29 protein-coding genes and 1 pseudogene are annotated in these 46,398 nt (G+C 53.9%); 23 read left to right on the forward strand and 7 right to left on the reverse strand.

From position 1 onward, the window contains the following. Positions 1-276: 276 nt before the first annotated feature. The gene (locus AABO57_23585) at positions 277-1,206 is read left to right on the forward strand and encodes a uroporphyrinogen decarboxylase family protein (protein MEK6288711.1); all 930 of its coding nucleotides are present in this window, start codon (positions 277-279) and stop codon (positions 1,204-1,206) included. Positions 1,207-1,276: 70 nt separating this feature from the next. Here the strand turns inward: AABO57_23585 and AABO57_23590 are convergent, their stop codons facing one another. The 3 genes and pseudogenes from AABO57_23590 to AABO57_23600 form a co-directional block, all read right to left on the reverse strand. After that, on the reverse strand, positions 1,277-1,534 hold the full coding sequence (locus AABO57_23590) for a hypothetical protein (GenBank protein MEK6288712.1): 258 nt from the start codon (positions 1,532-1,534) through the stop codon (positions 1,277-1,279). A 5-nt stretch (positions 1,535-1,539) separates the two neighbouring features. Further along, a pseudogene (locus AABO57_23595) lies at positions 1,540-1,768 on the reverse strand (hypothetical protein). A 155-nt stretch (positions 1,769-1,923) separates the two neighbouring features. Next, positions 1,924-2,244 (reverse strand): nucleotidyltransferase domain-containing protein, encoded by a 321-nt coding sequence (locus AABO57_23600; protein MEK6288713.1) that lies wholly within the window; start codon positions 2,242-2,244, stop codon positions 1,924-1,926. Positions 2,245-2,728: 484 nt separating this feature from the next. On the opposite strand from AABO57_23600, the gene AABO57_23605 reads away from it, so the two are divergent. The 12 genes from AABO57_23605 to AABO57_23660 all read left to right on the forward strand — a co-directional run bounded on the left by AABO57_23605 (position 2,729) and on the right by AABO57_23660 (position 19,287). Continuing rightward, on the forward strand, positions 2,729-4,012 hold the full coding sequence (locus AABO57_23605) for a M20 family metallopeptidase (GenBank protein MEK6288714.1): 1,284 nt from the start codon (positions 2,729-2,731) through the stop codon (positions 4,010-4,012). A 17-nt stretch (positions 4,013-4,029) separates the two neighbouring features. After that, positions 4,030-4,917: a transporter substrate-binding domain-containing protein gene (locus tag AABO57_23610; protein MEK6288715.1), complete on the forward strand. Its 888-nt coding sequence runs from the start codon at positions 4,030-4,032 to the stop codon at positions 4,915-4,917. A 104-nt stretch (positions 4,918-5,021) separates the two neighbouring features. Continuing rightward, entirely contained in the window at positions 5,022-5,678 is a 657-nt protein-coding gene (locus AABO57_23615) for an amino acid ABC transporter permease (GenBank protein ID MEK6288716.1), read from the forward strand. Next, positions 5,675-6,547, forward strand: coding sequence for an ATP-binding cassette domain-containing protein (locus AABO57_23620; protein ID MEK6288717.1), 873 nt, complete (start codon positions 5,675-5,677; stop codon positions 6,545-6,547). The genes AABO57_23615 and AABO57_23620 overlap by 4 nt, the downstream gene beginning before the upstream one ends. A 584-nt stretch (positions 6,548-7,131) precedes the next feature. Beyond that, complete coding sequence (locus tag AABO57_23625; protein ID MEK6288718.1) at positions 7,132-9,048, forward strand: hypothetical protein; 1,917 nt, start codon at positions 7,132-7,134, stop codon at positions 9,046-9,048. A 53-nt stretch (positions 9,049-9,101) separates the two neighbouring features. Continuing rightward, complete coding sequence (locus AABO57_23630; GenBank protein MEK6288719.1) at positions 9,102-10,838, forward strand: hypothetical protein; 1,737 nt, start codon at positions 9,102-9,104, stop codon at positions 10,836-10,838. Next, positions 10,816-11,556 (forward strand): hypothetical protein, encoded by a 741-nt coding sequence (locus AABO57_23635; protein MEK6288720.1) that lies wholly within the window; start codon positions 10,816-10,818, stop codon positions 11,554-11,556. The genes AABO57_23630 and AABO57_23635 overlap by 23 nt, the downstream gene beginning before the upstream one ends. 90 nt (positions 11,557-11,646) lie before the next feature. Beyond that, positions 11,647-14,433: a hypothetical protein gene (locus AABO57_23640; protein ID MEK6288721.1), complete on the forward strand. Its 2,787-nt coding sequence runs from the start codon at positions 11,647-11,649 to the stop codon at positions 14,431-14,433. Further along, on the forward strand, positions 14,430-16,532 hold the full coding sequence (locus tag AABO57_23645) for a hypothetical protein (GenBank protein ID MEK6288722.1): 2,103 nt from the start codon (positions 14,430-14,432) through the stop codon (positions 16,530-16,532). The genes AABO57_23640 and AABO57_23645 overlap by 4 nt, the downstream gene beginning before the upstream one ends. A 16-nt stretch (positions 16,533-16,548) precedes the next feature. Continuing rightward, positions 16,549-17,157, forward strand: a complete 609-nt coding sequence (locus AABO57_23650; protein MEK6288723.1) for a hypothetical protein — start codon at positions 16,549-16,551, stop codon at positions 17,155-17,157. 368 nt (positions 17,158-17,525) lie between these two features. Further along, entirely contained in the window at positions 17,526-18,317 is a 792-nt protein-coding gene (locus tag AABO57_23655; protein ID MEK6288724.1) for a hypothetical protein, read from the forward strand. Continuing rightward, positions 18,298-19,287, forward strand: coding sequence for a hypothetical protein (locus AABO57_23660; GenBank protein ID MEK6288725.1), 990 nt, complete (start codon positions 18,298-18,300; stop codon positions 19,285-19,287). Before AABO57_23655 ends, AABO57_23660 begins: the two co-directional genes overlap by 20 nt. A gap of 1,685 nt (positions 19,288-20,972) precedes the next feature. Here the strand turns inward: AABO57_23660 and AABO57_23665 are convergent. Both AABO57_23665 and rpoD read right to left on the reverse strand, forming a co-directional pair. Beyond that, the gene (locus AABO57_23665; GenBank protein ID MEK6288726.1) at positions 20,973-21,659 is read right to left on the reverse strand and encodes a hypothetical protein; all 687 of its coding nucleotides are present in this window, start codon (positions 21,657-21,659) and stop codon (positions 20,973-20,975) included. A gap of 268 nt (positions 21,660-21,927) precedes the next feature. Further along, complete coding sequence (rpoD, locus tag AABO57_23670; protein MEK6288727.1) at positions 21,928-23,580, reverse strand: RNA polymerase sigma factor RpoD; 1,653 nt, start codon at positions 23,578-23,580, stop codon at positions 21,928-21,930. Positions 23,581-24,076: 496 nt separating this feature from the next. Here rpoD and AABO57_23675 point away from each other — a divergent pair, with 496 nt between their 5' ends. From AABO57_23675 to AABO57_23720, 10 genes are all read left to right on the forward strand, one after another. Then, the gene (locus tag AABO57_23675; GenBank protein MEK6288728.1) at positions 24,077-25,420 is read left to right on the forward strand and encodes an alpha-amylase family glycosyl hydrolase; all 1,344 of its coding nucleotides are present in this window, start codon (positions 24,077-24,079) and stop codon (positions 25,418-25,420) included. Between the two features lie 452 nt (positions 25,421-25,872). Further along, positions 25,873-28,725 (forward strand): DUF1194 domain-containing protein, encoded by a 2,853-nt coding sequence (locus AABO57_23680; GenBank protein ID MEK6288729.1) that lies wholly within the window; start codon positions 25,873-25,875, stop codon positions 28,723-28,725. After that, complete coding sequence (locus AABO57_23685) at positions 28,722-29,846, forward strand: hypothetical protein (GenBank protein MEK6288730.1); 1,125 nt, start codon at positions 28,722-28,724, stop codon at positions 29,844-29,846. Before AABO57_23680 ends, AABO57_23685 begins: the two co-directional genes overlap by 4 nt. Before the next feature lie 21 nt (positions 29,847-29,867). Beyond that, positions 29,868-30,212, forward strand: a complete 345-nt coding sequence (locus tag AABO57_23690; GenBank protein ID MEK6288731.1) for a CU044_2847 family protein — start codon at positions 29,868-29,870, stop codon at positions 30,210-30,212. 95 nt (positions 30,213-30,307) lie between these two features. Beyond that, complete coding sequence (locus tag AABO57_23695; protein MEK6288732.1) at positions 30,308-32,344, forward strand: CHAT domain-containing protein; 2,037 nt, start codon at positions 30,308-30,310, stop codon at positions 32,342-32,344. Further along, positions 32,337-35,036 carry a tetratricopeptide repeat protein gene (locus tag AABO57_23700; protein ID MEK6288733.1) on the forward strand — a complete coding sequence of 900 codons (2,700 nt, stop codon included), beginning with the start codon at positions 32,337-32,339 and terminating at the stop codon, positions 35,034-35,036. Before AABO57_23695 ends, AABO57_23700 begins: the two co-directional genes overlap by 8 nt. A gap of 78 nt (positions 35,037-35,114) precedes the next feature. Continuing rightward, the gene (hslV, locus tag AABO57_23705; GenBank protein MEK6288734.1) at positions 35,115-35,678 is read left to right on the forward strand and encodes an ATP-dependent protease subunit HslV; all 564 of its coding nucleotides are present in this window, start codon (positions 35,115-35,117) and stop codon (positions 35,676-35,678) included. 51 nt (positions 35,679-35,729) lie between these two features. After that, the gene (hslU, locus tag AABO57_23710; protein MEK6288735.1) at positions 35,730-37,115 is read left to right on the forward strand and encodes an ATP-dependent protease ATPase subunit HslU; all 1,386 of its coding nucleotides are present in this window, start codon (positions 35,730-35,732) and stop codon (positions 37,113-37,115) included. 131 nt (positions 37,116-37,246) lie between these two features. Continuing rightward, positions 37,247-38,314, forward strand: coding sequence for a fibronectin type III domain-containing protein (locus AABO57_23715; GenBank protein MEK6288736.1), 1,068 nt, complete (start codon positions 37,247-37,249; stop codon positions 38,312-38,314). Positions 38,315-38,375: 61 nt separating this feature from the next. After that, on the forward strand, positions 38,376-39,383 hold the full coding sequence (locus AABO57_23720; GenBank protein ID MEK6288737.1) for an adenylate/guanylate cyclase domain-containing protein: 1,008 nt from the start codon (positions 38,376-38,378) through the stop codon (positions 39,381-39,383). Positions 39,384-39,804: 421 nt separating this feature from the next. Here AABO57_23720 and AABO57_23725 read toward each other — a convergent pair whose 3' ends face one another. Together AABO57_23725 and AABO57_23730 are read right to left on the reverse strand one after the other, a co-directional pair. Further along, positions 39,805-40,311 carry a hypothetical protein gene (locus AABO57_23725; protein ID MEK6288738.1) on the reverse strand — a complete coding sequence of 169 codons (507 nt, stop codon included), beginning with the start codon at positions 40,309-40,311 and terminating at the stop codon, positions 39,805-39,807. Between the two features lie 78 nt (positions 40,312-40,389). Next, on the reverse strand, positions 40,390-45,639 hold the full coding sequence (locus AABO57_23730) for an RHS repeat-associated core domain-containing protein (protein MEK6288739.1): 5,250 nt from the start codon (positions 45,637-45,639) through the stop codon (positions 40,390-40,392). Between the last annotated feature and the right edge of the window lie 759 nt (positions 45,640-46,398).

Consider the following 46,398-nt stretch of genomic DNA (forward strand, 5'->3'; position numbering starts at 1 on the left):
TCGCCGTAGGTTGAAGCTGATCCTCCACGCGGCTGAAGCCGGTGGTGTCATCCGCGCGCCGGGCCTCGCCGTAGGTTGAAGCTGATCCTCCACGCGGCTGAAGCCGGTGGTGTCATCCGCTGCGCTTGCCTCGCCGTAGGTCGAAGCTGAGCCTCCAAACCCTTGGCATCTAAGGTATGCGCCAAAATCGATGCACCCTTTCTGATGCAGCCCATTGTTCTGAACCCCGGCAACAAGTAAACTAACCCCGCCGAGAGAATCCACAAGGAGGCCATATTGAACAAGATCGAACGCGTCACCGGTGCGCTCAATGGAGCAGAAGTTGACCGCCCCCCGTTCAGCTTTTGGTATCACTTCGGGCTTCAGCATATGCCGGGACGAAAACACGCAGAAGCACAGATTGATTTCTATCGCGCGTACGACTTGGACTTCTTGAAAGTGATGAGCGACTATCCCTATCCGTTACCTCACGGCCTTGAAGCCGTCGAGACCGAAGAAGACTGGAGAAGGATCGAGCCCCTCGCTCCAGGCAATGAATGCTGGAGCGAACAGCTTTCGGCCCTCTCGATGATCAACGACGCGATAGGTAGAGAAGCGCTGTTCATCGAAACGATCTTCAGCCCATGGATAACTGCGCGGAGGCTTGCGCGATCGGGTGGCCTAACCAGCGCCCGGGAACGTTATCCCGAAGCGCTGCTTGGGGCGATGGACGCCATTGCAGAGTCGCTTGCCGGCTATTCGAAGCAAGCCCTTATGCGAGGGGCTGCCGGTATCTTCCTCTCGCTCGGAGCGGCTACTGATGATGTGATGACCGCCGGCGAGTATGAGACGTGGGGCCGTCCGTTTGATCTCAAGATCCTTGAAGCCGTCAGCGAAGCGCCATTCAACGTGTTGCACATTCACGGCAAACGAATCCACTTCGATTCGGTGATGGACTATCCGGTCAGCGCATTGAACTGGTCCCATTTCGCGACGGATCCGTCGCTCAGCGAAGGCAAGAGACGATCAGGTAAGGCAGTACTGGGTGGAATTGATGAAGCCGGCGCGAGTCACGTCTCGGCGTCTGAGATAGGTGAACAGGTAAAGAACGCGATTCGCGAAGTGGGAACGCGAGGTTTGATCGTGACACCGGGATGTTCGGTCGCCACGGACACGCGAGAGCGGAGCCTTCGGGCTATTAAGACGGCTGTCGAAGGCAAGCGCTGAACCAGCGAACTGATGATGGTCTTCGGACTCCTTGATGAAAAAGAAGAGGCCGAACTGGCACTTGAGAATATCAGCGCGTTTGCGGACTGCGAGTAGTGGTTTCACGAGGCAAGTCTTTTGCGACTTCCGGTGGTAGCTCAATCGAAACGAAATACTTCTTTGGATAAAGGTAATCTTCACCGGTTTCATCAATCACTCGGATGTAGTTATTTGCGGCAGCGCGTTCATCCGGTAGCACAGCGTATACTTTGCGCACCTCGAGCGACTCGGGATAGCCGCCATCGTTAATGCATAGCACGTAAGAGCTAATTTGCTGATCGTTAGTCATAACAATTAATCAAGATAATCTTTGATCTTTAGTTTCTTGCGCCCGATTCCGTGTGCTTCATACCAGTGAAGCTCAACGCGGTGAATTTGTACCATTTTCCAGGCGCACGGTTGCAATCCCTTTCAGCTTGCGCCAACGCCCCTCGCCAAAACCTTTCCGGAGACGTTTGATCTCGTGGATGCGCGTCCCGACACCAATAGTCTCGATCTGTTCGATTCTGCCGATGATCTCAATCTTCGCCCACGGAAAGACCGTCCGTCGCGTACTTCCGTACTCAGGGTCGCACCTTTGTACCAAGTCTCCATCGCCTACGTCTCCTGTTCTCTATATAGCGAATGGCTAGGCAGGCGATTCCGAATCTCATCCCGAACACTTCGAGTCTCACCTCTTCAGGTCGCTTCATAAATGACTATTCCGTACTTGTTCGCGGGAAACGCCAATCCACCGATGACGTTTTTTGTCTCTTCGAATCGCTCAGGTTCCACGGGGAAAACATCGACAGGAATGCCAGGGCTTCCCAGCCCTGCACGCAACCGAATACTCTCTTCGCGCGCATTACCGAAACCTTGCTCGATCACCAGAAGATCAAGGTCGCTGTCAGGGCCCATATGACCTGTAGCCGCTGACCCGAATAGGATGATTTTTTCCGGCCAGGAAACGGCCAGGACGCGAGCTACCACTTCTTGAATCAGACTCTCGTCAATATACATCAACCTTCCCTCGGTACTGCTAATAGCAAGCATCCAAAAGCCTCTTCTCTTCCGAGTCCTTAGGGTAATAAGATTCGAATCACTGAACTCAGCCTTATCTTCAGATATCTATTAGGGTTAATGGACGGGGGAACCTTCTCTGGGGCGGAGATAGCTGACTTAGCTAACTCTGGATAACCCATTACCAGTTATAGCCGTAGCCAGTTGGCTGCAGGGTCGTATTGCAATCGGAACTGCTCTCAATACCTCTCTGGGGCTCGGACGCACCGATAGCCTGAGCTTCGATCGATGAGGGCAACGGGCGGTGACCGAAAGAAGGGATTCCATGTTGGCTTCGGATTTCGGACCCAGGTGATAGGACGATACTTCTCGGATGAAGAGGCCCCTTTTCAGAGTGTTGTTTCAAAGATGAGTTCAATAAATGAGAGAGGAGTTTCAGATATGAGTGGGGAGCTCCATCGCAAGAACCGGAGGATTGATACTAATGGCTCAGAGCAGATGTGCGTTTTCAATTGATGATGAACTAGGAGAATCAAATCAGCCAGTCACTCGCATAGACAAGTTTGTCAGCAACCACTCGCACGAATTGGTAAGCCGTCGCCGCTGGTTTCACCAGCATCCGGAGATCGCATACTACGAGGAAGAAACGGCTAATTACATTCTCGACCAGTTGAGACAACTTGGAGTGCAAGCGATCACTCGCGCAGCCAAAACGGGAGTTATTTGCGACATTGGAGTTGGCTCGCCGACAGTGCTCTGCCGCTTCAACATGGATGCACTACCGATACCCGAAAAGACTAGTCTGACCTACTCGTCACTAAACGACGGATATTCTCATGCATGTGGGCATGACTTCGAACTCGCGTGGGGCCTGATGCTTGCGAAGTACTATCAAGCCTACCCGCCTAACGGCACTGTGAGACTCGTCTTTCAACCAGCGGAGGAAGACCCTGGTGATGATGTAGAATCGCGGACCGGAGGACAGTGGCTCGCACAGCTGGGCATATTTGACGGGGTTGATGGAGCGTTCTCGTTGCACGTCGATCCCGAGCTACCGGTTGGCACTCTCTCGATAGTCGAAGGTCCGGTTACGGCGTCAGCATTTGACTTTGACATCGCTATTCGAGGGAAGGCATGCCACGCGGCTAAGCCGCACCAGGGACTTAACCCGATCCCTTATGCTGGAAGAGTCATAGATGACCTCGCCGCTTTGGAAACGGGCCTTAGAGCGCGTATCGGTGAAGACGGTTTCGTTCTCATAACTCCATCTCAGGTGGCCTCTAGGGTCGATCTTGACTCGCCTGAAGCAGGCTCCAGAAACACAATCCCCGAGCATGTTTTCATCAGCGGCATCACCAGAGTCAGGCCTCCACAAATGCAGACGGAGCTTTTGGTTGGGCTCGAGCGGATTTGCGAGAAGTACCGAGACCTGATCGATTGCTCGATAAAGGTAGTAAAGAGAGCTCCAGCAACCGTGAACGACAGCCGTTTGGTGCCGTTCGTACGCGAGGTCGGCAGCAGATTAGGGCTCACGCCGGTCGAGAAAGTAACCAGTTGGCGGGATGACGCCGGCTGGTGCTCTGAGAAGGCGCCGACTGCGCATGGATTTGTTGGGGTCGAAACGGACAACCAAAGCGTGCTGCATTCGCCGTACTTCAATCCAGACGAGCGCGGGCTACAGATCGGATTGAAGGTGCTGATCGGGGCGACGGAGTTGTTTCTTGCGTCGCCAAGCAGTGGCCGACTGTCTGCCGCACTCGATAACTAACGAAAGGGATTACTCAAATGAAAAACATTAGAAATCGAAAGCATCTCGCTACCTTGCTGCCTCTCGTGGTTCTGTTAGCTGTTTCGATCATTCCTTTTTCTGGCTGTGACAGGCAGAATGCAGGACAAAAGCGTGAATCGCTGCTTGATAAGATTCTTCGCGAAAAGAAGATACGATGCATGTACATCAACTACCCCCCCACGATCCAGGTGGATCCTAACACCAAACAACTTTCTGGTATCTTCTATGATGTCGTTAAACGATTCGGTGAAGATACAGCGCTCGAGATTGAATGGGTTGGGGAGACAACTTGGGGCACAATGATTGAGGATTTGAAGAATGACAAGTATGACTTGCTTGTCACTGGAGTCTTCCCGACAGCCGTCAGGGCAAAAGAATCTGCATTCACGAAACCGATCCTTTATATCGGCATGGGCGCGGTAGTGCGAGTCGGCGAAACGAGGTTTAAGACGGTTGAGGATTTCAATAATCCAAATGTCACGATCGCGACGGTTGACGGCGAGGTTGGCGATGCTTATGTCAAGCAATTTCTGCCTAAAGCTAACCGACAGGCAATTCCAACCGGTGAAATCCCACAGGCAGTCGACCAAGTTGCTTACAAGAAGGCTGACGTAGCCATTACCGACATGTTGAGCGCCGGGAGGTACGTAATGCAGCATCGTGACGCTGTATACGATATGTTCGCAGATAAACCCATTCGCGTATATGGCGCTTCAATGATGACGAAACGTGGGGAATTTGAGTTTCTTAATCTGCTGAACGTAGCGCTAGACGAGTACCTCAACTCAGGCTTCATTGATTCCCTGGACAAGAAGTACAAGCAAGCTCCCAACGAATGGCTACCCGCAGCAAAGATGTTCGGACAGACAGAGAAAAATCAATAATCCTCATATAACACTTTCGGGACAGCGCCTGGCATTACTTCAGTCATTGGAGGGTGGTTCTGCGTAAAGATGCCGTTTTGTGACCGACCGGAGATGGAACTAAGATGGACGTGTTTTACGCGTATAGGGAGGCGTTCCTTCAAGGTTTTCTGATAACAGTCGAACTGTCAGTTATTATGATAGTCGCTGGCACAATTATCGGAATCCTGTGGGGAATACTCGCGACGAGCCGTTTCCCGCTGCTCAAGTATGCAGCGGTTTGGAGCTATGAGATAATCAGAGCTGTTCCCGCTCTCGTGCTCTTATTTTGGTTTCACTATCCTTTTCAACGGATTCTCGATGTATCAATCGACCCCTTCATCACGTCTGGGTTTGTTTTCACGATCTTGAACGCATCGTACATCGCGGACTACGTGAGGAATGGAATTCTGAATGTTCACAGGGGGCAGGTTGAGGCTGCAGAGTCGCTTGGGATTCCGGGTGCGACCATTCTGCGTCGTATCACATTGCCCGAAGTGCTGCGGTCATTGCTCCCCACGTTTGTTGGACAGAATGTTCACATGATGAAGACGATCCCTCTCGCAAGTATGATTTCTGTGGGCGATTTATTTCGCGTCGCCCAGCAAGTGAATGCGTACACTTATAAGACCGTAGAGGTTTATTCGGTGGTTGCGATTGTCTTCATACTGATGATTCTTCCTCTCACCTTTTTTGGCCGGCGGCTGGAAACGAGCAAATGGTTTCTCAGGAGAACAGCGTGACGTTCGACGTTGAAAATGATGTCGTTGTCGACGTTCAAGGTTTATCGAAATCGTTCGGCGATAAGCATATCCTCAGTGACGTAGGATTTCGCATTCATCGCGGCGACGCCGCGGTTATAATCGGTCCGAGCGGCGGCGGCAAAACCACCCTTCTGCGCTGCCTCACCCTTCTTAGTCAACCTGACGAGGGAAGCGTCAGAATCGGTGACGTTGCGTTCACCATGAGACAGGCCGACGCTGGTGGAATAGGACCATGGTTCGGACTGAGCAAGCTACTTGCCGGCAAGACTGCCCTGGAAAATGTTTATCGAACTAACGGCAAGTCACGAGACAGACTCTCGTCAGAGGAATTGCGTCGACTGAGGTTGCACTGTGGATTTGTGTTTCAGCAATACAACCTCTGGCCCAACAAAACCGGCTTGGAAAACATCATCGAAGCGCTGGTCGTCGTAAAGAAGCTCGCGCGCGACGAAGCCGAGAAGCGGGCGATTCAAGTCGCCGAAGAACTGGACATCACCGACATACTCAAGTCTTATCCTAATGCGATGTCGGGAGGCCAACAGCAGCGGCTAGCCCTTGCACGCACCTTGGCGATCGAGCCAACAGTCCTGCTTCTGGATGAAATAACCGCAGCCTTAGACGTCGAGGTCGTCGCGGACATACTTTCCGTATTGACGAAGATCAGACAACAAGGAAGAACCATGGTGCTGATAAGTCATCACCTGGAGTTTGTAAAAAGAGTTGCAGATAGAGTATTCTTTCTCGCCGACGGTAACCTGCTCGACTGTGGTACGCCGGAAGAAGCGTTCGAGCATCCACCAACTGAACGCTTGCAGAAGTTCCTCGGGCAGGTGGTGGCCACTCACTAGTTCAAGAAATGGGGTCTCCTCACATGGACCCAAACGACTCTTCATCGACGAACCTATTCTCGGAGAAGGACCGCGCCCTGTTCTTCGCGGTCACTCAGCGACTCTGGGATCTCATCAACAAAGACACTAGACGCACCACCCAGGAGCAATCGCAAGAAGGCGAATTGCAGCAGTATCTTGATGGGAAGGATGCCGAACGTGAGTTTATCCAAGCGAGAGACCGGCTCCAAATCTACGGCGGGGCGCTGGCGATCTGGAACGAAGTTGACAGAGAGTTGGTCCATGTCCAGGACAGAAAAGATTACCCATCAAAGTATCGGAGTTCACTTGAGGCGTGCTCCTGCGATCTAACCGAAAGGATCTTTCGTAACGGCAATTGGGAGGTCAACCCTTTCGATGAAGTTGTGAATTTCATGTTCATACGATCTAGGGGCAGAGAGCATTCGGAAGCTCTTCCGGAGTTCCTAGAGGAATTCCGACTCGCTCCAGAACATAGCCGGATGAGCCAGGTAGAGAGAAAGTACAGGTGTATCTTTTGCAGTGATGGCGAGGTTGGCGCTGGTACCCTGCTTCTAAGGCTCACAATGGCATACATGATGGCCTCCGGCCTGTGCGGGAATGACATTGACAGTTTTCTTTCGTCGACCTTCGTGCGATCCGAGGACGGATACGAAAAGCTAACGTTTGATTCGTGTGCTTCCAGCCCCGCCGAGAAGTGTAGGGATGACGGAATGATGGCCTCCTGCCATAGTCTTCGGGAAATAACGTGCAAGCAGTTCCCGACTGTGGATGTTGCGAAGCCGGACTCTACTGGAAAAGGGCGTAAAGACAACCTAGAAAAAATCAAGAGCAAGTATGACGAAATCGATCGCGCGATCTACCCTCCAGGTGGCCACACCATTTTCCGGGAAATGGAACTGCACGGTTTGATAGAGCGTGATCCGGGCGCGACCGGTGTAATGGTCGAGATCACAGAGCGTTACGTCAATTTGTGCCGCTTCATCTTCGGGCAAACTAATGACAGAATCAGACAAGATGCCAAAGCCAAAGACATGGCGGTTAAGTGGCGTCACAGGAAGCCTGGGGACAAGCCGGAGGACCCTGGAGAAGTTTGTCTTTGGTTTGATCGATCGGATGAAAAAGAAACCCTGAGCAAGCTATCGACATACCATAGCCTCAATCGCGATAGGGAGTGTCTTCGCCGCTATACTGAACGTGAATTTAGTGAAGACACGAAGGCGATCACCTTAGATGCATTTGAAGAGCAGATGCGCTTTATCTGTAAAGTTCTGCTGCTATCTATCGATGTCGAGGCGTTTGGCGCCACGCCCGAGCCGAGGACAAACATGAAACGCGTGTTGGGAACGATCGATGAAGTAGTTCGTTTTCCAACTTACCCGTATTTTATTTGGCGGCTGAACGGAGTCGAGTCGAGCGAAACGAAAACGCGGTTGGGGGGAACATCGGCAATGGCACACATCGCGTTGCAACTCGGGCTCACGCAGACAGGAGCAACCTATAAGGAAATTGGATACCTCCTAGCCGGCATTCGGAACGTGTACGAAGATCCTGAAGGCAATCGACAAGTCATTTCGATCCACAGTGACGAGACTCAGCCATTCAAAGAATTGGTTACGAACATTCGGGCGCTATTCCTCCCTTTGATGTCACCGTTGATGGATAGAATCTACTACGGCGAGATTCTAAAGGATTCGGAATGGAAGGATGTCGTGTTTCAATTAAGTCACTCCATCAATAACGACATGATGCAATTGCGGACGAGGATAGCATGGGCCCATCACAAGACTAAAAACATCCCGGGTGGTCCCGCCGAAGAGCTAAGGCTTGCCTCAGAGAGTGCGCAAAACGCTTCCGACTTGATGGATCTCCTAGTGGGATATCGAAGGCTCTTCAGGGAGGAGGGACTAACGAAAGTCGAATTGGAGAAACAGAAGGAGGAGAGGAATGCTTTTCTAAGCAACAAAACAGAACGCTTAAATGTCAGGGACCTCGTGCGAGAGACGCTTCAAACCCTGGCCGGGACAACCAAACTCCTCCGACTCAATGTTGAGAATCATGGTAACGCGATCAGGAGTTTGATTGAGGAGAACTTGGACACGTACACTTCCAACTGCGACGACTTTGCGCTGTCTTATTGGCGAGCACCAGTACGCTTAATTATCCTGGATTTGTTCAAAAACGCTGTACGCCATACTAAACCCAATTCACCAGAGCTTCGAATCGAAGGCAGGCTCCTGGATGATGGATGGTTCTCTCTCTCACTCGCTAACAACAAGCGGATGACTCAAGAGGAATGGAACTACTGTGAAAACGGGATCGAAGCGAGAGGATTCAGTGCCTCCATCAAAGTGGGAATGAAAGTAGTACGTTGGTGGGCGGCCGTGCTCGGATGGAAAATCCATTTCGAGAACCCCTCGACCCATCAGGAAGACTGGACGAGGTGCTCGATAAAAATCCCTCCTGGAGGGGCTATTTCATGATCACGATCCATTGCTTAGACGACGAGCTCAACGTTGGGGAGGGGTCGGTCCCAATGTTTCTCGAAATGGCGTTCGGCGACGGCTGGGGTACAGACTTGAAATACGAATCGTTCCAAAACGCCGAGCAGTATTTCTCCAAGATAGGAACGGCGACCCAACTGCTGCCCGACATTCTACTCTGCGATATCGATCATTTGCTCAACCAGGAGTTGGGCGACATCGTTTACCAAGAGAGGCACTACGATAAAAAAATCGCCGGCGTACCTGTAATTCGCAAGACGTTTGACCTCGCTGGTATGGCAGGTAAGTATGTCGAAATATGCTTCCTCACCGGCCACTACTTGGATAGTCCTGCCCTTTATACAGAGATTCAGGAGTTACTGAAGGAAAACATCATTACTGGTCTGGAACGCCAGATCCAAAAGCAGCATGCGATCCCGGATATATCTTCTAATTGGGCGGACAAGCATCAGAACCAATACACGCTAGACAGAACGCTAAGAATATTGTGCAGGAATGTCGGCAGATCAGTTATTAGACGTCTGCGAGACTACGAAGTCGCCCCAATAAGCAAAGCCTGCTATGAGGCTATGAATGGGGGGAAAAGCATCCTACAATTCGGCGATAGTAAGTTCAAAGTAGCAGGTTCTTTTTGGACGATCAGGCAGTTGTTCATAGGTTGGTGGGACACTGCGGGCACAATCACGACGCCGGATCTGGCCCATCAGATTCTCTTGGAAATAGGGGGTCCTCTCTCAAGCCAACTCACGCATCAACTGCTGAGAAGTGGCTGGCGGCATGGAACGCGAGAATATAGCCGAGCTTTTGCGGAGCGCCTGAAGAAGGCGACTTTCATCTCGCCAGGTGCCGCCCCCCAATCGATTGCTGTGGGGAGTCATTCTTCCTCCCCAATTCTGAAATTGTCATTGGGGGAATCCGTAACGACCTGTGCAGAGGATTTGGTTCCTTCTCTGCTGGAAGGCGGCGTCTCGATCAGACTAAAAGACTATGATGTCCATCACCTGTTTGCCAGATGGAGAGAGATCTTCACGCAGCAGCAATTCCCAGATGACAGCACGAATTTGGCCTGGACGTATGACCACGCGAAGAGCATTCTGAGATTCCAAAACAGAGTAAGTTTCACCCTCGACATCCCAAATTGGGATGGAGGCACGGACGGGCCGATCGAGAATCAGCCTCGTGCGGGAATGATGTACTTCTCATTGAGAGAGATCTTCGACATTGCTCTTCGCGTCGACACTCGAGCATACCCGAATGAACCTCAAGGTCGGAAGGTGGATTCCCTCCTTCGAGAAATTGCGAGTCACGCATTTACGGATGAGTCGACAAGCAATCAAGTGCTGTGTCGACATACTCTAGAGGGCGATTGGGCCACCGAACCCGTGTTGGAAGGGCTAGAAGCATCCAAGCAGTTAAGGCTACAAAGGGACAGAGGCTTTCGTCTGTTCGTCGCGGACAATGGGGTAGGAATAGATCCTCGAGAAGCTCAGTTCATTAGTCGATGGAACCGCCGAACCGGGGGCCTTTTGAGTCACATAGTACCGAGAGCGAAGAATTGGTGTTCATTCTTTAATGCCTATTCGGAGCATAATGGCGAAATATTCAAGATTGATTTTTTCCGTTATGAGCCAAATTACGAGATCCTCGATTCTGGTTGGCCTTCGACCGTCCCCGAGGAGATTAAAGGGAATCATCGTGGAACGTGTTTCGAATTCGTTTTCATAGTTCATCGCGACGAGGTGTTGTATGAACCGAGTCTTAGTCGTTGACCACACGGAGGGAACCTCACACGAGGTTGGGTGGAAGTCTTTCAATTGCGCGAATGGCGCGTCCGTTTCACTAACGTTTTGCACAAGCTGGCAACAAGTAACTGATCAGAACCTGCTGGCTTCTACGCGTTATGAATACCTGGTTGTTCATCTCGCCGATTATTTTGCAACAGCGTACTTTTTCAAAGACTTTCTGTCACTTCTCGATGGCGTCGCACGCGAAACGCGCGATGAAGGCACAAATCAGACCTGGTACGAACGAGGGACACACTTCGATGCTGTGCTAGGCTTTGCCGGGGGCCCATACGCCCTGCAGGATGTCCTTGGATCTGTGCGAGTTCCTGAACCTTCAATTCGTCGGTTGCATGAGAAAATGAACGCCGGCACCTTCGAGTATCTTGCAGGTGTCGAAGAAATCAAGTCGCGCCTTTGTTTCGACCCCGTGCTCGAAGCAAAGCTGGAAATCCTACATATGTGCCTTACCCCTGAAGGCTGCTCGCGGCTAATGAAGCAGCATGCAGGAAGCTGGGGACGTTTCGCCTCATTACAAATTGAGGTCACCCGTGAAAATGGAGAAAAGACTTTCACCGGCAACCTTGCCGATGCGATAAAGGAGCTAGCCCATCCCGAGCGAGATTGCTTCAGTCCCGAGTACGTAGGCATTCTTTCCGAAATCCGTGATGCGCTACTCCCAATCTCCAAGCCACGACCGGAGTAGCGTAGCCAGCGGCCGAGCGCTCATTCGGCGTGGACTATCCCCCTTCCTACTATCGGTCACCGGCCCGTTTCCTCGATGGCAAGGAGGCTAATGAAGACTATCATCATCGACGACAATGAAGACTTCGCCAAGAGACTCATGGAGAGACTCGAAGGTGAGACCGCATTGATCGCTTGCGGAGATACCCATGGCAGCAAAGAGGAAATCGAGGGCTTAGTCAAAGACGAGTTGGACAAAGCGAAAACAGAGAATGAGAGTGGCAACCTGAGAGTGATAGTGAATCGGGAACTGAAATCTTGCGACCTCAGGCGACAGGACTGCGTCGGCGAATCGATTCTTTCAAATCTAGCCTGGAGATACGATTTTCCCTTCTTGATGTATTCTTTCCTTCCGCCGCGGCCGGACCAGGTAAACCAAACTATTCCGTTGCCGTCAGGAGCATTCCGCCGGTTGCCTTCTCCCAGTGCGCAAGAATTGTTGGACCTGAAGATAAGTCAGTGCCAGGACTACATCGCTCGGGCTTTCCCAAAGATGCAACACGGGTTCAAGGCGGTGAGCCCGGCTGCCGTTAGTGTCGTGCGGCTCGCATACGGCGCCGTTCTGGCAACAAGAATCAAGAGAGATGACCAGTTCAAGAGGCTAGACGATATACTCTTGCAGTTCTACGCAGATGAAACTCTCGCCACAATCGGGGAGTTTCTGGAGGTACTCAAACGTCTCGTGGGATTGTACAAGATGAAGGCAGGGAGTCAGCCATCTGAGGTCGAGGCCAGCAATGCCGATCGCTCGCGCTCCGTGTCTTCTCAGGTTGTAGTGGTCGATGACGACGCGATCAACATCGACGGGAGATCACAGTGGGCCGCGGTGTTGGAGTTAATGTTCAAAGAGTATGGAATCTCTTTCTCGAGCATCTTACCATCGGAGATTGGAAGCGATGCATCCAAAAAAGCCCTAATGAAGGCGAGCTTGATCCTATTGGATATTGATTTCTCGGGCGACCCGCAATATGGAGACAATTCGCAATTCGGCGGCCTCAAGCTTCTTAAAAAGTTTTGTCAGGAATTGCCTCACATTCCTGTCGTGATGATGAGCAGATATGATGAGGTAAGTTTGTATGAGGAGTGCCTTCGTCTGGGTTGTTATGCCTATTTGACAAAGGACTGGGGCTCCTACAGCCGATTCAGGGCCAAGGATTCCGAGCGAAAGTGGTTCGAAGAGTGGGATAAGGCCATTACAACGCCCCTTCGGTTCAACCCGTTCTTTAAGGATGCTGCAATGCTTGATAGAAGGGGCTTGCTGCAACCTCAGGAAATCGAAGGTCTCACCGAGGCATTGAAGGAAATCAAAGCGCCGAAGGAGCATACCGCCAAGTCGCTTGCTTCCTTCTTCGAGACTTTCGTCGTGGCGTATCTGTCGTCGCGAGGCGAATACACCGGGCAAGTTCTCTACGACTCGGTGAGGAAGGTCGAAAAAAATGAAAGCGGCCTGCGTGTTGGTCAACTCCTTCACGTGATGAGGAACAATATCGTTCACGGACTGGCACACATAGACAGTTTTGATTCGTGGCTGTTTCTTGTCCTTCAAAGGGTTTTTGTACTTAGGTGCTTTAAGCACAGTTCTTTGAAGGATAACGCCTGGACTGAGGCGACATTCGATGAGTTTCTACGGCCATTTGGTCGCTACGATTTCACTTCGGATGAGTTCTTCTTCAAGAACGAGGAGGGAAAGACAAGCGAGATCAATCGACTATTCCTGATACGACGCAATGAGTTGCTTTCGGAGATCACCAAGAGGAGTTCTCTTGATTACGGTGAGTTCCAAGAGCAGATCAACGCATTCATCAGATGCGTAGCGGCGACCTTTCCGCGACATTTCCTAGCCAAAAGGAATGCACCGTTATGTGAGATCGGAAGGTCTCCGACAAGAAAGTTGATAGGCTTAATAACAGCCCGCGTCACTCGTAGGGGTAAGCCATTTGAGCGCGGTTATGAGGTATTCGGGTCAGTTTGGTGGCTTGTCGAATGCTATTCCAATCTGGGAGGGCACACTCGAAATATCCAGGACTATGAGCGGAAGTTGCTATGGTTCCTCGCCGCGAGATGTTGGACTTGGTACTATGGGGTGCTCCTCGGGACGCCGAACGAAGCGATGTTCTTGAACGCGCTCGACGAACAGAATCTCTCGCGGGAAATCGCGCTCACGCGTGCCGATGAGCGGCTGGTCGATCATTTTCTGCGGCGCAACCTGACTGATTATGTTCCCGCCTATTGCCTCTTGGTCGCAATGACGTCGATCAGCAACTTCACAAGTGAGAGAAAGAGTCGACTCTTGGACGAGATCAAACGGAGCCCAGTTCCGGAATTGACGCGCCGTGAGATCCAGACAGTGGAGAGTGCTATCGAGGACGTCAGGGGTTCGATATCAAAAAGAAGGGCTGAAAAAGAGGAGTATGAAAGAGAGCAACTCGATCTCACGCGAGGAGCGGCGGCTAAGAGAGTCGCCGAGTTCCTCACTGGTCTGGAATCGAAGATAGCTGACAGCGACAAGGATATCCAGCAACTCAACGGGCGTTTGGAAGGGCTGGAGGACGAGAAGCGTCTCATCGAGAGACAGATCAATGATCGAGCGCGGTTGAGCGATACACTTGAAAGGGTCGAAGACGAAGAAGCGAATCCCCCCAGTCATATGGGCCGGGTCGAGATGCTTCAAAGCCGCATCAAAGCCAAGTTCTCAACTTTGAGGCGAGTCTTCAACGTACAGTTAGACCCCGAGATATGGCTCGCCGGCGCAGGAAAGGCCAAGACCTACATAGAGGTTCGAACGGCGATCGATGACCTTAAGACGGCCCTCAACGACGCGACGATTGAGCGGAAATGACGACTTCGAAATACTTGGTGCTTTGGAATAGCGGTGATTTCGCGGACCGACTCCGGAAGGTTTTCGGCCGCGAGAACGTCTTGACCTCAACCGCCGAAATGGCGGCGGCCATTAACCAGACCGGGGTCGCCGGCGTCATAGTACTCGGTGAGCTGAATTGGGATCGCCATAGACCATCCGACTTGTACGGGATCGAGTACGCCAAACGAAGCCTCAGGGCCGAATACAAGATCAGACACCCGATCCTCTTTGTCTCGTTCCTGGATCTCAGCGAGATAGTGCGAGATCCCAAGCGGGAAATAGTCGTTGCGGTAGGCCACGACTTCCTGCGACTTCCTTCATACCCCGCCCAGTGGCAAGAGAAAATCGATAATATGCTGCCACTGACGGACCTTCAGTTCACGGACGTCTTTAACAATCTTTGCAACTTGAGGGGCCTGATCGACGAAACTATTCATCGAGTTCAGGGTGTCTTTCGGACCTTGTTATCCAAACCAAATCCAGATTCCACTACTCTTTCAGCGATGAGGGACCATCTGGAGAGTGGCTTGAAGAAAATAGTCTCCTTGTTGGGCGATGCCAAAGACGCCAAGTCGAGAGGACAAGAGGTCATTCAGCGTTTTGAGAAAGAGATTCTGGATCAGGAAGCTTTTGGCGATTCGCTCGACTTTCTGTCAAGAATCGGAGAGGAGCTAAAGTCGCTCTTACCTGAAGCAGAGGGGACAGGAGAGAGGGCGGATGGCGAGACTGCTGCTCAACCAAACACTCCCTGGAAAGTGCTACTAGTGGACGATGAGCCTGACGGGCTGAATCTGATTTTGGGAGCGTTCGGTCGAAAGGGGATTGACTATGTCGTTGCGAAAAGCGTCAATGAGGCGGAGCGAATAATAGAACAGGATATCAACAACCAAATCGTTGTCGTTGTCTGTGATTACAGGCTCTACGAAGTCAGAGGCGGAATACTCAGGCAGCAGAGTAAGCAAGGATATGATCTTCTTTTTGACCTTTCCAGAGGAGATCGCTTCACCAGACTTATTGCGCTCAGCGGGTTGAGCAGAAGGTTTTTGTTGGAGAGTTTTCAAAAGTACCACGCACGCGTCGCTATTTATTCCAAGAACGATCTCCGCAGTACCGGTGCCACTAACATTTTCGTCGATAACATTCTGGATACCGGCAGTGAAGTATGGGAAGCGCTGTGCTCACAGCCCGAAGGCGGTGATTGGGAGCATTTGAGGCCTTTCTATGTTGCGCATCGTGAGTCCCATGATTATGCCTCAGCCGAGGAAAAAATCAGTCAGCGTGCCCTAAGATACGTTTCGCAGATCGATTCAATTCTGAGCTGCTCCGACCCTGAACTGTTGCTGAATCCGTCATTGCCGCAATTGAAGGATCTTCAAGCGAAAATGGTGTCTAAGGATCCAAGGAACCCTAGGCACCTGGAGGTATTCAGGACCAAGCTCGTTGCGCGGAGAATTGCATTATGGCTTTCTTTCGTAAAAGGGTTCAGTGCGGTCCGAATTTATGCGGCCTTAAGCGGCGCGCTGGACTTAGCAGTTCCATTAGGCCAGATTTCAAACGAGTTGAGACGCAACGGCAATCCCAAAGAATTCGATGCCAACTCGATAGAAAGCAGGAGCAGGGAAAAGCTGGAGAACAAGGCCAAGACACTCATTAATACGAACCTTGCCCTAGCTCTCTCAGAACTTCCCTCTGGCATACTTGTCGAGGAGAAGAGGTGGTTCGAACACGATATCGGAATCAGCATATACGCCGTGCAGGAATTGTTATCGCAAATTGCCTACCACATACAGGTTGGATTGGAGTACTGGCTTGAGGAGAATCCAAATCTTGTAGAGCGCTTACCGGGACTAGGTGAGATATTCGGAAGAACAGGACACCTAACAATCGGGAGCTTCTCGAATGCCAAGCGGACTTTGCTTTTGATCAACAATGCCATATCGGGTAAGGACGACCGCAAGCGATTTGGCCAGTTACTTCATGAAATAGAGACGGTCATCAGAACTGACAAGTACTGTGTCCCTTACCTGGAAGGGTTTTCTAAGTATACCCAAAGACTCGTGGAGTCGAACATCTCGTAGGAGCTGCAGCTTTATTATGCCAAGAGACAACCCCGGCAATCTGTCTCCGTCGAAGATCATCAACGATCATTTCTCTCGTCTCTCCGAGGAGGACTATCTCGAGGTACAAGGTGAAGCAATCCTGTTCTTATCGAGGGACACCGGTCATAGCAGCCTTAATCAACCCATATCAGAAGAACAAGCTGCTCTTCTCAAAAAGCACCTTTCTCGATACTTTGAGGAAAAGCAGAGGGAACTGTTCGGAAGATCTTTATTCGGTAGGTCAGGCGTCAGAACTGTTTCAGATTTTAGAGATGAGACAAACGAGAACACATCTGATGAGGAAGTAATCAGTCGTATTTCGGGGCTCGCCCAAGACGCCGATGGAAGGATGATAAGCCTCGAAAAAGGACTTGGTGATGCAAACCAAGCGCGTAGGGAAGATTTCTTGCAATCGCTCGATCTACGGAGAGAGCAATTGCGCGAAATTCTTCCTGTGATTGAATACGAAGCTCTTGAGATCAAGACGCAAGACGAGATTGACCGGCAACCCCGATTCACTCTTGGCTTTGATCAAATTGGTTTGCAAATGCTCTTTCGCCGGGCTTGCATTCGCATGTTGTGGCATAGCCAGAAGACGAAGTAGTCGAAACCCATTTGTCCCCCGCTATCCCTGGACTCCTTTGCTTGCCAAAATTCCCACGGTTGTTAATCAAGCTAACTCTAGAAAACCCTCCTCACGTCATGAGTGAACCGACCGTTATGCGGAACGCAGGAGGCACTGAGGATGAAAATAGCGTTAAGGATTACAAAGAAATATTGTAGAGTGTGTAGCCAAAGACGGGCGCTTTTCACCTATAGGGGAGCGGTGAAGTTTCGCAAAGATCACCAACTTTGCTCGCGCTGTTGGCACAGCCTTGTGGACAGCACGCGCATCGTCGAGAGTTTCGAAGTGATCTAGGCAAGACTGCCCATCCTCAACATTGGGGCGGCCCAGCGATAATCGGAGGACTTATGTTTCATCAGTTGAGATTCTTCCTATTGGCCCTGGCATTGTTAGTGCTTTTCCTAGCCCAGGCCTGCGTGGGCACGAACAGAGGTGAGCCCCCTGCAAAGGCGGTCACGAAGAACGGCCCAGCTGTTAAGGTGGCCCTATTCCTGGACCGCACCGGATCCTGGTCCGAGATGCGCATTAAGCCCGTGGCCGCCGAGGACATCAAACCGTTGCTCGATTTGATTGCCCAGACGGGAGGCGAGATCGCCTTTGGAATCATCAGGGAGCAAAGTAACCGGCCCCTCGTGCGAGCGCGTATCGATCCTCCTCCCGTCAAGCCGGAAGAGCCCAAGAAGGGCAATCCCCTTAAGGACGTCGAGGAACGAGCGAAGTATCAAACGCTACGGGCGAAATACGACGATGACAAGCGACAATGGGAGAGCGACAAGGACCAGAAATTGCAGAGATTCCTCGCGGAGATCAAGCCACTTGTCGATCAGGAACCTGACGCAAGGGTCACCGATATCTGGAACGCCGTTGCGCGAGCCGAGCTGTTCCTTCTCGAAAAGGACTCCTCCGCCGCCGCGTCCCAGCACTCTTACTTGGTACTCATAACCGACGGCCTCGAGACCGCAAGTGGGAAACCTGTGGTTCTCAAGAGTCAGGCCAAGGTAGTGCTCGTAAACGGAGCGGGCAAGATCGGCGCACTTGAGCCGCTCAACCCGATTCGATTCGAGGGTCTTGAAGCTGCGATGAGGTGGATTTCCGCCACAGAGCTTGGAGAAAAGAAAAATGCAGAATACACGCATTGATCGCGCAGCCCAACTGGACGAGACGCTTCGTCAACGGGAACGGGAGCGCCTCAGCCAGTACGGCACCGAGCTTCACGCCTATTCCCACGATGTGTCGAAACACCAGCGCAAGTTGAATCAGACGTGGGAAGATCTCGATTTCTCCGTCAAGGTAAACGCAGTGCTGGCGTTCGCCGACGCCAGGAAGATCGCCGGTTTCGTTGTCGTACTGATGGCGGCCCTGGCGGCTTACCTTCTTGACTACATTATGCTGTCGTCGGTGAGCGAGTACTTCGCAAGCCGCGTCTACGACAGCGAATCTCTGAAGGCCGCTGCAAGAGTCATCGTCCCGGCGGCCATCATCACGCTCGAGATGCTGATCTCCACCCAGTGTTGCTTTGCGAATCAGCCCCTTCCGCGCAGTCGCAGTCGTGTAAGGTGGGGGTGGGTGTTTCTCGGCCTTGTCGTAGGAGTCGTCGTTCCGTCGATGTTGATAGCCGTCTCACTTGCCTCACAGCCGCAGAATGCTGACAATGCAGCCAAAGCCGTCTTCACCTGGGAGACCATTGGACTTGTAGGCCTATCACTAGCCGTGCACGGGGCCATACTCTATGGAGGAGCGCTAGCGCTTGAGGCCAAAGCCTGGGCCTTGGTGCGAATCAACCAACGCCTATTGAGCCGAAGAATCGCCAGGTTGGAGAACAAGCTTGAGGACGCGGCAACGGCCCTCACGAATGTGTTCTGCGAATACGTCGACGCCCTTAAGAATTACAACGCGCAAGTTCAGGCGGCGAAACGGCTCCCTGCCATATCGCTCGATGCGCAAACCAGGGCGCTGCTCGCTGAGAGGATGGGGAGGGACTTTATGTCCCGGCAACTCTCCTTCGACCTTGATTGGAATTCGGCCTGGCCAGTTTCACAGCCGGACGTTCTCGGTCTTCCTGGAAGCACGCGATCCGATCGAACTGGGGAAGCCGGCATGGTTACCTAGCCCGGCGACGAGCTGAGATGCTTGACCTGAATGATATGACCCACTTGTCATCCAACAGAGGCGACACCGTCTCGTCGCCTCTGTTGGATCTGGTAGGAATCCGGTTGAGAGATCGCTATGAGATCGGCAGTCGGATCGCCCTCAGCCTGTATTCGGAAATATTTATTGCTACAGACTGGGCCCCGCAGAATGATTCTCAGAGAAAAGTCGTCGTTAAAGCGCTCAACTTGGCCCTCAATGGCCCGCTTGACCCAGACCTTGAGCGAACCCTGATAGAAAACATGGCGACCGAAGTTGCTGCCCTGCAACGCCTCCACCACCGCAACATAATCCAGCTGATTGAGTGCGGCAATGACTTGGACCGCAATAGTCGCTCATACTTCTATATTCTCCTTGAGTATATGAAAGGAGGCGACCTCGCCAGCTTGTGCCGCAACCAACCCCTCAGGCTGGAGCGCGCACTGTTCTATTTGACACAAATCCGTGACGCTCTGTCGTATGCGCACGATTCCGGCGTTATTCATCGGGACATAAAACCGCAGAACCTGCTTCTGTCCGGCGACAGAAACGTCGTCAAGCTGTCGGATTTTGGGACCTGTCGCTTAGACAGGCTCACGGGCGCTATTACGCAGGTCGGCACGGCTGACTATTCACCACCAGAACACTTTTCTCGCGCCCAGGAAACATCTGCCTTGACCCCGGCGAGCGATGTCTACGCGCTGGCTAAGACTTTCTGGTTCCTCATGAGCGGAAGGCCACCGAGCCGATTCTCTCAACGAGAGATCTCAGAACTCCCAGATACTGTAATAACTCACCCTTGGGCAACGGCCATACTGGTGGTCTTACGAAAGGCGACGCGCGACCACCCACTGTCGCGCCATCAGTCAGTTAACGACTTTTGGGATGATTTGTGCTATGCAGCTGGAGACTTGGCCACGATGTCCAGTTCCTCGCGTTCAACGCGCTGCCGCCCAGGCGTTGTGATAGATATTGGTCGGTCACCCCGAGAGAGAAATCTCCACAGAGAGGAAGGCTTTCCTCAGATCCAGCCTCATCGCAGAGAGATCTTGCACAAGCTCGCGCTCAAGTTTTCGAGCCTTCGAAAACGATTCGAAAGGGTGCTCAGCAATAGCCGAGTCCCGCAAAATGCCCCTTTGCCAAAGACGTTAGTAGGGCAGGTAGTGATTGTATTCCTGGCGGTACTGCTACTTTTCGGGTCATATCAATTCATCAACGCGCGCCTCCGCGGATCTCCCCAGACTTCAGTCAGAAAGAAATCTGACTCGTCTCAGGTCAGGCGCACCGGCACTACAATTACAAATGTCAACATTCGTCCAAACCCTAGTACCGACAACTCCCCCGTAGGGTTGGCAGACCGCGGTTCTCGCGTCCAAATATTACGCGAAAGCGGAGACCAGAAATGGTATGAAGTTGTGGTTAACCCTTGCGTTAGCACGAAGGCGGATCAAGAGTCTGTATGTCGTGGATGGGTTAACAAGAGATTCCTCATACTCTATTAGTTTCCGGGCCAGCCTCTTCAAAGAGAACAACTGCCACCATCGCCGACTCCATAGCCCACCCCGGAAGACATTTTGCAGTCGGCAACCGCGTTGACAGTATTCATCTGGGCACACGAGTTCTCGCTCCCGCGCGAATTGCGAGATCGCCCTTTCTTACTACATTATTCAAAGGGGGCCTTCGGCAGGCTGAACCCAGCAACGGAAATGTCGGCCCTTTGTTTGTCCTACAATCTTACGCGATTCAGCTCTCCGATGAAGACCCGAAGGCGGCCCGCTCGGCGGCGAAGTTGGCGGCATCGGGCCTGGGGGATTGTCCGGATGCTCGCCACTCGATGAGTGGCGCTCGACCTGACTCGCGCTAGCCCACTCGGGTAGCACGGCTCGGTCTGAGCTTAATTTGTTTCTCACGTTCACGTCCAGTTGTTGCAAGAGACTCATGCCCTCACCTACGTGCTCATCCTGCGCGGCATGGGCAGAGACCTTTGCGCCTTTTGTTCGATTCGCTTCGTTGTTCGAGGTCTCGAAATCGCTGATCGCCGCAGTCAACTCCTCCAGAGAGTCTCGGGGCAACTCCTCGCGAATGAAGTCCGCTTTGAGAGGAGTCGCGTTGGCGAGAAAGGAGCGAGCCGCCTTCAGCAGGTCTTGAGCCGGGAATGCGAGGGGCATTCGGAACTTGTCCTCGAGTCCCGGCGAGCGCGGCGCCAGCACACGAGACGTGCGATTGATCGCTTCCAACTGAGCAAGTAGCGAATCCCGGGCAACGCTTTTGGAAGCGGACATCTGCCGGCTTGCCCGCGTATCGGAGTCGTGCTCGGTGGCATGAGCCTGGATGCAGGCGACTGTGGCGTCCAAGGGCAGTGAACAGCTCTCGGCCCCGCGAACCCGCCGGTTAAGAGTCGCCGTCAATGCGTTTTCTTTATTTTTTCCGGTAAAGAGTTAACCCCGCAAAGCGGAGCGACGAGGGTCCGGAGATAAACTGATCCGACGGACCGCGGCTGAAGGGGGTTCGCTGTTTGAGTTCTAATCAATTGTTAACTATGGGTGAAATGAACCACGGGTTGGGCAAAACAAACGGGGCCGACTAGCGGCCCCGAGTCAAAACAAACCTGAGTATTATCACTTAAGGCGACATCGCTGTGCCGTCGAGGAAGGCTCGCAGCCTGCGAGAACGGGAGGGGTGACGAAGCTTTGCCAGCGCTTTCGCTTCAATCTGTCGTATTCGTTCGCGCGTCACATTGAAGTGCTTTCCGACTTCCTCAAGCGTTCGCTCCTCACCGGTTTGATCGAGACCAAATCGCATCTTGATGATTTCTTTCTCTCGCGGCGTTAGCGTCGAAAGCACGTCCTCAGTCAACTCGCGCAGATTGTTGGTTATCGCGGTCTCGGCCGGATTGGCCGAACGACGATCCTCGATAAAGCTCGCGATAGTAGTCTCGCCATCATCACCGATAGGCGTCTCCAACGAAATCGGCTGCTGCGCGATCTTCAGCGCCTTGCGCACTTTCCATGCCGGCATGTCGACGCGGCGCGCCAGCTCTTCGTGAGTCGGCTCGCGCCCGAGTTCTTGAACCATTAGCCGCTGCGTGCGCAGAATCTTGTTTATGACCTCGACCATGTGCACCGGGACGCGAATCGTTCGGCCCTGATCGGCGATCGCACGAGTGACCGCCTGGCGAATCCACCACGTCGCGTAGGTTGAGAACTTGTACCCGCGCCTCCAATCGAACTTCTCAACCGCGCGCATCAACCCTATGTTGCCCTCTTGAATCAGATCAAGAAAATGCAGCCCCCGATTGATATAGTTCTTCGCTATCGATATGACCAGGCGGAGGTTGGCTTCGATCATCTCGCGCTTCGCCTGCTCGACTTCAGCCTCAGCCGCGATGATGGTTTGCTGAGTCCGCTTTATGTCAACCGAAGATGCCGCATATCGCCGCTCCGTCTCGCGGGTTGTCTTGCGAAGCGAGCGCTGTTGACGCTTGAAATCGTCGATGTCCTTCCGTCGCTTAGATTCAAGCGCGCGCTCAACTCGGTTGAGCTCAGCTTCGGTAGCGCGAACCTGCTTGACTACGGCATCGATCGCCTCCATGAAGCGCCTTCGCGTTTCGGCGGTGAACGAGAACCCGCGCACGCGTTTTGACATCTCGATGAGGTTATGCGCGTATTGACGACGCAACCTCTTGCGCTTTTTTGAAGATTTAGGCTCCGCTTCGATCTTGGCCGAAAGCTTTACGAGTTTGTCGTGAGCTTTGATGATCCATTCAAACTCGGCCATTACGTGCAGGCGAATTTCTTCTCGCTGCTCTTCCAGAGCTTCTTCGGCTTCCGGGTCAGTTGCTACATCGACTACATCTTGAGGATTTATTTCTCCCTCGATGAGCTGATCATGGAGTCTGCTTATCTCCTCGATCGTGATAAACGACCTCGAAAGGGCCTTGTAGATGCGCTTGTTTCCACGCTCGATTCGCTTAGCTATTCGGATCTCATCTTCACGAGTGAGTAGAGGCACTGAGCTCATTTCGCGCAGATACAGGCGCATTGGGTCCAGAGACTCATCCTTACCGGGTTCGAGGTCAACGTCGACTTCTTCCGACGCCTCTTCAGCGACCTCAGGAGTCTCCTCTTCCTCAACTGTGACTGCTTCCCAAAGCGACTCAGCTTCATCCTCGTCGATTTCCGCAACAATGCGCTCGATGCCACCGGCCGGCGCAAAGTCCTCTTGGGCCTCTTCGGGAGAAGTTACGAGAACATCTTTATCCAATCTGGCTTTCATCTTGCCTTCCGTAGTTCGCCGTTTCACTGGTTCGAACTAAGAGGCGCCGCCGTCGGCGACGCCTCAGTGAAGCAACCAAAAAGTGGTTGACACCTTGAAATGCAGTACATAGTATTGGGTTTTCCCAAACTAGTATAATACACCATAATCGGCTGTTTATCTAGATGCAATAGGTGAGCCCTCGGATGTCCGCGAGTCAAGGCGTAACTCATTAGAAAGGTTTGGTTTACGAGGTTTTGAACACTGAAAAGGGTCTGAAGAAGCGACATCAACACTAGAGTTCTTTGCCCGCGGCAAGCGAATCCACCTGATAGCACCCGTTCGGTCCTCGTGGCTCGGCCGATCGGAATCAGACCCGACCTGTTCAAACCAGGAGCTTTGCAGATCGGCTGAGCCTCTCAGTCAAGGTTCACATTGCGAAAGGTTCACATTGCGACTATACGAAATCAATACTCGCGTCCATTGCGCCCGCTTTGATCAAGTCACAGATGCTGAGTTGACAGAATTGAGGCAGCTTGGCTTCGATGCCGTGTGGATGATGGGGGTGTGGCGGATTAGCGACGGAGTAAGAAAGATATCGAAGCTCACCTCAGAGGACTTCGAGGGCTCGCCTTACGCAGTACCTGTCTATGAAATCAACCGCGAGTTAGGCGGAAGAAGTCAGTTTGTCCGGCTCGTCAAGCGCGCGCGCGATGAGGGTCTATCGGTCATAGTTGACTTCGTTTCAAACCACATGGCGTTGGACTCGCCTTGGATTACGCAGCGCAGCGACCTTTTCATCCGCAGCGATGCAACCGCGCGAAAGCAGTCTACACACGAGTTCTTTCTGGACAGATCCGGCGAAGTAACGGCTTTTGGCCGCGATCCCTACTTCGCTCCCTGGCCTGATACAGCGCAGCTTGACTACGCAAATGGGGCTTTAAGAGCAAGAATGATCGAGGTGCTTAAGCGTATCAGCCAGTTTGCGGACGGAGTGCGTTGCGACATGGCGATGCTTGTGCTCAAAGATTGCTTTCGCCATTTGTGGTATCCGTTAATGTCCGACTCGTCATTCGATGAGAAGATGCCGGGTGAGTTCTGGGACGAAGCGATCAGCGCGATCAAGAAGGTCCGTCCCGACTTCAAGTTCATCGCCGAGGCGTACTGGGATAAGGAACGCCAACTCCGCGGGCTCGGATTTGATCTGTGCTACGAAAAGAAGCTGTATGACGGACTCGTCGCTCACGATCTTGGGCGGGTCATGGAGCGTCTCCAGAGGGACTCTGATGCGCTCCGCGGCTCGCTCTATTTCATCGAGAATCACGATGAGCCCCGGGCTGCTTCGGTGTTCGGCAGATCGGATAATCTTGCCGCGCTGGCTCTGATGCTATCGATTCCGGGATCGGTGTTGATACACGAAGGCCAAATGGAAGGAAAGCATGAGCGGCTGCCCGTTCAGCGAATCAGACCGCTGACAGAAGAACCACCGGATTTTGCGCTGAGAGAATCCTACATTCAACTTCTGAAGATCACTCGCGATGATGTTTTCAGGAAGGGCGATTTCCAACTCTTCGACCCGGGTGTGTATGGAGCAATAGGCTTCATAAGAAAAGATCAACAACGAGTGGTTGCCTATCTAGGACAAATCTCCGAGGCGTGGCACCGGTTCAACGCACCGCCGATGAACCTCTCGCAAGTCGCTCGCGAAGTTGGCGCGCAAAGCCAACTGCGTCTGACCAACCTTCTCAACGCCCGGACAATCACGGTGCAAGGAACCAACGCCGGGTTCCATCTGGAAATGAGTCAATTAGGTGTTGAGGATGACACCAAGTTTTGCTTGCTAGAAGCTTCCTCTGCTTGAGACTCCTGACTTAACCCCACCATACAACATTCTCGCCGGCACCCGTAACATCCGCAGCTTAAACGCACAGGATCTAATCCGCGAATGGTGAATTGTTTGTTTCAGGAGTTACGTCATGACTTATGCGCGAGGCTACTCACTGTGCCACCCGCAATAAGACCGGATGCACGGACTGCTTCATATTGCCTTGGCGGCAAGCAGCAGTAAATGAGAAAGCGGGCTCTGTTATTCGAAGCAAACAAACGGGTCGTGGCGCGATTCACTCGAGTTGATGATCGCATTCACCCTCAGGAATGGGGATTCTGTGCGTAGTCAGAGGGTAATCGCTCGGCGCCGCGGGCATATGGCTCGTTGGGGCTGGCGAGCGCCCTGCGTTCAACCACTAGATTTCACCGCGGTGCGTGCTTGTCCTGCCGCAGAGATGAGTTGCACCGGAGACAAGGCTGATCATTATGGCAACTTCAATCAGAGAAACCTCTCGAAGGCTATGGCTGCCGTTCGCGCAGTTCCTCATAACACAAACGTCAATAAGAGCGCGAGTTTGCACGATGCGCGCCGCAATAATCGGGGCGCTTGTTGTCGGCGTGATGGCTTATGCTCCTGCGCAAAACGCCCGGCTGGTGCGCTCCGCGGACGCTTCACAGGATTGCCCTCAACCCGGCGCAAAGGTTGACTTGGCTTTCATCATCGACCGATCGGGCAGCCTCGATGTGAAGGCACAGGGACAGACGTACAACGTCGAGATTGAGGGTGTGCGCCGCGCGATCCTCGAGCCCAGTTTGATCCCTCGGGACGGGTCGATAGGCGTTGCGGTTTTCACCTTCGCTGGAGAGCCATCGCTTCGGGTGCCATTCACCGAGATCAAGTCGGAAGCAGATGCGGTGGCTTTTGCCGCAAAAGTCGAAGCCTTGAAGTGCGTCGCTGCCGAAACGTGTCCTCTAAAAGGTCCGAACCCGGAATCGAACGCGGGCCTGGCGCTGCTCGCCGCAAATCAGCACTTGAGCGATAACAAGAGAGCGGGCGCTCGCCGTGTGTTGCTGATGTCCACGGATGGCGGATTGACGGACCCGGACTTCGCGGAAATAGCTTCCAATCGAATACGTGAGGAGACTCGTGGAATCGCATCTGAACTGGATGTCATCCTACTCGGACTCTTCGCCAAGCCGGACGCCAGTGCGGATACATGCCCGCCCAGGGACGCCGGGGAACTGGACGCCGCCAGAGCTAAAGTCAAACGGATCGTATTCCCAGAACCCGATAGCGATTTGCCTGGCGCGAGACTCGACATAAGCGGAGGCGCCTGCAACTGTCCGAATGCTGTCTTTGGGTCTGACTGCGAACGCCAGGTTAGGGACTTTGTTGAACTCACGCGCAGAGTGCTCCGAAGCCAGCCGGCGACTCGTTTCTTGACGGTGAACACCGATGCGGATACCGACCCTGATACGCCGGTGATAGGCGGCACGCTGTCACTCAGGCAAGCAATCGAGCGCGCCAATAGCAACGGCGGCGCTACAACTATCACTTTCGACTCAGGCCTCAAAGACAAAACCATCCGGCCTCGTGTTCCACTGCCTGCGCTGACCGCGCCCGACATCAGGATCTGCGGCTGCGGCGAGATGAATTGCGACTACTTAATCGATACTGAGAAGAAATGCGACCCCTTCTTAACTATTGATGGGAGCCAGACTGACACAACGAAAGGCGAACAGCATAGCGATGGGATATTGATCCGCTCAGACCGAGACGTAGTGCGCGGTCTTAGGATTATCAATTTCGCTGGAGCTGGAGTCGGCATCAAGCCGATTTGCAACCGCGGTTTCAACCGGATCGAGCGCAACAGATTTGAGAACAACAAGAAGGCAGGGGTACGCGTCCTGGATTCGCCTGCGGACGCGGAGGGAGCATTCAGGCACAACACCGGCAACACAATTTCGATGAACGATATTCTTGGGAGCGAAACGCCGATTGATCTCGCCGGCGATGGCCCGACGCCCAATGATCCCGGAGACCCGGACGTGGGACCGAACACGCTGCTTAACTTTCCCGACAACCTCAGCGCCGTCGCTCCCACATCCGACGTTTCCGCGACAGCCAATGGTGTGACCTTAACCGGCCAGGTCAACGGCCCAACCGCCGCCGGTGCAACGGTCGAGATATTCGCTATCACGAGCTTCCGGCCAGTACCAGGCGGGCGAGTCATTGACGGCGTGATCTTCCTCAAACAAGCAACGACCGACGCCAATGGTAGCTTCACCGTCACGGGACTTGCCGACTCGCCCACCTGTGGCTACACCGCCACGGTAACAGATCTGGAAGGGAACACTTCAGAGCTGATGTTTCCGTGCGGAGGCTTTCCAAGAGCGAAGGTCACGAATGCCAATTTCAACGTGGCGGTCCCAAACCAGCAGTCACCGCAAGAGGGGACATTCACGATTGAAAACACCGGGTGCGCTCCTCTCGCTGTCAGCTTCGCATCGATCACGCGCGATGGATTTCCCAGGAGGCGCAGCAACGACGAAGATCGGTTCTCTATAGCGTCGGTAGGAGTCGGGCCTGGTGGCCGGACGGCTACAATTGAGGCCGGCCGGTTCCAGCAATTCACTGCGTTGTTCAACCCGACGATTCCAATCGCCGTCTCGGCAGGCAGCGCGAATTTATCCTCGCTGGTCTTGCCTGAAACAACCAGGTCTACAGCGACACTCAACCACAATGGTTGTAGTGTTAGTGATAGAACGATCAGTCTCACCGGTCGTGTCAACAGTCAGGTCAAACTGATTGATCCAAAGAACCCGCAGAACGCCGATGCCGTGGTGACGCTCGAACGGTTGGGAGATGTGTTCAGGGTCACGTTTTCGCTTTACGATTCGAACCCGCAGAACATTGATAGCGTCACCTATCAGTTTCTTGACAGGAACGGGAACACGGTGCCGCTTGAGCAACCTCTGCGTGATCTCAGCAAGGTCATTCAAGATGCGCAACTGATTCCCGGCCAAAGTTTCTCTGTAGTGCAGGAGTTCTCGAACGCAAGCACAAAGCGAAATCGGCGTGCCGTGTCGGTGGTTGTGACGGTGATGGACAAGAAAGGAGGGAAGGACTCGGCCTCCGGCTCGCTGTCATCACTGACGGGCGCGGTTAGTATTCAGGCACTGCTCGCGCCGGGAAAAGCATTGGTGTTGCCAGTCGTAAAGCTCACGCCCGGCCTGGATAGGAACGGCTCGCCCCTAAGATACCCTTCGAGCCCCAAGACGCAGTCGTTCGCGGCAGTCGCGCCCAACGCGGGCGCGCGGAAGGAGAAACGACAATGAGATGCAGACACACTGCAACCGGCTTGTGCCTGATTCTTGTTTTGATTTGCGCTCTGGCCCCAAAACACGCGCGTGCTGATGAGGGTAGCCAGGCAAAGTATCGTCGACTCGACGCAAACCTAACGTTCGGCCCCATCGGCAAGGTCGCGTGGAACTCTCTCGGTCGCAGTTCGGTCGAGATTAACGGCCGGATGGCTCGCGCCGAGCAGGTCATTTGGAATGGTGATCTGATTGAAGTGACCGGCGACAACAGTGCCCGGGTGTTACTCGATTCGTTAGGCCAGGTCGCGCTCAAGAGCGGGGCACAAGTTAGACTTGCGACGACAATCGCGAAGCTTGCCGACAACTTCGCTCGCCCGGTGCTGGTCGCGGAACTCGTTAGCGGGGACTTGGCGGTGAACCTCCAACAAGAGGCTGTCGCATACATCGAGGCCGGCGGATCGGTATTTTCCACAACGCCCGGAGCGCGATTTCGCATCGGCGTCTGGGAAGGCCGGCCGGTTATTGAGATGGCGCGCGGCGATGTGAGCATCGAGCAACAACGACGGACCAGAATCAAACCACGCGATGTCCAGGTCCGGCCCGGCGGCACACTTGTCGAGGTCGCAACCGTTGGTGGGGTCTCAACCGTTCCACTGAACACCAAGACGAATAAGCGCACGCCAGACAGAATCCGATGGATGAAGTCTCTCGAAGCGGGCGGGGGAGGGACATTCACGTTGGTCGCATTCCGCGGCAGTCCGATTGGGACCCAGACCGCACCGGATGAGACGCCCGTTGGTAATAGATTGGTGAAGTTCGATGTCGTGCCAAACAACCTTGCCACCATTCAATCTACCAACATTACTAACGCGGATGGCTATGTGCCTTATACCTTCGTCGCTGGCGGCAACCCGGGCACTGGTCGAATCATAGCGACGATCGCGCCCGATCAAACTCAAGACCCAGCGGACACTATCTACGAAACGTACTCCCGGGATTTCAATATCGAGAAGTTAGGATTCTGGCGGCTGCGAACCAAGATCCTGATCGCGATTGCCGCCGTGGGAGTTGGGTGCGTCGTCGGCTGCCACCGGCGCAGCGGACCAATACAACAGCAACCGCCGCCAACAATCCCTTGATTGGAGTTTAGAGGTGAAGCAATGAAAAGACTGATTGAGTTTCCGTTGGAAGATGGCAGCACCATTGTGGTGGAAACGGATGATGCGCCGGCGGCAGGCACGGTACGTGGGGCTCACCCATCAGAAGTAGTCGAGAAGGCGAAGCAGACCTTTGAGGCCTCGTTGGAGAGAATCAAACCCGTGGCCGCTAGCATCATCGCTAAACTGCGCGAGCTGGGCGATCGGCCTGAACAGGTCGGGGTGGAGTTCGGAATCAAGTTAAACGCAGCAGCGGGCGTAGTGCTCGCATCCTCTGGGGTGGAAGCAAACTTCAAAGTGACGTTGACGTGGAAGCTGGAGCAGAAAGACAGCACGCCCTCACCCTAAGGGTAATGCATTGGAACCCAACGAAGAATCCAGCCCACGATAAGACGTGTGGAGTGAGGGCGCTATTGAGCGGACAGGCCGGGAAGGAGCGTGGCGTGAACGAGATTAAGTATCTGGATTTTGATCTCTTGATCGAGCGCGAGGGAGAGAGATACCAGGTGAGGGTCTACTCACCAGGCGGCGAGGTTACTTCGACGTTTGATAAGCCTTTCTCGGAAGAAGAGCTTGAAGAATTTCTGCAGCTCGTTGGCTATTCCTGGGAAGCTGTGCACGACGTGGAAGAGGAGGCCAAGAAATTTGGCGGTCGGTTGTTCGACAAAGTATTCGGCAGAAGGGTCTACGCCCGTCTGTCCGAAAGCATCAATGACGCGAATGACGAGAACAAGGGTTTGCGAATTCGCCTTCGTCTGAACGATGTGCCGGAGCTGGCCGAGCTGCCTTGGGAATATCTCTATGATACAGAGGTCGAGAGATTTCTATTCCTGTCGTCAAACACCCCGCTAGTGCGCTATCTCGAGAGACCCGAGCGCATCCGTCCATTTCGTGTGAAGCGGCCTCTGCGATTCTTGGTAATGATTTCCAACCCCGCCGACGGTGTTTACTCGCCTCTAAATGTAGAGAAGGAGTGGAAACAATTGAACGAGTCTCTCGAAAGCTTGCACAGCGAAGGACAGGTTGAGCTCGTGCAGGTAGAGGCTACGGCGTCGGCACTTCAAGAGCAATTACGGCGTGGGACCTTTCACATCTTCCATTTCATCGGTCATGGGGGCTTCGACCCCGAGTTCAAGGATGGATTCCTGGTAATGAGCGATAAGGAAACTCCAACGTTGAGCGGCGAACAACTGGGAAGGCTTCTCTATGACCATAAGACATTGCGTCTGGTTGTGCTGAACGCCTGCGAAGGCGCGCGCGGCTCGCGCTCGAACCCATTCAGCGGCGTGGCCCAAAGTCTGGTGAAATACGGTATTCCGGCTGTGATCTCCATGCAGTTCGAGATAACCGATGACGCGGCAATCATATTCTCTAAACAGTTCTACAAGGCATTGGCCGACTACTATCCGGTGGACGCCGCGCTGGCCGAGGCCCGCAAGGAGATCTCCAGGAGCAGAAAGCGCGTGGAGTGGGGGACTCCCGCCTTGTACATGCGCCCCTCGGATGGAGCAATATTCGCCGAGGGGGATTGGTCGCCGCCTCCTATAAAACTGGGATATCGAGGCATCATGAAGGCCATAACCCAAGGGCGGCTGGTCCCTTTTCTTGGCGCGCGCGCCAACCTGGGTGATCGCACGGGGAACGCCCCAGAAACCCTGTTTCCGCCAAGTGACGATCAACTAGCCGCGCGCCTGGCTGGGATTTGTGGTTCACCTGGTGAAGTGAAAGGACTGGTGGGCGTATCACAATTCTTCGCGCTAAAAAACTCTCAAGAACTTTCTTCCGAACTCTATGACGCCTTAACCGAGTATTTGTCCGTTCCATCCCTGCATGAATTGCTGGCGGACCTCCCCGGCATCTTGAAGGAAAAAGGTTATCCCTTTCCCTACCAGCTTATCGTGACAACCAACTATGACGACGCGTTGGAAAAAGCCTTCGTGAAAAAGAAGGAGGAGTTCGACCTGATCTATTACGAAGCCGAGGGCGGGCACGGTGGCAGGTTTTGTTACAAACCGTGGGGTGGCAGCGCGGAGCCGATCAAAAAGGCCAACAGTTTTCAACTGCCGGACTTCGAGAAACGAACCTTGATTCTAAAAATCCACGGCGAGGTTGATCGGTCTAATTCCGAGGGACGTAGGTATGCAATCACTGAAGACGACTACATCTACTATTTGAGCGGCAAGAGCATTAACCAGTACTTGCCGGCGCAAGTGATAAAAAGGCTAAAAGAGAGCCAACACCTTTTTTTGGGCTACAGGCTTCATGACTGGAACTTGCGCGTGTTCTATCAACGGATCTTTGGCGATGCCAAGCCCCCCGATTCGTGGGTTATTCAGTCGGAGTCGGAGAACGATCCCTTTGACGAAGAGTTTTGGAAAAGCCGCGATATGAAGATTGTTAAAGACAGCCAGGAGGACTTTGTTAAAGAGATCAAAAGACGGCTTCAGGAGCTAAAGCGCGTCGAGGTTGCGGATGAGTGAACGGACTTATCCCGCGTCTCCCTACAAGGGACTGGCAGCATACTCGGAAGAGGATGCCCCGTTCTTTTTCGGGCGCGAAGAAGAGCGACGAAACATCATCAGCAACCTGACGGCCTCGCGCTTGACATTGCTATACGGCGCAAGCGGCGTTGGCAAGAGTTCAGTCCTCCGCGCAGGCGTCGTCCCCGATCTGCGCCGGCTTGCGAGAAAGAACAGTGATGAAAGCGGCTCGCCCGAATTCGCCGTAGCCGTGTTCAATACCTGGCGCGATGACCCGGTTGGCCGTTTGACAGCCTGTGTTCGCGAGTCAGTCATTAAGACCTTGGACGACCAGACAGTTGACCAGGTGCCACCACCAAGCTCGCTCGTCGACACCTTTCGAGCGTGGACAAAACTAGTCGGCGGAACGCTGCTCGTCATCCTCGATCAGTTCGAGGATTTTTTTCTGTATCACCGGAATGAGAAAGGCGAAGGAAGCTTCGCGACTGAGTTTTCGCGTCTTGTCAATTGCCGTGACCTAAGAGTCAATTTCCTCATTTCGGTTCGTGACGATACGTATTCGAGACTCGACTTCCTAGAGAAGGACATACCTGGCCTCTTCGATAATTTCCTGCGCATTCCGTACCTCGACCGAGAAGCTACCCGCGCGGCTATTATCAAACCGATTGAACAATACAATCGATTCTACGGAGCAGGCAGAAAACGAATCAGCATCGAGTCCGAACTGGTCGAGGAAGTCCTGAAAGGACCATCCAAGGCAAAGGCCTTGCACAGCGACCAGGAGCAGGCAGGAGTCGCCAACGCAGGTGCGATCATTGAAACTCCATTCCTGCAATTGGTGATGACCTCCTTGTGGAAAGAGGAGATGCGGTTGGGTTCGACCACGCTCAGGCTGGAAACGCTCAACCGCCTCGGCGGCGTGGACAGCATCGTGGAGACGCATCTAAGCGAGGCGATGAAAAAGCTGTCGAGGAAAGAGCGGGCAATCGCGGCTTCCGTCTTTCATTACCTGGTCACACCGTCCGGCCACAAGATGGCCTATGCTGTTTCCGATCTAGCCAAGCAAGCACAATTGGATCAAAGAGAAACTACCGAGCTGCTGGAGAAGCTGGCGCGTGGGGACAACCGCATTCTGCGGCCATTCGCTCTTCCCGAACGTCAGGATGAACAATTCTATGAGATATCCCTCGATGTGCTTGCCACGCCAATCCTGGACTGGCGGACGCGCGCCGAAGAGAAGGCCAGGTTCGCTGTACGCCTGCGCATATTGACATTAGCGCTGATCGTGATGTCTCTGCTGACGGCCGCAGGGTTTGTGTACGCGAGGACGGAACGAGCTCTGCGTCGAGAAGAGGAGGCAAAACTTCGGGCAGTTAAGGCCAGTAATGTGAGTAGCCAGGTTCTGGCTCAGCTATACAAAGTATTAGTTGGAAGCGAGGACCCTGACGTCGCGAGGAAAAATGCGAAGGAAACGCTGGGCAAGCTCAACGAAGCGCGCGAAACCTATCGGATAGATGGGAGTCGAACGGGTGAAGGAATAGCGCTCAACAACCTGGCAGGGTTTTACCGTTTACTAGGCGGATCATACGCGGCCATAGAGGACTTTAAGCAGGCGGAGAGTAACTACCAGCAGGCGCAAGAAAACTACCAGCAGGCGCTTGAAATCCTGACGGATGCCCTCGGCCCGGACCATACGGAAGTAGCCACCAGTCTCACGGGCTCGGCGGTGGTTTACACCTATCAAGGTAAGTATGCCGAGGCCGAGCCGCTTCTCGAGCAATCGCTGATGATCCTAATCAACGCTTTGGGGTCAGATGACCGGTACTTGGCCGACGCAATCATGAACCTGGCCGAGTGCTACGAGAGTCAAGGCAAGTACTACCAGGCTGAGCCTCGATACAAGCGTGCGTTGGAGATTCGGAGGAACAAGCTTGGCGAGAATCATACCGAGTTGGCTGAGAGCTTATATCAACTGGCCGGGCTCTACTTTGAGCGAGGTAAGTACGCCGAAGCTGAACCGCTCTTCAAGCAGGCGTTGGCGATTTGGGAGCGTGATAAGTCGGACATCCGGGATGCTGCCACCAGTCTTGACGCTCTGTCAGCACTCTACCGCGAAAAGGGTAATCTCGCCGAAGCCGAGCGGTATCTGAATCTAGCCTGGGAGATTCACAAAGACTTCATAGAACGGGACAAATTTTCAGTTGCTTATCACTTTGAGAATGTGGGACTGCTATACGACGCTCAAGACAATCCCAACGCCGAGACGGCTTACAATGCCGCAGTTGTAATTTGGACGAGGGCCTTGGGTAAGAATCATCCGACCAGAGCGTTTGGGCTTAGTAAACTGGCGTCCTATTGCTATAAGCACGGCAGGTTTAGCGATGCCGAGCGGCTCTTCAGCGAAGCATTAACAATTCAGCAAGCCTTGCCCGATTCCCCTGAGCTTGCACAAACGTCATACGGCCTTGCGCGAATCTATACTGATCAACTGAAGTACGTTGAAGCCGAGCCGCTCTTCAAGCAGGCGCTGGCTATCCAGGAGAAGGCGATACCGGAGCATCCCGACTTCGCTGCCACGCTCGACGCGTACGCTGACCTGCTGAGTAAGACCGAGCGCAACGCCGCCGCCGATGTATTACGGAACCGCGCGGAGCAGATTCGGCAGAACCACCTGAAAGCAAATCCCAGGTAACTGATAAAGGCCTCCCTTGTCCCTTCGTACAAGTAGCGTTTCTTGACAATGCCAGGGGTGCGGATTATATTCGCCATCATGTCAGTAAAGCGTTCCCGCCCACCCGCGCGACCCAGGGTGCGTAGCACAACGATACTCGCAGTACGCAGAGATAATCGCGTTGCAGTCGCGGGTGATGGCCAGGTAACTTTCGATAAGACAGTAATGAAATCGGGCGCCCGAAAGGTTCGCCGCCTTTACAACGACAAGATCATCGCGGGTTTCGCAGGCTCGACCGCTGACGCCTTTACCCTGTTCACGAGGTTCGAAGCAAAGCTCGAGCAGTATCACGGACAATTGCAGCGCTCGGCTGTTGAGCTTGGCAAGGAATGGCGCACGGACAAGTACCTGCGTCATCTTGAAGCCTTGCTGATCATCGCCGACGAGAACACCTCTCTGATTCTTTCTGGCGGGGGCGACGTAATAGAACCCGACGACGGCGTAGTCGCTATCGGATCCGGAGGACCTTACGCCACGGCCGCGGCCCGCGCGCTGCTTCGCCATACTGATCTCTCAGCGAGGGACATTGTCCAGGAGGCAATGAAGATCGCCAGCGAGATTTGCATCTACACCAATTTCGACCTGGTAATCGAGGAGTTATAATCTAACAATCATCGCGGGCAACTGTATTCAGCCGCGTTCAGCTACATCACTATGGTCATCTATCTATCCGGTGAAGTGAAGGATCAACCAAGGCTCGACGAAATGACTCCCCGTCAGATCGTCGCCGAACTGGACAAGTACGTCGTCGGCCAGCACGCCGCCAAGCGCGCGGTTGCTATTGCGCTTCGCAACCGCATTCGGCGGCAGAAGTTGCCCGCGGAACTCGCACAGGACGTCATACCCAAGAACATAATAATGATCGGCTCGACTGGCATTGGGAAGACCGAAATCGCACGCCGCCTGGCGCGGCTTTCCAACTCGCCGTTCTTGAAGGTCGAGGCTTCGAAGTTCACGGAGGTCGGTTACGTAGGGCGCGATGTCGAGTCGATGATCAGGGACCTGGTTGAGATTGGAGTCGATTTGGTGCGCGAAGAGAAGATCGCCGAGGTTGCTGAAAAGGCGGAACAGAACGCCGAAGAACGGATGCTCGATCTGCTTCTACCCCGAACCAAACAGATCGAAGAGCCCGAGAACGATTCTTCCTACGAGCAATTCGAACGCACGCGTGAGAAGCTACGTCAGCAATTGCGCGAGGGACGTTTGAACGCGCGGATAGTCGAGCTTGAGGTTCAGGAGCGGGCCAATCCTGGGCACTTCGAGATCTACACGCCACAGGGCATTGAAGAGATGGACATTAATCTGCGCGACATGTTTCCCAATATGTTCGGCGGACGCCCTAAGTCCAGGAAGTTGAGCGTGGAGGAGGCAATGGAGTACCTCGTCCAGGAGGAAGAACAGAAGCTGATCGACATGGATCAGGTCGCTCGCTTGTCGATCGAACGCGTCGAATCAACGGGTATCATCTTCCTCGATGAGATTGACAAGATCGCGGGCCGCGAAGGCGGTCAAGGCCCGGACGTATCGCGCGAAGGCGTTCAGCGCGACATCCTGCCTATAGTTGAAGGTACAACTGTTAACACCCGTTACGGTATGGTCAAGACCGATCACATACTGTTCATAGCGGCGGGCGCGTTTCACGTCTCGAAACCTTCTGACTTGATTCCCGAGCTTCAAGGACGCTTCCCAATTCGCGTTGAGTTGAAGCCGCTCACTATCGACGACTTCAAGCGCATCCTCACCGAGCCGAAGAACTCCCTGGTGCGACAGTACACCGCTTTGCTGGGGACGGAGGGTATAGACATCAAGTTTGACGATGAAGCGATTGACTCCATCGCGCGTTTCGCCTTCTCGGTCAACGAGCAGACCGAAGACATCGGCGCGCGCAGACTTCACACTATTATGGAGACGCTGCTGGACGAATACTCGTTCGAGGGACCGGACCTTGAAGATAAGAACGTGAACATAGACGCTGCCTACGTCTACAAGCAACTGGCCGAGATAGTGAAGAACGAGGATCTCAGCCGGTACATACTGTGAGCCACATCCCGCTAGCGATTTGCTCCCGACGCGCGGGCCATCAGCTTATCAGGAATCGCTCTATTGGCGCCCATCCGGTCTCTTTGCGCGGCGGGTATCGCTTCCTACACCTCAATGCTTTGATTTGGGTTTTGAGCGCCGGGCTCGTCTGTGCATCGTGCGGAAAGGTTGGCGCGCCAGTCCCGCCCTCGCGTCTCACCGAACGCACATCGGATCTGACGGCGATCCAGCGTGGCGCGAGCATATTGTTGTCCTGGCCATCGCCCGCGCTGGTCCAGGACCAGTCAAGCCGTTTCTACATCTCACGCGTAGACATCTATCGCCTGAACGAGCGCCGCGATCAGGAAGCGGTCCTCGACCCAGATGATTACGAAGAGACTGCTCAGGTGATCGGCTTTTTGGATCGAGCCACAATTGAAGATCAGGCGAAGACTCTTGGTCATCTGCAATTCACGGATGCGGTGAACCTGACAAGCTCCAAACAGCTCGCGAACACGCGGCTGCGCTACGGTGTTCGGTATGTCAACAAACGTGGTCAAGTGGCGTCCTTCTCAAACACTGTAGCACTCGAAGCCGCGCCGGGAATTGCAATGCCCCCGACTGGATTGGACGCGATCGGGACTCAAGACGCGATCGCGATCTCTTGGAGTCCGCCTCCCGCTAACGTTGATGGCGTCACTCCCGCCTCTGTGGTCAGCTACAACGTTTATCGGCGATCGGCGAAGCGCGACTTCGGCGGCGAGCTGCTCAACGCCGAGCCGGTAACCGGCACAAGCTTCGTTGATTTCAGATTCCAGTACCTGATGGACTATGTTTATTTTGTGCGCGCCCTCTCTCAAGGGGCAAACGGATTGATCGAGAGCGCCGACAGCGAGCCGCTGCCGTTCGCACCTATCGACAAGTTTCCGCCCTCCGCTCCCGATCCGGTTTCAATCGCCTCTGCAAATGGAACCATCAGCCTGTTCTGGCCGAGCAGCCCCGAGCGCGATGTGATCGGATACAACGTCTACAGATCGGACGTGGCCGGCGCGCCTGACCCGAACTGGACTAAGCTCAACGATCAGCCCATTACTCCGGTAACGTTCAGGGATGATCGAGTTGTCATTGACCAAACGTACTTCTATAGACTAACGGCCGTCGATCGCTTTAATAACGAGAGCGCGCGGTCGCGCATCGTCAGCGAAACTGCGCATCCGTGATGGCGGACCCGAGTACAGGCTTCGCCATAGCGAGGGTTACTCGACTGAAAGGATGGATTGTATGCCTACCGTCACCTACGTTCTTGATAACAAGGCGGTCGAAGCCGATCCGGCCGAGACCATTCTTCGAGTGTCGCTACGCACAGGAATCCCGCATGCGCACGCTTGCGGCGGCAATGCTCGGTGTTCGACTTGTCGTGTTTTGATTTCCGAAGGGCTCGAACACTGCGTTCCTCGCAACGACAAAGAGCAACAGCTTGCCGACCGGCTGCACTTTACTGCCGAAATTCGATTGGCCTGCCAGACAACGATCAGCAAAGACGTCAAGCTCCGGCGTCTGGTCCTCGACGACGAAGATCTTCAACTGACCGACCAGCGAACTATGGGACAAGCGCCCACCGCAGTCGGTGAAGAGAGGCAGCTCGCGGTATTGTTTTCCGACATTCGCGGCTTCACTCCTTTCGCCGAAGAGCTTCCCCCTTATGACGTCGTCCATGTGCTGAATCGCTACTTTCATGAGATGGGACAGGTGATCAATCGCAACGGCGGGCACATCGACAATTACATGGGCGACGGGCTGATGGCTCTCTTCGGAATGGAAGACTCAAACGGGGCCGCGCTGCAAGCCGTCAAAGCCGGGCTCCAGATGCAAGCGGCGATGGAACATCTCAAGCCCTACCTTCAGACGATCTACGCCAAGAGCTCTAACATCGGAGTGGGCATCCACTTTGGCGATGTAGTAGTTGGGGCTATCGGCGCTCAGAGTTTGAAACGAGTGACCGCCATTGGGGATGCTGTTAATCTCGCCAGCCGAATTGAAGCCGCAAATAAGCAAGCCGGGACGGGGCTACTGATCTCAGAAGAGACTTACCAAGAAGTAAAAGAGCGCGTCCGCCTGGGCAAGACCATTCGCGTGACGCTTCCAGGCAAGACCGGTGAATTTTCTCTCCACGAAGTGGTCGGGTTATCAGATTCGATTGCGTACGCTTTCGGACGAGTAACCGAAAAGACAACCGTCTGGCCCTCGCCTTTCCTTCTAGTTGCAGCCGACGCCAACCCGAACGACTAGGCCAGCTACACAGCTACGCGTTGTCGTCCCGGCTTCCACGAATTTAGTGATCCAATGAAGCGTCCAGAAACTGCATTTCGAGTGGAGCCCTCTGGTCGCGAGAGTGGTAGTCTAAGCGGAAGGGTCATCCGATAACGCGGCATTATGTTCGTCGACGCAGCGCGCGTGCCACTAAAAAAAGCCAGTGGCACTTGCGCTACACGACAACATAATACGCGTTATCGTACGCCCCGATATTCTCCTCGCGCTTGCGGCGGAAACTGCACCGCCGCCGCGCGCTCCGGTTCCCCACCCCCCTGCGCGCCACTCCGGTCGCCGAAGGTTGTTGCTTCGCGACTCTCCATTGAGCCGGTATCCCAGATTTATCAGTGAGTGAAGTTTAGAGGTCTCGGCCCCTCGACCTTGATTTACCCTGTTCTTATCATTTTGTTGAGGACTTGGAGAAGTAGTTCCGACACTTTCGCTGTAAACTCTCCCGATTCTTACGGTTCTCTACGTACCCAAAGTACGCGTATACTCCTTCGTCGGCAAAGCGTCTCCTTACACTGGCCGGTAGCATCTCCTCGAGGGCTCCGCCTGAAATGCGCAGAAAGATAAAAAAGGCTACGTCCCCAACCCTAAAGTTGTGATACGTTGGCGCCTGTCTGGGATCCTTCATTCTAGACGTATCAGTTATCTTGTTTAGAAGGCACGGAATGGCTTCTCGGCCCAAACGCATTAGACCATTGTAGACCTCATCATCGACACGTTCGCCTTTGAAAGGCAAAACCTTTATTTCTGCTAGCCTCGCGCAAAGCTTCTCTGCTTCACGTCCAACGTCGCTGGCCTGTCTGGATTCCACGACTTTGCCAGCGACAGTAGAGACTAGTACAAGGGGCAACGCAATCGCCGCCAAGACTTCGAGCCCAACGGACTTTCGAAATATCATTACCGCTCCGCTCCTTTCAGTTCTGCAAGAAGTAAGGCGCTCTCGCGTCGTCGCGGAGTCAGCCCCCAATAATCCGTATTAACGTCCGGGACGGAGGGTTATCTCACTACGTCGATAGTCGGGTCTTCCCGCACGATCCCTCCGGTCGGGCACCATGTATGTTGATCCACTACTTGGATGACGACGGGTACCAGGATGCACGTTGCGGTTCGAAGAGAATGACAAGGTTGTATCGTACCCGGTCGTTGGCCGTTGGAGTTCATTCGCCATCCTGGCTCCGATAGATTGTTCACCACCTAATGCGCTGTTGCAGGAGTTTAGCACGGCGGTCGCCCCAGGGCTTAGATTCCGATTATCTAGTTCCGAAATGTTAGATGCGTCGATGTTCGTCTCAGCGCCGGAGCCCTGGCCGACAAACAGCATATCTGAACGACCGTGGCCGAAATATTCGACCCGATCGATCGTCCCATTAGTCGTTAGGGCCTCATTAAACTCGCCCACGGTTGACGCACGTTCGATGTTAACAGTGTATCCTGCTTGTCTGAGTTCTCCAGCTCTCGTTTCTGCGGCACGCACGAAATTATTGCCGACGTTGTGGTCCAGTAAACCCGCATCACCCACGATTAGGACAGCGCGCTGCTGTTGTTGACGTCTTTGTTCCTCTTCAGCAACCGCCGCCGCCAAGCCAGCAATGGGCACACTAAGCTGACCTGTTGGATCTACGAACTTGAGCGGGTTGTTCCAGCAATAGACATAGTGGTTCCAGTTCCTTGGCTCACTCAGGTACCTCGTGAATTCCTTCTTGCCCTCGCTATCAAGGATCGGGTTATGGGGGTCAACCGACGTGAACCTCCCCTGCGCAGATGAGTAGTACCTCGCAAGGAAGTAATCAAGCCCCGATTCGTTGTCTCTTTCTTTTTGGGTGAACCTCTGTCGCGTACTATCCAGAGCGCCGTAACCTGCTACGCTTCCACGCCCGCCGATCGTCGAGCTTATCTCTTCACCAAACGGAAGGCAGTCGTGTCGAGCGACGCTTCCATCGGGCTTCATCACGACCCGCGTGCTCCCAAGGTGATCGCTTGTCAAATAGCTTGTTCCGCTTCCAGTCGGAGGGCCAGATGTGTATTCAGCTATCAACTGGCCTCCAACATTATACACAAACACAGTTGTGCCTGAGCTGTCGATCTTCTTCACTCGATGACCATCGCCGTCATAGGAATAGAAGTTCGTAGCTTGTTGGGTCTTGGTGTACTGCGTCTGCCGGTTCTCTGCATCATAGACTATCCCGTTGGCAGAAGTAGCCGGTTCGCTCGTCAGATTGCCCGCGCCATCGTAGCCGTAGCTCTGTCCCGATGTGAAGCGATTGGTCGTCTGGCTTATTGTAGGATTCGGGCCAAGGACATTAGCGGTAGTGTTCGCCACATCGAAGTTTCGGTTGGCGTATCGATCATAGCTGAATGCCTGCTTCCATTGCAGTGTTCCTGTGCAGTTACTCCCGCTGCGCTCTTCCGCTGTCGCCAACCTGTTCAGCGAGTCATATCCATAGCACTGGTTCAGAGTCAGACCCGGCGCGGTGATCTTCTGTGTTATGACATTGCCATTGTTGTTGCTCGTGGGTCCGTATCCATAATCCAGCATCAGGAGACTCGAATCCGTAGCGGATGTTCCGAGTCCGATCTGTATCGGCTGCAAGCGGCTATTGAACGTCGTGTGTTCCCACTTCCCGTTGCCAAGCTGCATCGCCGCCACAGCTCCGTGCGCAGCGTAGCTGAACTGCGAAGCGTAGGTCTTATTCGATTCGCCCGTCTTCTGGCCATCCACGCTGGTCAATCGTCCGGCCACGTCATAGGCATTGGCTATCGTTCGGCCGCTGGGATAGACCTCACTGGTCATCTCACTGGCGAGGTCGTACTCGTATGTGAACCTGTAGTTCTGCGAGTCGCTTTGCTGCACGCTCACATTCGCCCGCCCGAGCCGGTCATAGCCCGTGTAGTTTCCCGCGCTCGTCCCGCCGTAGGTGACCGCCACCAGTCGCCCCGTCGAGAAGCCGCGGTCAAACAAAGAGGTTCCCGGGGCATTTGTTGGCAGCGATTGCCCATCGTACTTGTAAGCCACCGCCGGCGTGTTCTGCGGATCGTTCGTGTACGTCCGGCTCGTCACTCGGTTCAATGTGTCGTAGGCGTAGGTCGTGGTGATGCTTCGCGCGTCAAGCTTCGTCTTCAGATTCGAATTCTCGTCGTAGGTGTAGCTGACACTCCCGCTCTCGGGATTGAAGGCGCTGGTCAATCGCTTCAATCCGTCGTAAACAAACGTCCGAGTCTGGGTCGTTCCAGTAGTCCCGATCTGCTGCTTCACTTGAGTCAAATCATCCAGCGCGTCATAGCTGTACTTAGTCCGATAGCCTGCCGCCACCTCCGGGTGATTAGGAAACGTCACGGGTTCGGTTCCCGTTACCGTGTCGGCAGACCTGATCTCCCACACGTCGGTCAGTCGCCCGAGCCCGTCCGTCTTGCTGATTCGCTGCTTGCCCGCCTGGTCGGTCACAAGCACTCGCGATTCGCTGTAATCGGTCGTGACAGCGCCCGTTGATGCGCCCGATCCATTGAATGTTTCCACGCGTTTCACTCGCCCAAGCGCGTCATAGCTGGTCACGGTCGTGCCGTAGGTCGCTTCACTGGTGGCAATGTAAGGGTTGGGGGTCTGACTCACTCTCCCGATCGCGTCAAAAGACTGCGTCGCGTGGATCACGCCTTCAGGTGCGTACTGTCTGCTATCAACGGGGCGCCCGAGCCCGTCGTACAGAATCTCAGTCTTCAGCGCCGCGTCTTGAAGGGCCGTCTGATCGCTCTCGGTCGTGATTAAGCGGGAGGTGTCGTTGTACGTGTAACGCGTTCGTCGTCGCTGAGGTGATGTTGGGTCCCCGGTTACTCGCCCAAGGATCACTTCGGTAGGCCTGTCCAGAGAATCGTCATAGCTCACGCTCGTGACCATTCCGTTTGTGTCTTCGCTGTTGATGGGCTTGCCCACGTAGTAGTCGAACTGGATGTACAATTCGTGGGTCATCGCATTTGTTATCTTCGTTGTGAACGCATAAGTGTGCAATCCGCCTGTCAGCTCGACTGGGTTCTGATCGTTCAGGCGTGAGTCATCGTCGGGCGTGCCGAAGCGATCGCTGAAGTCAAACGACGTCGAGTTGTTTCTCGCGTCCGTCACGCTCACCGCGTTGCCGGCGATGTCGTACAGCATAGACGTGGTTATTGAGCCTCCGGTATTCAGCCACCTGGTTGTTGATGTGAGATTACCACGCGCAGTTGTGACCGGCGACTGCCATCCGGTGATGCTCGGACGGGCCATTAGCGCGGCCGCGTCGTAGTAGAAATGCGTCTGCGCAGCAAGCGTTGTCGAGCCAGTAGCGCTGACAGCGTAGACGCGCTGTTCTTTAGGCAGGCTGCGCAGGTATGGCAGCGTGTTTACATTGGTCGCGATGCTGGAACCCGTGTAGTCAATTTCGTTCGTCTCGCCGATGATAACGTAATCAATTTCGGTCCGCCGCTTGGGATTCGCAGGAGGACTGCCGGTTCCATAATCAAACTCTTGAATGACCGTCTTGTTGTTGTACTGATCGTAGGAGTAACTCTGCTTTGCCACCTGGTTTGTCTGTACCCAGGTCGTAAGAGTTTGAGTGATACGTGGATTGTTCGTTGGGGGAATGCACTCAGTGCAGCCGGAAGGATTCCACCAGGGTGGCGCGGTTTGATCGAACGTGTGCTCTACTCTTTGCAGAACAGTGGAGCCATCCGTATCTAACGCCTCGGTCTTGTATTCCTTTCCATTATTCCAAGGCCAATAAAATCCGACACCGTTGTTGTCCTCATTGGGGTTGTATACCGCACTGCCGTTGAAGTAATGGTTACTAGCCGTAAGCAGATTGAGGTTTGAATCGAACTGCTTAACAACGACATAACCCACGTTAGGGGGAGGCCCGAGATCACCATTGACATATGTCTCCGGCACACTGTAGGTCTCTTTGCTGGCGAAGGAGACGCCGCTCGCGCCGTTTGGATAGACTCGGCGTTCAAGCACCCTTCGGTAGATTCCGCCGCGGCCGGTGTAGCCGCCGGTCAGCGCATTAATCATTCCTTCTCCCCAGTCATACTCCACCGCTCCTCCCGTGGGCAATACGACGCGCGAAAGCTCGCCGTAATCATTGTAGTAGAACTTGTAAGATCTGCCGTCCGGCAACCACACCGCGGAGGTCACTGATTCATCGAACGGCGTGTAGCTGGAACCGCTGAAATTGGGGAACAGATCGTGGTAGGTTCGTATCACGAAGCCTGAGCGCAGCACGTTGCTCATCAGGTCTTTCGAGACTCTGACTTTACGATTGTCTTCTCCGAACCCCTGGAAAGATATTTCATCGCAGGTGCCGAAGGGTGCTCCGGCAGGTACGTCGTACGAGATCGTTACCTGGCGATTCAATGAATCAATTATTCTCGTAACACGGCCGTCCGGATTGCCCTGCCAGTCAGTATGCTCGTAGAAGAAGGTTATGCGATTCCCGTTGCGGTCCTGCATCCAGGTCACCAGACTTCCATCGATGCGATACCGTGTGCCATCGCGGACCAACAGAAATCCGGAAGGTATGACAGGGTCCGAATCGTGCAGCGGGATAGGCGTTCCATCGGGCGCGCAAGAGAAAAAGGTTGCCGAGGAACCGTCGGCAGTCACGAACACGGTTCCGCGGTCAAACCAAGGGTAATTGGGGCAATTGGGATAATCTGGTATTGGCTGAGGAGCTCCATCGGTGAGCTGGTCACGTAGCTCGTACTCAGTCCCGTCAGAGGTAGTGAAGGTTAGCCGAAGCAGAGACTTATCGGGAATTTCCTCTCCGAAGGTGCAGAATTTTGTGCCGAAAGTACTCGGTCTTCCCTCCATTGTCCCGGGGCCGTATCCGACCGTGTATCCTGTCCACCAGTTATACGTCGGATAAAATGCCGGGCTGCACGGAGAACAAGGGACATCCGTTACAACCCGCCACCGCGCTTCGATCTTTTTCATTACCGGAATTCGCGCTCCGCCGCGGCCGGCAACATCCATCAGCGGCAAATGAAAGTTCAAGTTGCCATTGAAGAGATTGACACTGTCAAAACCGCTCAGCGGGTATGTTCCAGCGGGCAATCCGGGTTTCAAGAAGGGAGGCGTTGTTCCCTCTGCCCCACCCTGGGCCACGGCAAGGCTGCATGTGCCGAGTAGAACAACTGCGGTGGCTAATGTCTTGGCGAGACCGCCTCGCAGGCCAGCCCAGATTCGGCGAGTTGAAGTGGTCATTAGAGTGTCCTCTGCTGAACGTTCTTACCTCTAGGGCCTCGTCTGTCGACCGAGGTGATGAGCGCTCGCTTATAGCGTCATTTTTTCTCGATCGTGATCGTGCAATGCCAAGCAGGATGGTTAGCCTCGCGCAAGACATATGCGCCTGGGACGAGATCAAACTTTCGTGCTAAGTCATGCTTAGCAATGGGCATTCCCGCCGTGTACAATCTCTTTCCACCTGGACCTTCCAAGATTAGATCGATGGTTCGCAGACCACTTCTGTTCTCGACTGCCAGCAGAAATGGTCCTTGGGGGCGGGCGATCTTTTCCGGCGCAAAACCCGTAGGTCGAATTGTTATCACCTCGGCTTCGACGCGCGTTGGTTCGGTTTGGGAGCCGGACCGCAAAAGCTCGGACGCAAGGCGCGGAGACGGAGCTTTGACATCGGTCGGGACCCGAACCGATCGCTTGTTGTAGGCTCGGACACCGAACACTCCGATCCCACATATCAATGCCGCGAGGGTAACCATTACAATCTTCCGAGAGGTATGTTCCCAAAACTGACGGCCGAATCTGCTTGTCGATCTCAACCTGTGCTTCATTCTTGTAACCTCGCCTTTGAAAGTCTTAAGCGCGCCGAAAGAGGTGGCCGCCCACTCAAGCACAAACCGGTAACGGATCTGAGTCCGATCCACGACGCCAGCTATTGCAAACTGAGTAGCACCAGAATCTCTCCGGTGCCTTTATCCAACGGTTCGAGCGCTTTGCCTATCAGGG

Source organism: Acidobacteriota bacterium, assembly GCA_038040445.1.
Taxonomy (GTDB): Bacteria; Acidobacteriota; Blastocatellia; order UBA7656; family UBA7656; genus Onstottus_A; species Onstottus_A frigus.

Bases quoted from the DNA above. Each gene is read 5' to 3' on its own strand.
- AABO57_23690 (MEK6288731.1), top strand. From the start codon at position 29,868: ATGAAAAGACTGATTGAGTTTCCGTTGGAAGATGGCAGCACCATTGTG.
- rpoD (MEK6288727.1), bottom strand. From the start codon at position 23,580: ATGAAAGCCAGATTGGATAAAGATGTTCTCGTAACTTCTCCCGAAGAG.
- hslU (MEK6288735.1), top strand. From the start codon at position 35,730: ATGGTCATCTATCTATCCGGTGAAGTGAAGGATCAACCAAGGCTCGAC.
- AABO57_23730 (MEK6288739.1), bottom strand. From the start codon at position 45,639: ATGACCACTTCAACTCGCCGAATCTGGGCTGGCCTGCGAGGCGGTCTC.
- AABO57_23610 (MEK6288715.1), top strand. From the start codon at position 4,030: ATGAAAAACATTAGAAATCGAAAGCATCTCGCTACCTTGCTGCCTCTC.
- AABO57_23640 (MEK6288721.1), top strand. From the start codon at position 11,647: ATGAAGACTATCATCATCGACGACAATGAAGACTTCGCCAAGAGACTC.
- AABO57_23590 (MEK6288712.1), bottom strand. From the start codon at position 1,534: ATGACTAACGATCAGCAAATTAGCTCTTACGTGCTATGCATTAACGAT.
- AABO57_23615 (MEK6288716.1), top strand. From the start codon at position 5,022: ATGGACGTGTTTTACGCGTATAGGGAGGCGTTCCTTCAAGGTTTTCTG.
- AABO57_23725 (MEK6288738.1), bottom strand. From the start codon at position 40,311: ATGATATTTCGAAAGTCCGTTGGGCTCGAAGTCTTGGCGGCGATTGCG.
- AABO57_23685 (MEK6288730.1), top strand. From the start codon at position 28,722: ATGAGATGCAGACACACTGCAACCGGCTTGTGCCTGATTCTTGTTTTG.
- AABO57_23680 (MEK6288729.1), top strand. From the start codon at position 25,873: ATGGCAACTTCAATCAGAGAAACCTCTCGAAGGCTATGGCTGCCGTTC.
- AABO57_23645 (MEK6288722.1), top strand. From the start codon at position 14,430: ATGACGACTTCGAAATACTTGGTGCTTTGGAATAGCGGTGATTTCGCG.
- AABO57_23660 (MEK6288725.1), top strand. From the start codon at position 18,298: ATGCAGAATACACGCATTGATCGCGCAGCCCAACTGGACGAGACGCTT.
- AABO57_23650 (MEK6288723.1), top strand. From the start codon at position 16,549: ATGCCAAGAGACAACCCCGGCAATCTGTCTCCGTCGAAGATCATCAAC.
- AABO57_23605 (MEK6288714.1), top strand. From the start codon at position 2,729: ATGGCTCAGAGCAGATGTGCGTTTTCAATTGATGATGAACTAGGAGAA.
- hslV (MEK6288734.1), top strand. From the start codon at position 35,115: ATGTCAGTAAAGCGTTCCCGCCCACCCGCGCGACCCAGGGTGCGTAGC.
- AABO57_23700 (MEK6288733.1), top strand. From the start codon at position 32,337: ATGAGTGAACGGACTTATCCCGCGTCTCCCTACAAGGGACTGGCAGCA.
- AABO57_23630 (MEK6288719.1), top strand. From the start codon at position 9,102: ATGTTTCTCGAAATGGCGTTCGGCGACGGCTGGGGTACAGACTTGAAA.
- AABO57_23625 (MEK6288718.1), top strand. From the start codon at position 7,132: ATGGCATACATGATGGCCTCCGGCCTGTGCGGGAATGACATTGACAGT.
- AABO57_23720 (MEK6288737.1), top strand. From the start codon at position 38,376: ATGCCTACCGTCACCTACGTTCTTGATAACAAGGCGGTCGAAGCCGAT.
- AABO57_23655 (MEK6288724.1), top strand. From the start codon at position 17,526: ATGTTTCATCAGTTGAGATTCTTCCTATTGGCCCTGGCATTGTTAGTG.
- AABO57_23635 (MEK6288720.1), top strand. From the start codon at position 10,816: ATGAACCGAGTCTTAGTCGTTGACCACACGGAGGGAACCTCACACGAG.
- AABO57_23600 (MEK6288713.1), bottom strand. From the start codon at position 2,244: ATGTATATTGACGAGAGTCTGATTCAAGAAGTGGTAGCTCGCGTCCTG.